Annotated in this window: 63 protein-coding genes and 1 pseudogene (1 of these 64 running past the window's edge); 13 read left to right on the top strand and 51 right to left on the bottom strand. The window is 62.8% G+C overall.

Translation table 11 applies throughout. The features are described from left to right. Both ACGHN1_RS07490 and ACGHN1_RS07485 read left to right on the top strand, forming a co-directional pair. Positions 1-5,277: the 3' portion of a beta strand repeat-containing protein gene (locus ACGHN1_RS07490; protein ID WP_390549935.1), read on the top strand. Its footprint begins 84 nt before the window's first position; the window shows 5,277 of its 5,361 coding nt (coding positions 85-5,361); its start codon lies off the left edge, out of view; it ends in the stop codon at positions 5,275-5,277. Then, positions 5,267-8,341 carry a CHAT domain-containing protein gene (locus tag ACGHN1_RS07485; protein WP_390549933.1) on the top strand — a complete coding sequence of 1,025 codons (3,075 nt, stop codon included), beginning with the start codon at positions 5,267-5,269 and terminating at the stop codon, positions 8,339-8,341. Before ACGHN1_RS07490 ends, ACGHN1_RS07485 begins: the two co-directional genes overlap by 11 nt. Positions 8,342-8,354: 13 nt before the next feature. On the opposite strand, the gene ACGHN1_RS07480 is transcribed toward ACGHN1_RS07485, so the two are convergent. The 3 genes from ACGHN1_RS07480 to ACGHN1_RS07470 form a co-directional block, all read right to left on the bottom strand. Next, the gene (locus ACGHN1_RS07480; protein ID WP_390549931.1) at positions 8,355-11,138 is read right to left on the bottom strand and encodes a M16 family metallopeptidase; all 2,784 of its coding nucleotides are present in this window, start codon (positions 11,136-11,138) and stop codon (positions 8,355-8,357) included. 114 nt (positions 11,139-11,252) lie between these two features. Then, positions 11,253-12,056: a phosphoribosylaminoimidazolesuccinocarboxamide synthase gene (purC, locus tag ACGHN1_RS07475; RefSeq protein WP_390549929.1), complete on the bottom strand. Its 804-nt coding sequence runs from the start codon at positions 12,054-12,056 to the stop codon at positions 11,253-11,255. A 114-nt stretch (positions 12,057-12,170) separates the two neighbouring features. Then, positions 12,171-13,475, bottom strand: a complete 1,305-nt coding sequence (locus tag ACGHN1_RS07470) for a cation:proton antiporter (RefSeq protein ID WP_390549927.1) — start codon at positions 13,473-13,475, stop codon at positions 12,171-12,173. Positions 13,476-13,547: 72 nt separating this feature from the next. Here ACGHN1_RS07470 and ACGHN1_RS07465 point away from each other — a divergent pair, with 72 nt between their 5' ends. Further along, the gene (locus tag ACGHN1_RS07465; protein WP_390549925.1) at positions 13,548-14,294 is read left to right on the top strand and encodes an SDR family oxidoreductase; all 747 of its coding nucleotides are present in this window, start codon (positions 13,548-13,550) and stop codon (positions 14,292-14,294) included. Positions 14,295-14,306: 12 nt separating this feature from the next. Here ACGHN1_RS07465 and wrbA read toward each other — a convergent pair whose 3' ends face one another. The 4 genes from wrbA to ACGHN1_RS07445 all read right to left on the bottom strand — a co-directional run bounded on the left by wrbA (position 14,307) and on the right by ACGHN1_RS07445 (position 18,085). Next, positions 14,307-14,906 (bottom strand): NAD(P)H:quinone oxidoreductase, encoded by a 600-nt coding sequence (gene wrbA / locus ACGHN1_RS07460; protein ID WP_390549923.1) that lies wholly within the window; start codon positions 14,904-14,906, stop codon positions 14,307-14,309. A gap of 242 nt (positions 14,907-15,148) precedes the next feature. Beyond that, positions 15,149-15,448 (bottom strand): hypothetical protein, encoded by a 300-nt coding sequence (locus ACGHN1_RS07455; protein WP_390549921.1) that lies wholly within the window; start codon positions 15,446-15,448, stop codon positions 15,149-15,151. Beyond that, the gene (locus ACGHN1_RS07450) at positions 15,429-16,064 is read right to left on the bottom strand and encodes a hypothetical protein (protein ID WP_390549919.1); all 636 of its coding nucleotides are present in this window, start codon (positions 16,062-16,064) and stop codon (positions 15,429-15,431) included. The genes ACGHN1_RS07455 and ACGHN1_RS07450 overlap by 20 nt, the downstream gene beginning before the upstream one ends. 116 nt (positions 16,065-16,180) lie before the next feature. Further along, positions 16,181-18,085, bottom strand: coding sequence for a serine hydrolase domain-containing protein (locus ACGHN1_RS07445; RefSeq protein ID WP_390549915.1), 1,905 nt, complete (start codon positions 18,083-18,085; stop codon positions 16,181-16,183). Between the two features lie 674 nt (positions 18,086-18,759). Here ACGHN1_RS07445 and ACGHN1_RS07440 point away from each other — a divergent pair. From ACGHN1_RS07440 to ACGHN1_RS07420, 5 genes are read left to right on the top strand one after another with little or no spacing between them, the layout of a single operon-like run. Then, positions 18,760-19,218: a GIY-YIG nuclease family protein gene (locus ACGHN1_RS07440; RefSeq protein ID WP_390549914.1), complete on the top strand. Its 459-nt coding sequence runs from the start codon at positions 18,760-18,762 to the stop codon at positions 19,216-19,218. Continuing rightward, positions 19,215-19,505, top strand: coding sequence for a hypothetical protein (locus ACGHN1_RS07435; protein ID WP_390549911.1), 291 nt, complete (start codon positions 19,215-19,217; stop codon positions 19,503-19,505). The genes ACGHN1_RS07440 and ACGHN1_RS07435 overlap by 4 nt, the downstream gene beginning before the upstream one ends. Further along, entirely contained in the window at positions 19,502-19,714 is a 213-nt protein-coding gene (locus ACGHN1_RS07430; RefSeq protein ID WP_390549910.1) for a hypothetical protein, read from the top strand. The genes ACGHN1_RS07435 and ACGHN1_RS07430 overlap by 4 nt, the downstream gene beginning before the upstream one ends. Continuing rightward, on the top strand, positions 19,711-19,932 hold the full coding sequence (locus ACGHN1_RS07425; protein ID WP_390549909.1) for a hypothetical protein: 222 nt from the start codon (positions 19,711-19,713) through the stop codon (positions 19,930-19,932). The genes ACGHN1_RS07430 and ACGHN1_RS07425 overlap by 4 nt, the downstream gene beginning before the upstream one ends. After that, positions 19,919-20,206: a hypothetical protein gene (locus tag ACGHN1_RS07420; protein WP_390549907.1), complete on the top strand. Its 288-nt coding sequence runs from the start codon at positions 19,919-19,921 to the stop codon at positions 20,204-20,206. Before ACGHN1_RS07425 ends, ACGHN1_RS07420 begins: the two co-directional genes overlap by 14 nt. A gap of 550 nt (positions 20,207-20,756) precedes the next feature. Here ACGHN1_RS07420 and ACGHN1_RS07415 read toward each other — a convergent pair. The 10 genes from ACGHN1_RS07415 to ACGHN1_RS07370 are packed head-to-tail and all read right to left on the bottom strand — an operon-like array spanning position 20,757 to position 27,439. Beyond that, positions 20,757-20,903, bottom strand: a complete 147-nt coding sequence (locus ACGHN1_RS07415; protein WP_390549905.1) for a hypothetical protein — start codon at positions 20,901-20,903, stop codon at positions 20,757-20,759. A gap of 31 nt (positions 20,904-20,934) precedes the next feature. Further along, the gene (locus ACGHN1_RS07410) at positions 20,935-21,306 is read right to left on the bottom strand and encodes a hypothetical protein (protein WP_390549903.1); all 372 of its coding nucleotides are present in this window, start codon (positions 21,304-21,306) and stop codon (positions 20,935-20,937) included. Next, positions 21,303-21,617: a hypothetical protein gene (locus ACGHN1_RS07405; RefSeq protein WP_390549901.1), complete on the bottom strand. Its 315-nt coding sequence runs from the start codon at positions 21,615-21,617 to the stop codon at positions 21,303-21,305. Before ACGHN1_RS07405 ends, ACGHN1_RS07410 begins: the two co-directional genes overlap by 4 nt. Next, positions 21,614-22,207 carry a lysozyme gene (locus tag ACGHN1_RS07400; protein WP_390549899.1) on the bottom strand — a complete coding sequence of 198 codons (594 nt, stop codon included), beginning with the start codon at positions 22,205-22,207 and terminating at the stop codon, positions 21,614-21,616. The genes ACGHN1_RS07405 and ACGHN1_RS07400 overlap by 4 nt, the downstream gene beginning before the upstream one ends. After that, positions 22,204-22,515, bottom strand: a complete 312-nt coding sequence (locus ACGHN1_RS07395) for a hypothetical protein (protein ID WP_390549898.1) — start codon at positions 22,513-22,515, stop codon at positions 22,204-22,206. Before ACGHN1_RS07395 ends, ACGHN1_RS07400 begins: the two co-directional genes overlap by 4 nt. 32 nt (positions 22,516-22,547) lie before the next feature. Continuing rightward, positions 22,548-23,144 (bottom strand): hypothetical protein, encoded by a 597-nt coding sequence (locus tag ACGHN1_RS07390; protein WP_390549896.1) that lies wholly within the window; start codon positions 23,142-23,144, stop codon positions 22,548-22,550. After that, positions 23,144-23,545, bottom strand: a complete 402-nt coding sequence (locus tag ACGHN1_RS07385) for a hypothetical protein (protein WP_390549895.1) — start codon at positions 23,543-23,545, stop codon at positions 23,144-23,146. Before ACGHN1_RS07385 ends, ACGHN1_RS07390 begins: the two co-directional genes overlap by 1 nt. Next, positions 23,542-24,435 (bottom strand): hypothetical protein, encoded by an 894-nt coding sequence (locus ACGHN1_RS07380; protein ID WP_390549893.1) that lies wholly within the window; start codon positions 24,433-24,435, stop codon positions 23,542-23,544. The genes ACGHN1_RS07385 and ACGHN1_RS07380 overlap by 4 nt, the downstream gene beginning before the upstream one ends. An 11-nt stretch (positions 24,436-24,446) precedes the next feature. After that, on the bottom strand, positions 24,447-26,711 hold the full coding sequence (locus ACGHN1_RS07375; protein ID WP_390549892.1) for a hypothetical protein: 2,265 nt from the start codon (positions 26,709-26,711) through the stop codon (positions 24,447-24,449). A 23-nt stretch (positions 26,712-26,734) separates the two neighbouring features. After that, the gene (locus ACGHN1_RS07370; RefSeq protein WP_390549890.1) at positions 26,735-27,439 is read right to left on the bottom strand and encodes a tail fiber protein; all 705 of its coding nucleotides are present in this window, start codon (positions 27,437-27,439) and stop codon (positions 26,735-26,737) included. A 198-nt stretch (positions 27,440-27,637) separates the two neighbouring features. On the opposite strand from ACGHN1_RS07370, the gene ACGHN1_RS07365 reads away from it, so the two are divergent. Beyond that, positions 27,638-27,922 (top strand): hypothetical protein, encoded by a 285-nt coding sequence (locus ACGHN1_RS07365; RefSeq protein WP_390549888.1) that lies wholly within the window; start codon positions 27,638-27,640, stop codon positions 27,920-27,922. Here ACGHN1_RS07365 and ACGHN1_RS07360 read toward each other — a convergent pair. The 33 genes and pseudogenes from ACGHN1_RS07360 to ACGHN1_RS07200 form a co-directional block, all read right to left on the bottom strand. After that, positions 27,919-30,714, bottom strand: a complete 2,796-nt coding sequence (locus tag ACGHN1_RS07360; protein WP_390549886.1) for a hypothetical protein — start codon at positions 30,712-30,714, stop codon at positions 27,919-27,921. The two genes, ACGHN1_RS07365 and ACGHN1_RS07360, sit on opposite strands and share 4 nt — an antisense overlap. Continuing rightward, complete coding sequence (locus ACGHN1_RS07355) at positions 30,714-30,962, bottom strand: D-Ala-D-Ala carboxypeptidase family metallohydrolase (RefSeq protein WP_390549884.1); 249 nt, start codon at positions 30,960-30,962, stop codon at positions 30,714-30,716. Before ACGHN1_RS07355 ends, ACGHN1_RS07360 begins: the two co-directional genes overlap by 1 nt. A 22-nt stretch (positions 30,963-30,984) precedes the next feature. Next, complete coding sequence (locus ACGHN1_RS07350; protein ID WP_390549882.1) at positions 30,985-31,803, bottom strand: hypothetical protein; 819 nt, start codon at positions 31,801-31,803, stop codon at positions 30,985-30,987. Further along, positions 31,800-32,591, bottom strand: coding sequence for a hypothetical protein (locus ACGHN1_RS07345; protein ID WP_390549880.1), 792 nt, complete (start codon positions 32,589-32,591; stop codon positions 31,800-31,802). Before ACGHN1_RS07345 ends, ACGHN1_RS07350 begins: the two co-directional genes overlap by 4 nt. Continuing rightward, positions 32,588-33,076 carry an HNH endonuclease gene (locus ACGHN1_RS07340; RefSeq protein WP_390549878.1) on the bottom strand — a complete coding sequence of 163 codons (489 nt, stop codon included), beginning with the start codon at positions 33,074-33,076 and terminating at the stop codon, positions 32,588-32,590. The genes ACGHN1_RS07345 and ACGHN1_RS07340 overlap by 4 nt, the downstream gene beginning before the upstream one ends. A 4-nt stretch (positions 33,077-33,080) precedes the next feature. Next, entirely contained in the window at positions 33,081-33,557 is a 477-nt protein-coding gene (locus ACGHN1_RS07335) for a GNAT family N-acetyltransferase (protein ID WP_390549876.1), read from the bottom strand. Further along, positions 33,554-35,413 (bottom strand): hypothetical protein, encoded by a 1,860-nt coding sequence (locus ACGHN1_RS07330; RefSeq protein ID WP_390549874.1) that lies wholly within the window; start codon positions 35,411-35,413, stop codon positions 33,554-33,556. The genes ACGHN1_RS07335 and ACGHN1_RS07330 overlap by 4 nt, the downstream gene beginning before the upstream one ends. 50 nt (positions 35,414-35,463) lie before the next feature. After that, the gene (locus ACGHN1_RS07325; RefSeq protein WP_390549872.1) at positions 35,464-36,183 is read right to left on the bottom strand and encodes a hypothetical protein; all 720 of its coding nucleotides are present in this window, start codon (positions 36,181-36,183) and stop codon (positions 35,464-35,466) included. Further along, entirely contained in the window at positions 36,184-36,915 is a 732-nt protein-coding gene (locus ACGHN1_RS07320; protein ID WP_390549870.1) for a hypothetical protein, read from the bottom strand. 58 nt (positions 36,916-36,973) lie between these two features. Beyond that, positions 36,974-37,291, bottom strand: a complete 318-nt coding sequence (locus tag ACGHN1_RS07315) for a hypothetical protein (RefSeq protein WP_390549869.1) — start codon at positions 37,289-37,291, stop codon at positions 36,974-36,976. 15 nt (positions 37,292-37,306) lie between these two features. Further along, positions 37,307-38,317 (bottom strand): phage major capsid protein, encoded by a 1,011-nt coding sequence (locus tag ACGHN1_RS07310; protein WP_390549867.1) that lies wholly within the window; start codon positions 38,315-38,317, stop codon positions 37,307-37,309. 11 nt (positions 38,318-38,328) lie between these two features. Further along, positions 38,329-39,531, bottom strand: coding sequence for a hypothetical protein (locus ACGHN1_RS07305; RefSeq protein ID WP_390549865.1), 1,203 nt, complete (start codon positions 39,529-39,531; stop codon positions 38,329-38,331). After that, the gene (locus ACGHN1_RS07300; protein ID WP_390550926.1) at positions 39,528-39,779 is read right to left on the bottom strand and encodes a hypothetical protein; all 252 of its coding nucleotides are present in this window, start codon (positions 39,777-39,779) and stop codon (positions 39,528-39,530) included. Before ACGHN1_RS07300 ends, ACGHN1_RS07305 begins: the two co-directional genes overlap by 4 nt. A 15-nt stretch (positions 39,780-39,794) precedes the next feature. After that, positions 39,795-39,911: pseudogene (locus ACGHN1_RS07295) on the bottom strand (FmdB family zinc ribbon protein); the annotation flags it as partial. Next, positions 39,911-40,069 (bottom strand): hypothetical protein, encoded by a 159-nt coding sequence (locus ACGHN1_RS07290; RefSeq protein ID WP_390549863.1) that lies wholly within the window; start codon positions 40,067-40,069, stop codon positions 39,911-39,913. The pseudogene ACGHN1_RS07295 and the gene ACGHN1_RS07290, both read right to left, overlap by 1 nt. Before the next feature lie 28 nt (positions 40,070-40,097). Beyond that, entirely contained in the window at positions 40,098-40,358 is a 261-nt protein-coding gene (locus tag ACGHN1_RS07285) for a hypothetical protein (protein WP_390549861.1), read from the bottom strand. A gap of 11 nt (positions 40,359-40,369) precedes the next feature. Continuing rightward, complete coding sequence (locus ACGHN1_RS07280) at positions 40,370-40,537, bottom strand: hypothetical protein (RefSeq protein WP_390549859.1); 168 nt, start codon at positions 40,535-40,537, stop codon at positions 40,370-40,372. Further along, a complete protein-coding gene (locus ACGHN1_RS07275) occupies positions 40,534-42,882 on the bottom strand; it encodes a hypothetical protein (protein ID WP_390549857.1) in 2,349 nt (782 codons plus the stop codon). Before ACGHN1_RS07275 ends, ACGHN1_RS07280 begins: the two co-directional genes overlap by 4 nt. Continuing rightward, positions 42,879-44,441: a phage terminase large subunit gene (terL, locus tag ACGHN1_RS07270; RefSeq protein ID WP_390549855.1), complete on the bottom strand. Its 1,563-nt coding sequence runs from the start codon at positions 44,439-44,441 to the stop codon at positions 42,879-42,881. Before terL ends, ACGHN1_RS07275 begins: the two co-directional genes overlap by 4 nt. Then, entirely contained in the window at positions 44,438-44,881 is a 444-nt protein-coding gene (locus ACGHN1_RS07265; protein WP_390549853.1) for a helix-turn-helix domain-containing protein, read from the bottom strand. The genes terL and ACGHN1_RS07265 overlap by 4 nt, the downstream gene beginning before the upstream one ends. Positions 44,882-45,090: 209 nt before the next feature. Further along, a complete protein-coding gene (locus tag ACGHN1_RS07260) occupies positions 45,091-45,714 on the bottom strand; it encodes a hypothetical protein (protein WP_390549851.1) in 624 nt (207 codons plus the stop codon). After that, complete coding sequence (locus ACGHN1_RS07255) at positions 45,711-46,184, bottom strand: HNH endonuclease (protein ID WP_390549849.1); 474 nt, start codon at positions 46,182-46,184, stop codon at positions 45,711-45,713. The genes ACGHN1_RS07260 and ACGHN1_RS07255 overlap by 4 nt, the downstream gene beginning before the upstream one ends. Positions 46,185-46,353: 169 nt before the next feature. After that, positions 46,354-48,516, bottom strand: coding sequence for an AAA family ATPase (locus ACGHN1_RS07250; RefSeq protein WP_390549847.1), 2,163 nt, complete (start codon positions 48,514-48,516; stop codon positions 46,354-46,356). A 58-nt stretch (positions 48,517-48,574) separates the two neighbouring features. After that, positions 48,575-49,225 carry a hypothetical protein gene (locus ACGHN1_RS07245; RefSeq protein WP_390549845.1) on the bottom strand — a complete coding sequence of 217 codons (651 nt, stop codon included), beginning with the start codon at positions 49,223-49,225 and terminating at the stop codon, positions 48,575-48,577. A 14-nt stretch (positions 49,226-49,239) separates the two neighbouring features. Beyond that, positions 49,240-50,046, bottom strand: coding sequence for a hypothetical protein (locus tag ACGHN1_RS07240; RefSeq protein ID WP_390549843.1), 807 nt, complete (start codon positions 50,044-50,046; stop codon positions 49,240-49,242). Then, positions 50,043-50,381 (bottom strand): hypothetical protein, encoded by a 339-nt coding sequence (locus ACGHN1_RS07235; RefSeq protein WP_390549841.1) that lies wholly within the window; start codon positions 50,379-50,381, stop codon positions 50,043-50,045. The genes ACGHN1_RS07240 and ACGHN1_RS07235 overlap by 4 nt, the downstream gene beginning before the upstream one ends. Further along, entirely contained in the window at positions 50,378-50,548 is a 171-nt protein-coding gene (locus tag ACGHN1_RS07230) for a hypothetical protein (RefSeq protein ID WP_390549839.1), read from the bottom strand. Before ACGHN1_RS07230 ends, ACGHN1_RS07235 begins: the two co-directional genes overlap by 4 nt. Then, positions 50,545-50,832: a hypothetical protein gene (locus tag ACGHN1_RS07225; protein WP_390549837.1), complete on the bottom strand. Its 288-nt coding sequence runs from the start codon at positions 50,830-50,832 to the stop codon at positions 50,545-50,547. The genes ACGHN1_RS07230 and ACGHN1_RS07225 overlap by 4 nt, the downstream gene beginning before the upstream one ends. A 70-nt stretch (positions 50,833-50,902) precedes the next feature. Further along, positions 50,903-51,574: a DNA-methyltransferase gene (locus ACGHN1_RS07220; RefSeq protein WP_390549835.1), complete on the bottom strand. Its 672-nt coding sequence runs from the start codon at positions 51,572-51,574 to the stop codon at positions 50,903-50,905. A gap of 70 nt (positions 51,575-51,644) precedes the next feature. Continuing rightward, positions 51,645-52,166 (bottom strand): hypothetical protein, encoded by a 522-nt coding sequence (locus ACGHN1_RS07215; protein ID WP_390549833.1) that lies wholly within the window; start codon positions 52,164-52,166, stop codon positions 51,645-51,647. Next, positions 52,163-52,459, bottom strand: a complete 297-nt coding sequence (locus ACGHN1_RS07210; protein ID WP_390549831.1) for a hypothetical protein — start codon at positions 52,457-52,459, stop codon at positions 52,163-52,165. The genes ACGHN1_RS07215 and ACGHN1_RS07210 overlap by 4 nt, the downstream gene beginning before the upstream one ends. 151 nt (positions 52,460-52,610) lie before the next feature. Further along, positions 52,611-53,006 carry a hypothetical protein gene (locus tag ACGHN1_RS07205; protein ID WP_390549829.1) on the bottom strand — a complete coding sequence of 132 codons (396 nt, stop codon included), beginning with the start codon at positions 53,004-53,006 and terminating at the stop codon, positions 52,611-52,613. A 62-nt stretch (positions 53,007-53,068) separates the two neighbouring features. Continuing rightward, a complete protein-coding gene (locus ACGHN1_RS07200) occupies positions 53,069-53,197 on the bottom strand; it encodes a hypothetical protein (RefSeq protein WP_390549827.1) in 129 nt (42 codons plus the stop codon). Positions 53,198-53,279: 82 nt separating this feature from the next. Here ACGHN1_RS07200 and ACGHN1_RS07195 point away from each other — a divergent pair, with 82 nt between their 5' ends. Beyond that, positions 53,280-53,558, top strand: a complete 279-nt coding sequence (locus ACGHN1_RS07195; protein WP_390549825.1) for a hypothetical protein — start codon at positions 53,280-53,282, stop codon at positions 53,556-53,558. 12 nt (positions 53,559-53,570) lie between these two features. Here ACGHN1_RS07195 and ACGHN1_RS07190 read toward each other — a convergent pair whose 3' ends face one another. Beyond that, positions 53,571-53,813, bottom strand: coding sequence for a helix-turn-helix domain-containing protein (locus ACGHN1_RS07190; RefSeq protein WP_390549823.1), 243 nt, complete (start codon positions 53,811-53,813; stop codon positions 53,571-53,573). On the opposite strand from ACGHN1_RS07190, the gene ACGHN1_RS07185 reads away from it, so the two are divergent. From ACGHN1_RS07185 to ACGHN1_RS07175, 3 genes are all read left to right on the top strand, one after another. Then, on the top strand, positions 53,812-54,243 hold the full coding sequence (locus ACGHN1_RS07185) for a helix-turn-helix domain-containing protein (protein WP_390549821.1): 432 nt from the start codon (positions 53,812-53,814) through the stop codon (positions 54,241-54,243). The genes ACGHN1_RS07190 and ACGHN1_RS07185 overlap by 2 nt on opposite strands. Beyond that, positions 54,236-54,733 (top strand): surface-adhesin E family protein, encoded by a 498-nt coding sequence (locus ACGHN1_RS07180; RefSeq protein ID WP_390549819.1) that lies wholly within the window; start codon positions 54,236-54,238, stop codon positions 54,731-54,733. Before ACGHN1_RS07185 ends, ACGHN1_RS07180 begins: the two co-directional genes overlap by 8 nt. Before the next feature lie 101 nt (positions 54,734-54,834). After that, on the top strand, positions 54,835-55,322 hold a 488-nt coding region (locus ACGHN1_RS07175; RefSeq protein ID WP_390549816.1), incomplete at its 3' end, for a hypothetical protein.

Genomic DNA, 55,322 nt, shown 5'->3' with positions numbered 1-55,322 from the left:
GCCGCGCGAGCGCAGGCGTTCGACGCGACGCCGCAGGTGGTTGCGGGCCAGGGAAGCGCGACGTTCGACCGTACGGTCCCCGGGCAGGAGACCATCACGGTCACCAGTCCCACGGTCGTGATCGACTGGAATCCGAACCAGGACCAGGCCGGCAATGCGTTCACCTTCCTGCCCGTCGGTCACACGGCGACATTCCAGAGCGCGCCGGGTCAGGGCGGATTCGCCGCGCTCAACCGGATTCTTCCATCCGCCAACAACAACGTCGTCGTTTTCGACGGAACGGTCGTGAGCCGACTGCAGGACAGCGCCGGCAATTTGTCGCCCGGTGGCTTCGTGGCCTTCTATTCCCCCACGGGTATTCTCGTCGGCAGTTCTGCGGTGTTCGATGTCGGCCGACTGATGCTGACCAGCCTGGCTCCGGACCTCGCCAGCTTCAATTCCTTCGCCACCAATGGCGGAGCGTTGAGCCTGACCGGCGCGAGCGGCCAGACATCCGGAGTGACGATCGCTTCCGGCGCGCAGATATCGGCGCTGGCAGAGGGCAGCTTCTTCGCCATCGCGGCGCCGCAGATCACCATGGGTGGGACGGCGCGTATCAATGGCTCGACCGCCTATGTCGCGGGCGAGCAAGTCAGCCTGACCTATTCGAACGGGCTGTTCGATATCCAGGTCCCGGTCGGCACCGTTGTCGGCGACGCCATCGTTCACACCGGTTCGACCGGGGGGCCGGCGAGTGGCGGGGCCGGCGACGAACATGTGATCTACGGGGTCGCCGCGGCGCAGACAGACCCGATCCGCTTGCTGTTCAGCGGCAATCTCGGGTTCGATCTGGTCAACGGCGCCAGCATCGACAACGGCGATATCATCCTGTCCGCCAATTACGCGGTCGCCGGCAAGACCGTGAACGGTACCAGTGCCGATGACGGGATAAACGACAACCGTCCGGCGAATCAGGAGATCGGCGGAGGCGGTACGGCGGAAATCTTCGCGACGTCACTCAGCGTCACGTCCGACCTGTTCATGTCATCGCCCGACCGGGCGGTTCTCGGTGCAGATCCTTTCGAAGCGGGGCCGACGGGCGCAGCCTCCATCACCGGCAACGTGATGGTTTACGGCGGCAGGAGATCGGTCATCGGGGCGAACGCCTCCACGCCGATAGACATCACCGGGGACGTTTGGGTCTCAGCGAGAGCAGCGGGCCTCGAAGGCCTCAACCTTGCTCCGGGCGCTATCGACGCCGTCGCGGGCCAGGCTTTCATCGCCGGATTTCAGGGTAGCACGATCAATATCGGTGGCGATGCTGCTGTGGTTGCGGATGCCTTTGCGGGCCGCGACAGCGCAACCAACGTCGCCGGTCGCGCGACGGCGGTCCGTTCCAGTCAGGTCGCGACCTTCGGTACCTTGAATATCGGAGGATCGTTGCTCGTGTCCGCAAATGCGAGCGGCGCGAATTTTGCAGATCCATTCCTGACCGCCGGCGATCTTACGGCGGGCGGGGCAGACGCCTTCGCGTCGGCAGGCGGAACGTTGAGCGTTGGAGGCTCCGTCACGCTTTCAGCAACGGCAAGCGGGCTCGGCGGTGCAAATTCGACCGGTGGCCGAGCGTTTCTGGGTGCGAGCGGCGGCACTACGAACGTGACCGGCGATGTCGTACTCGATACTTTTGCTGCCGGTGGTTTCTCGGTCGCCAACGCCGGTGGGCGGGCGACCGGCGGAACTGCGGAAATTGCAGTCGCCGCCAACGGCAACATGGCGATTGGAGGAAACGCGACTCTCTTCACCAGCGCCCGGGGCGGAGGAACCTCTTCCCAAGCCGCGGGGGCGGATGGAACTGCCGGTAACAGTCTGGTGATCGTCCGCGAAACCGGTGGGTCGCTCACGATCTCCGGTGATCTCGCGATTTCGAGCAACGGTATCGGCGGTGAAAGTGCCGGGGATGGCGGTAACGGCATAGGGGGCGGCGCGCGACTTATCGGAAATGGCGGTACGATCGGTGTCGGCGGAAATTATAGCACAAGTGCCTCGGGAATCGGCGGTACGGGAAGGAATGGTGGCGACGGGAGGGCGGGGGTCGCCGGCGCCTTGGCTGAAGACGCGGGTCAGACTGGCGCCACCGGTGCCATCGCAATCGACGGCTTCGTTTCCGCGAGCGCCAATGGTACCGGTGGGGCGGCGAGCGGGGCCGGCGGACGTGGCGGCGACGGGCGAGGTGGAAACGCATTTCTCCAGGCCGAGGGAAGTTTCGGCGACACACAGCCGGGATCAATCGTGGTCGGCGGCGATGCCACCATCAATTCTACTGGCACCGGGGGCGCCGGCGGAGCTGGCGACGCCGCCCAGTCTATTGCTCCCGGTCAAGGCGGCGACGGTTTCGGCGGGCGCCTCTCGGACCCGAACGCGTCGGACCCCGCATTGGGCAACGGCGCCTTCCTCCTTGCCGCTCGCGATCGGGGCAATATCTCCGTCGGCGGAATTGCCGGTGTCTTCGCCAATGCCTTCGGGGGGCGTGGAGGAGCGGGCGATACCGGCCAGGCCGGTGGGCAGGGCGGGCTGGCGCTCGCGGGTCTCGCGCAGGTCGGCCTCGCCATACTCGGTGGCAGCAGCGCGGTCGGCGAGGGCAGCCTTTCCCTGACGGACGGCGATTTTGGCGCCAATGCTTTCGGCGGTGCGGGTGGCACGGGGAACGGCGCGCAGGATGGAATAGGCGGTAGCGCGCAGGCCGGCCTGTCCTTCCTTGGCGGGGGTGCCGGAACGATAAGCGTCGGCACGATCAACAACCTCGCTTCCGCACGCGGCGGTGACGGCGGTACGGGCGGAGCCGCGACCGGCGGCGAAGCTTACGCCAGCACAGTTGCGGGCGGGTCGCTGACGGCGGTCCAGATTGCAAACGAGGCGAACGGGGTAGGCGGAGCAGGAACCGCCGCCGGTGGAGCGGGCACGGGCGGAACCGCGGCCTTCGAAGCGGCCGGCTCCATTCTGGTTCTGTCGGGCTCGGGCCAGAGCTTCGCGACGAGCCGCGGCATCGGAGGAACGGGAGCCGCATCGGGAGCGGCGCAGGGCGGGACCAGCGTGCTCTCGGTGACGGGTTCGTCCACCGTGCAGGTCCCCGGATCGCTCGCGCTGGTAACAAGCGCCTCCAACGCGGGAACTTCGCAGGATGACGGGACCGGACCCGGCGATGTTTCCGGCGGCGCGGCGACGATCGAGATTGCCGGAGGGACAGTCGAGATCGCAAATCTTTCCGTGCAGGCTTCGACGACCGGGATCGGCAATCTCACGGCGGGCGTTCTGGACATCGGTATCACCGGCGGCGTCCTGTCCGTTGAGGATCTCCAGGTCGTGGCTATCGGAACGCAGGCGGACACGGGCTCGCGCATCGCCGCCACCGGCGGCTCGCTGCTCGTCGGCGATACAATGACCGTCAACGTCGCCGGCGATCTCGACATCGAGACCGCGGCCGGAAACATCATCGGCGGTCCCGCAGCAGACGCGCCGACGGCGAATATCACCGTTCGTGCAGGCGGTACGATCACCATCGCCGGGGACAACGACGCCTTGATCGGCTTTGGTGGCAACTCACTGGCACTGACATCGCGAGAGCTCGACATCCTCGCCGGGGCGCGGATAGGGGCGAACGCGGTTCGCATTGCCACGCTTGCGACGGGGTCGCCGGCGATCATCGGCGGTTCGACGGAGGAAGCGGGCTATACCCTCACGCAGGACGAGCTTGCGCGGATCGAGGCTGGTTCCGCCATTCTCACCGTGGCCGAAGACCCCGGGCTGACAGGTCCCGATGCCATCGTCCGCGACCTCACCATTCTCGGCTCGCTCGACGATGGGCCGGGACAGGTGACCCTCACCTCGAGCGGTCATATCCGCATCGAAGGCGAGCTCAGCTACACCGCTGCGGGAGCGGACGACAGCCTGACGGTCAACGCCGACGAGCGGCTCGAGATCATCACTCCGACCGGAAGTATCTCCGTGACCGGGCTCGACGGTGAGCTCGCCGGCCAGTTGACCCTCGTCTCCAGCAATCTGGTGGCTGCCGCGCTCGATACCGCCCAGCGGCTGGCTGCCGATCCGAATTTCGCGGGCCGGGACGATGCGTTGCGCACCAATCCCAACGCTCCCAACCTCGAGGGCGCGATCCGGGCCGAGGGGGTCGCGTTGCTGGGTAGCGGGAACATCTTCATCCAGAACACCGGGACTCAGAACGATTTCGCCGGCGTGACCGTTGGCGGCGGAGGTCTCATCGTGGGTCGTCTGGTGCCTTCGGGCGGCGGGGGCGGCGGCGCGGTGAATCCCGACGGAATTTCCTTCGTCGGCATGCTGATGTCGCCGGATGGCGTGCTGATCTTCACCTTCACGCTCGACAGTCGCAAGCAGGTGACCCTGCGGAGCTATTCCTACGCCGGGGGCACCAATTCCGCGGGTCAGACGATCCCTGCGGGCGGCTTCGACCCGATCCTGGCGCTGTTCAGCTCGCTCGGCAACCTCATCGACCAGAACGACGACGGGGGCAGCAACGTGCCGACGGACCCGGTGACGGGGAACAATTACGACGTCTTCTTGCAGACCATTCTCGACCCGGGCGAATACCAGGTCGCGGTCTCGGTCTTCCCCAATTTCGCCACCGGTCCGACCCTTGCCGACGGTTTCGATGGCGCTGACAGTTTCGGGACGAATCGGACGCCGAATTTCGCTTTCGACGTGATCGGTGCCGATGCCGCCGAAGGGCCGGGCGGGGTCGGCGGGCCGCTTACGGTTGTCGCGTTCGGTCGGCGGGCGAATGCCGACGGCACCTCGGTGACCGGCGCCGATTTCTTCGGTCAAATCGACTTCGGCGTGCAGGGCGGGGTTGCTTATACGGAAGGTTCGACCTTCAACACCTGCGCCATCCCGGCCGGGTGCGCGCCGCCTCCTCCGCCTCCGCCTCCTCCGCCTCCGCCACCTCCGCCGCCGCCGCCCCCTCCGCCTCCACCCCCACCCCCTCCCGTCACGGTCATCGGCACGATAAACAGCCCCTCGACGGTAACGGCGCCGGTCCTCCTCGCCCCTGTCGAGGCGTCGGAAGACGAGGCGGATGTCACCTTCGGCGAGAGCTTCCCGAATTTCGTCGAGACGCCGCTCCTAAGCACCGATCCGCTGGTGGACGATCCCGTCGCCAGCGGGGGCGATGCTGCCTTGTTCGCCCTGACCGACAATGAGACCGACGCCGAGGAGGACGATGAAGACGACGAGGATGGAAACGACGGGGAGAACAGCGATGCGCAGTAATTCTGTCCGGCTACGGGCCTTCTCTCTCCTTCTCCCGACGACTTTCGCCGTGATCGCTCTTCCGGCAAAAGCGCAGCCGGTCGATTATCGCGACAGCTTTCCGGTCGGATCGAACGGCCTGTGCGAAGCACAGATCCAGGCACCCAGAGAGGGTGGCAACCTCTTCGACCGGCGATACTCGGTAATCTGCCGCGATGCCGCTGCTCCCATAGGGACGTTGAGCGTGGAGCGCGAAAGCGATCTCCAGGCCCGCCTGCAACCTCTGGGCGACTGCATAGAGCAGCAGGATGTCGAAATGCCCACTGGCCTTGCGGAAGGAAGGGCCTTTCTTTGCAGCGATGGCGAGACGGGCATCCGGCGGATCGTCCTCACCGGAATGCAGGGAGCACGGCGAATCATCGCCGAAACCATCGTCGCATACCGTGATGCCGCGCGGATCGGGCTGGCGTCGCTCGTGGCCAACGAAGTGGTCGAAGGCGAGATCGAGATCCCGCTGACTCAGGCAAGTGACGCGCGGGCCTTTGCCCGGGCGCAGGCCCAGTCGATCGACGCCAATGCCGCACTCGGCGAGGCATATCGCCGCTCGAACATGGGCAATTTCGCCGAAGCCGCGGAATTCTTCGCGCAATCGGCGGCCGCGCTGACCGGAGACGGCGCGATCGAGGCGCAGCTCAATGAAGCGCTGCAGCAGTCCAACCTCGGAAACTTCGGCACGGCAGAGGATATCTTCAACGCGCAGCGCGGTGCTGCTTCCGCCGACCCGGTTCTCGCCCGGCTGTTGCGCAATTACGAAGCGATCCATTTCCTCAATGTCGGCGACAGCACGGGTGCGCTCGTCATCATCGATCGCCCGCTCGTGCGGCAGGCGGTCCGCGACCAGTTGGCGGAACTGGTGATCGGCGACGATCTGGCGCGGCGGCTGTCCGCCGAGCAGGGCGGGCTGTTCTCTTCCGCGGAGGAGCTGACACCGCTCGAGCGCGCCGAACTGCTCGACGGGCAGGCACGCTACATTCGCGCGACGGCCTTGCGGATCGAGGGCCGCGACGCGGAAGCCGCGGCGGCGCTGCAGGACGCCGATGCGGCGCTGTCCGCGGTGCGGGGCGGTCGCATCGTCTCCATCCTGTGGCTGCGTGCTCAGGTCCTCGGCGAGCTTGCGGAGAACCGCGAGCGCATGGGGCAGATCGTCGAAGCCGAGGCTCTCCACCGCGAGGCGATCGCGCTGCTGGAACAGAATTACCCAGGATCGCCCGCCCTGCTGAGCGCGCGGGCACAGCTGGCCGGACTGTTTCTGAGGACCGGACGCACTGCCGAGGCACGGGCGACCTATCGCGAACTGGTCGACAAGGCGGAGGGGACGCCTTCGCCCTCTTTGCGGGCACTGATGCGGCCTTATTTCCGTCTGCTGAGCCAAGACGAAAGCGACCCGCAGGGTGCGGCGGCGGAGATGTTCCTCGCCAGCCAGTTGCTCCTGCGACCCGGCCTTGCGCAGACCCAGGCGGTTCTCGCGCGGGAGCTTTCCGCCGGCGACGACGAAGCGGCGCAGCTGTTCCGCCAGGCCACCAATCTCGCGCGCGCGGTCGAGCGGGTGCGCAACGGGCTGGCGCAGATCGAGGGCCGTGAAGCCGAAAGCCCGGAAATGGCCTCGCGGATCGCCGCGCGAAAGGCCGAGCTCGAAGCGCTGGGCACGAGGCAACTGGCCATGCAGCAGCAGCTTGCGGAATACCCGCGCTACCGCGTGATCTCGGATGGCCGCATGACCCTCGAGGCGATGCGGGAGACCCTTCGTGAAGGGGAGGGCTACTTCAAGCTGGTCGCACTCGACGACGCGCTCTTCGGCATCTACGTCGATGCGGAGGCCGCGACGGCCTATGCGATCGAGGGCAGCGCCGACGATCTGGAGGAGCGGGTCGAGACGATCCGATCGAGCATCGCGATCGTGGAGAATGGCGAGACAGTCACTTATCCCTTCGATATGGCGACCGCACGGGAACTCTATCTGACGCTGTTCAAGCCGATCGACGCCCAGCTACGCAATCTCGGTCACCTGGTCTTCGAGCCCGATGGTGCCATGCTCAAGCTGCCCGCGAACCTGCTGGTGATGAACGACGAGAGCGTCGCACGTTACCGGGCCCGGGTCGACGATGCGGCGGGGGATCCCTACGATTTCACCGGGACGGAGTGGCTCGGGCGCAAGATGCGGGTCAGCACCAGCGTCTCGCCGACATCGTTCCGCGACGTGCGCCGGGCGCCGCGGTCGTCCGCCGCGAATGCCTATCTGGGCTTCGGCGAAAACGAACCCGTCGGCCCGGTCGCGACGATCGGCAGCGGCACACGCTCGGCCCTGGCCGGGGGCGAGAACTGTCTTTGGGCGCCGGCCATCTGGAACGATCCGATCGACGCCACCGAACTGCGCGTCGCGGCCGACGTACTGGGTCGCGGCCGTCCGCGGGTCGTGACCGGCGGTGCCTTTACCGATCTCGCGGTCAAGCAGATGGAGGATCTGGGCGATTACCGGATCATCCATTTCGCCACCCACGGCCTTGTCACCGCGCCGCAGGAAGGCTGTCCCCCGCGGCCGGCGCTGCTGACTTCCTTCGCCGACGACGGTGCCGTGGCTGCGGCGGAATCGGATGGCCTGCTCTCCTTTGCCGAAATCTACGACCTCAAACTCGATGCCGATCTCGTGATCCTTTCGGCGTGCGATACCGCGGGAACCGCGACCGTCGGCGCGACCCGCGAGGCGGGGGTTGCCAGCGGCGGCGACTTCGCGCTCGACGGGCTGGTGCGCGCCTTCGTCGGGGCCGGTGGACGCTCGGTGGTGGCGAGCCACTGGCCCGTCCCCAATGATTTCGACGCGACGCAGATGCTGATCACCGGCATCTTCACGCTTGGAAACGGCAACTCGACCGGCGAAGCGCTGCGCCTCTCGCAGGAAATTCTGATGGATGCGCCGGAGACCTCGCATCCATTCTACTGGTCAGCCTTCGCCATCGTGGGCGACGGGGAGATCGCGGTGACCCGGGCATCGCAGGCCGAGCGCGCGGAGCAGATCGCCGCGCGCTGATCAGGTTGCGGCGTCAGTTCGCCTGTTCCGGAAGGACGGTCACCGTCACCGCCGCGGTCGGAACGAGATAGGTTCGCGCCAGAGCGGTCAGCTCGTCCGGGGTGATCGTCAGCTGGCGTTCCTTGGCCTGCAGAAAGCGCTCGACGTCTTCCGGACGGCTTTGCGCGCGATCGACGAGACCCAGCCACACGGTGTTGCTCTTCAACCGGTTGTCGAGCGCCTCGATCAGCGGGCGGCGGGCGCGTTCCAGCAGATCGTCGTCGATCCCACCGCTTGCGAGCGCCTCGACCGTCTCGATCATCGCCTGCCGCCCCGCCTCGACCTGCCCGACATCGACTTCGGCCTGGATCGAGAAGGTGCCGTAATCATCGTACACGCGCGATTGGTTGCTGTCGGCGGACGGAGAGTAGGTTTGCCCCAGTTCCTCGCGCAGCTTCTCTGTGAGCGCGAGCCGGGCGACCCGTTCGAGCAGGGTCAGACGACTGGTAAGAGCCCAGTCGTCGTCGTCGGTTGTCGGCCACACCAACCTGACGAGTGCCTGATCAAGCTCTCCGGAATGCGTTAGCGTGCGGGGAGAACGATCAGCGGTGAAGCTGCGCGTCCGTCTTTCGCCGGAATACCCGCGGAAAGTGGCTTCGCGCGGGGGGAGGGCGCCGAAGGTCTCGGCGACCGCGGCGATCACCGCGTCCTCGTCGATATCTCCGACAATTCCGATCTCGATCGCGCCGCTCGCCAACCGGTCGGCGATCGCGGCGCGCAGGCCAGCGTAGTCGAGAGCGCGATAGGCCTCGATCGGCTGCCGCGTAAAGCGCGGGTCGCTATCGGACAGAATCGGACCCAACCCTTCGGCGAGGGCCGAGGCCGGGGTTTGGCCGAGCCGAGCGAAGAAGTCGTCGAGACTGGCGCGCCAGGGGCCAAGACCTTCGGGCCGGTAACCCGGATCGACGAGGCTGGCGGCGAAATAGTGCAATTGAAGCTCCAGATCGCGCGGTGTGGTTACAGCGCTGGCCACGAAGGTTTCGTCCCCGGCACCGAAGCTAATGCCTACCGAACGGCCCGCCAGGATCGTTTGAAGTTCGTCGCGGCTGTGGCGTCCGAGGCCGCCGGCGGGGAGCAAAGGCGCGAGTTCCACCGCCAATGGGTCGGCGCGGGTCTCCAGCATCTTGCCGCCGTCGAGATTGAGGCGGACCCAGACCCTGTCGTCCTCGAGGTCGGTCTGCTTGAGGTTGAGCATAACGCCGTTGGCGAAGCGGACGGTGCGGATGCCGAACGCATCCTCGCGCGTGTCGGCCACGATCGTCCCGGCCTCGCCGAAATCGGAATAGGCGAATTCCTCCGTTTCGGCGGCTTGGCCAGGCTCGACAGCCATCGCGAAGGCCGTCTCGACCGAAGACCTCAGCGCCTGTTCGCCTCCTGCCGGCGCGTTTTTCCCGGTGTAGCGGATCAGCGGCTCGTCGAGCGCGATCGCATCTGCGCGCATCGCCGCGAGCACCCGGTCCGCGGTGATCGCCTCGACCTGTTCCTCGAACCGGGCGAGCGTGTCGGCCGGACTGTCGGGGACAGCCTCGCCCCGCGCAATGCGAAAGGCCTGGCCGACCAGGCTGGCATTCGAGCGGGTGGCGGCATTGGCGGCGGCGTTTTCGAGCGCGGCGCGGATGTTGGCGACCTGTTCGGCGACTTCGGCCTCGCTGAAACCGTACTCGAGGGCATGGCGATATTCGGCGACGGCTGCGGTCAGACCTTCGCGCCATTCGCCATCCTCGCTCACGACGACCAGTTGCGATGTGCGCGCCGCTTCGAAAAAATCGCTCGAGCCGAACTGAGCAGCGCGCAGCGGCGGGTCCTCCTGCCGGGTGAGCCGCTGGATGCGCCGCGCCATGATCCGGGCGCCGACGCTGCGCAGCAGTGCCTCGAAGCGCTCTGCGCGCGTGTCCGGCCTGTCGACGAAGGGCGCGTGCCGCATCAGTGTGATGGTTTCAGGGAGCGCCGGATCGAGGTAGATGTCCGTCTTGCCGGCGCTGTCGGGATCGACGGGCCCGGCAGCGGGCTGATCGGGCGAGGGGGAAGCCTGCCAACCGGCGAACGCGGCGCGAATCTTCGCCTCGACGACAGCCGGATCGAAATCGCCGACGACCACCAGAACCGTGTCCGACGGGACGTATTCGCGCTGCCAGAACGCGCGTAGGGACTCCGCGTCGGCAGCCTCGAGCGTCTCGATCGCGCCGATCGGAAGGCGCCGGGCCGCGCGGGCCTCGGGATAAGCGAATTCCAGGCCATCGAGCGTGTTCTGGAGTGCGTAGGTGTTGCGCACGCGCCGTTCGGACAGGATCACCCCTTTTTCCCGCTCCACGGCTGCCTCTGCGAAGGTCAACTCACCGACGGTCTCGCGCATAAGCATCAGCGCGGTGTCGAGCAGGTCCGGATCGGCGCGGGGGAGGTCGAGCTTGTACTGCGTGCGCTCGAAGCCGGTCGAGGCGTTGGTGTCGGCTCCGAAGGCCAGGCCTTCGCGTTCGAGCAGCCGGATCATCTCTCCCTCGGGCACATTGGTGCTGCCGTTGAAGGCCATGTGCTCGACGAAGTGAGCGAAGCCGCGTTCGTCCTCGCGCTCGTCGAGCGATCCGGCGGCGACTTCCATCCGCACCAGAGCCGTGCCCTCGGGACGGTCGTTGCGCCGGACGATATAGCGCATGCCGTTCTCTAGGACGCCGAAATGCCAGCCGTCTTCGGGCTCGAATTCGCTGTCCTCCAGTTCCCACTCGGCCGGGTCCCATCCCACGGGCTGGGCAGCGAGGGGCACTGCAGAGGCTGAGGTCAGGAGCAGGGCAAGCGCGAGCCGCCCCGCCAATCGTCTTCCGGGCATCGGCCCGCTATGACGCATTGCGCCTGAACCCCGGGCTACGACCGCGTGCCCTTATTTCTTAGGCTTGTTGCCGCGCAGGCGGCCGCGGTGGGCGCTGAGGTCGAAGACCTCGCCGGCATTGCCGTTATCGTTCCCGTCGAGAATGCCGAGCCGGCGCGCGACTTCGCGATAGGCCTCTTCCTCGCCGCCCAGGTCCTGGCGAAAGCGGTCCTTGTCCATCTTCTCGTTGGTGTTGATGTCCCACAACCGGCAGCCATCCGGACTGATTTCATCGGCGAGGATGATGCGGCTGTAGTCGCCGTCCCACAACCGGCCGAACTCGAGCTTGAAATCGACCAGGCGGATGTCGATCGCCGCAAACATGCCGCAGAGGAAATCGTTGATGCGGATCGCCATGCTGGAGATGTCCTGCATCTCCTCGTTGCTCGCCCAGTTGAAGCAGGCGATGTGCTCTTCCGCGATCAGCGGATCGCCCAGGGCATCGTCCTTGTAGTAATATTCGATCAGCGTGTGGGGCAGCGGCTCGCCTTCCTCGATCCCCAGACGCTTGCAGATCGAGCCGGCGGCGACGTTACGTACCACCACTTCGATCGGCACGATCTCGACCTGGCGGACGAGCTGCTCGCGCATGTTCAGCCGGCGAATGAAATGGGTCGGCACGCCGATGTGCGACAGGCGTGTGAAGACATATTCGCTGATGCGGTTGTTGATCACGCCCTTGCCGTTGATCATGCCCTTCTTCTGGGCGTTGAAGGCGGTCGCATCGTCCTTGAAATACTGGATGATGGTGCCGGGCTCGGGGCCTTCGTAGAGGATCTTGGCCTTGCCTTCGTAAATCTGGCGACGACGAGCCATGTGCTAGAATTCCTTCGGCCTGAAAATGCGTGCCCCTGGACGGTGCGGTGATCGCGCCATCCGGCGGCCGGGGCAGTCGCGAAGGCCCTTACATGAGGCGTTTCCGCAGAGCAATCAATGCAAGGTCGGTCCGCTCTCGACCGCGGGGGCGTGCTTGGCCTTGAGGCTGTCGATCAGCCGGCCGAGCGTCGCACGCTGGACGAGAACGCTGAACAGCACCGCACCGAAGGTCGCGGCGAGGATCAGACTGCGGGTGTCGCCGGCGGGCAGGGACAGGGCGAGCGCGATGGATATGCCGCCGCGCAGCCCGCCCCACCACAGCACCCGGCTGGCCCCCTGTTCCTGAAGCCGGGCGGCAGGAATGGCCTTGGTCGCCCCGGCCACCGCGATCGCGCGGGCGGCGAGGGTGATCGGGATCGCGGCCACGGCCAGGATCACCTCGTTCACGCCCGGAACAAGCGCGATCAGCTCGAGGCCGATGAGAAGGAACAGCACCGAATTGAGCAGTTCGTCGACGATCTCCCAGAACTTGACCACATAGTCACGGGTCACGTCGCTCATGGCGTAGGTTACGCCGTGATTGCCGATCAGCAGCCCGGCCACCGCCATGGCCAGCGGGCCGGAGATATGCAGCGCGCTGCACAGCGCGTATCCGCCCATGACGATGGCGAGGGTGATGAGGACCTCGAGACCGTATTCGTCCATTCCGGCGAGCGCCCGGTAGCCGAGGAAACCGGCCACCAGGCCGACGAGCACGCCGCCGCCCGCCTCGATCGCGAACAGCCGCGCGCCCTCGGCCAGCGAGAAATCCGCGCCGGTCACCGCCGCGCCGAGCAGGATGGTGAAGACGACGATGCCGACGCCGTCGTTGAACAGGCTCTCGCCCGCCACCGCGCTCTGCAGTGACAGGGGGACATCTTCTTCCTTGAGGACGCCGAGCACGGATACCGGATCGGTGGGAGCGATCAGCGCGCCGAAGACGAAGTACCAGATCGGCGCGATCGAAAGGCCAAGGACCAGGCCCAGCCCCCAGGTGGCAAAGCCGACCAGCAGGGTCGAGACGATCACGCCGATGGTCGAGAGCAGCAGCACCGGCAGCCAGCTCGCCTTCAGCCGGTCGAGATCGACATGCAGGGCCCCGGCGAAAAGCAGGAAGCTCAGCATGCCCTGCAGCAGCGTCTCGGTGAAATTCATCTGCTCGAGCAGCCGCGCCACGGTGTCGTCCAGCGTCACGCCGGGGATCAGGGCATTGGCCACCATCAACCCGAGCGCGGCGAGCGCGCCCATCACCGTCAGTCCGATGACATGGGGCAGCTTGAGATAGTGATGATTGAACCAGCCCAGCAGCGCGGAGGCGACCACCAGCATGGCGGCCATGTCGAAGGGCGACAGCGCGGAAGAGGTTGCGTGCATGGCCATTGCCTAGCTGCCGGAGCTTTCAAGACAAGTGCGGGCATCCTAGATAGTTCGCGAAGGAGATTGCCCATGCGAATGACCGACAACACCATCCTGATCACCGGCGGCGGATCGGGTATTGGCCAGGCGCTGGCTTGGCGGTTCGCCCAACTGGGGAACACGGTGATCGTTGCCGGGCGGACCGAGGCGAGCTTGGAAGAAACCGCCCAGGGGCACGAGAACATCCATAGCCAGGTCCTCGACGTCGCGGACGATGCCTCGGTGGCGGATTGCGCCGAGCGGATCGCGCGAGAATTCCCCGATTGCAACATGCTGATCAACGGGGCCGGGATCATGAGCCTCGACGACAGGGGGGACATGGAACTGGCGCGGCGCATTATCGACATCAATCTGCTCGGAACGATGCGGATGTGCGAGGCCTTCATTCCGCAGCTGTCCGGAAAGCCCGGCGCGACGATCTGCACCACCAGCAGCGGCCTTGCCTTCGTGCCGCTGCCGACCGGGCCGGCCTACAGCGCCAGCAAGGCCGGCGTGCACTCCTATTCGCTGCAACTTCGCCAGCAGCTGAAGGGCGACATCGCGGTGATCGAGATCGCCCCGCCGGCCGTCCAGACGGGTCTCACGCCGGGACAGGCGACGCGCGAGGGCTACATGCCGCTCGATGACTATATCGACGAGACGATGGCCAATTTCGAGAAGGACCCGACCCCGGTCGAGAACCTCGTCGCCAACGTCCTCCCGCTGCGCAATGCGGAGCGGGAGGGGAAGGTCGAGGAACGCCAGGAGATGCTGGCGAGGATGCTCGCCCAGCGGAGCGAGTGACGTGCCGGTGGCTCAGGCGGTGAGCTTGGCCGCCGTCTGCGCCACCCGCTTGCCGAGGTAGCGCGCTCCGGCGAGCTCGACTTCGCTCGGCTGGCGGCTGCCGTCGCCGCCGGCGATCGTGGTCGCTCCGTAGGGCGCGCCGCCCTTGACCTCCTCCACGCCCATCTGGCCGTCGAAGCCGTAGTCCAGCCCGACCACCGTCATGCCCATGTGCAGCAGATTGTTGAGGATCGACCACAGCGTCGTTTCCTGCCCGCCGTGCTGGCTGGCGGTTGAGGTGAAGGCGGCGCCGACCTTGCCGATCAGCGCGCCCTTCTGCCACAGCCCGCCGGTCTGGTCCCAGAATGCCGCCATCTGGCTCGACATGCGCCCGTAGCGGGTCGGCGAACCGACGACGATGCCGTCATACTGCGCCAGATGGTCAGGCCCTTCGATCTGATCGTGCGCCATCGGCTGGAAGCCCGCGTTCTTGGCGACTTCCTCGGGTGCGGTTTCGGGCACATGCCGGATCACCGCCTCTCCGCCGCCTTCACGGACGCCTTCGGCAATGGCTTCGGCCATTTTTCCGACGTGACCGTAGGACGAGTAATATAAAACGAGAATGCGGGTCATCGTGTGCTCCTGATTATGGTGGGGGGATTTCATCCCGACCAACCGCGGAGCCGCGACAATGTTTCCGACAGGAAACCGCGAGGAACCGGGCATCTGAAAGAAATCGCTTGTCGATGCGATCGCATCTGGTGCTTCGCGCAGAACCTCTCCATTTGCGCAGGCGCATCATTAATGCGGGGTAATGCGCCGGGTCCGGACCGATCGGTACCGAACCCGCTCCACTAGATCGGCGAGTTCAAACTCTAATCCCCGGAGGCTGGAAGGACTGGCGAAGGTGCTGGTCCGGCGTCATCGTTCGGGACTATCCATGCCTGGCCGGTCCTGAGGTCGACGGTGATGATCCACTCGTGCAAGAAGGGCATGCCGAGGTTCCCGTCCATGATCATGTCCGGCGTGAAGATATGATTTGAACCGACTGCCACATTGTCGGTTACCCGGACATTTCCCGATTGCGGGCCCTCTTCGTCGGGTTTCAATCCGAACAATTCGGCATTGTGCCGGGCAACCAGCACCGTACCGCCGTTACCAGAATCCAGCTCCATCCAGACCGGGCCCCGTTCCGTCGCGACTTCCGCCATGACCGCCAGCGCGAGACCTTCGACCTCGCGCTTGAGCCGGATCGGGAAAGGCCGCATCGACCTGGATCCTTTCCTCGAAGCTAGAAGGCGATTCCACGATGATCTCACCTTCGCCAAGGTTCAGCGTGATCACCCTGCCTTCGAACATGTTCAAAGAAGCGATTCCATCGAGCTCCGCATCTGCCGGATTGATCTTTCCGAGATTGATTGCACCGAGAATAGGCGGGCGAAGCTGGAGACCCGACACCGTCAAATCCATGCCGTTGCAGCGCGGTCCATCCCCCCGCTCCCCGAACATCCTGAACCCCGTGATTCGCCCCCAGAGCTTGCAATCTGCTGCGGCCAGGACATCGGGATGCAGCAGTGTCAGGCCACCTCCTGTATCGAACAACAGCTTGCGATCGCCGCCTGCGAACTTCGCATGCATGACCCAACGGGTCCGCCAACGCTCCAGGTCGATCAGCGCATCGGGGGCAGCGCTCGTAGCGGGGGTGACTTGAACATTTTCTTGAGCGTCCGCAGACGCTCCGACACTGCACAGGACCAGGCAAACTGCTGCCAACGAACCGGCTGTCTTCATCGCATTTCCTCCGACACGGTGCTTTCTGCGGTCCCGTGTCCGAGGTAAGACTTCGCTCCTGAACGCCAGCTAGACAGGAAGGGAAGGGCTCCGCAGAGCGAAACCTGCCACACCTCTCAGTCCTCGACGTAGACGAACTGGCTCTGCTGACCGTCGCTGATGGTGAGAGTGCGCTTGCCGTCCCGCGATCCGACCAGCGCCTCGATCCCGATGCTGCCCGGACCCACGGAGACGATCGAGACGCTGCCATCGGCGTTGGCGCGCGTTGCGATGGGCCCTTCCACGAAGCCTGCGTCGAGCCATTTCTGACCGCCGCGTTCGCTGATGGTGATCTGACCGACCGATGGGTCGACGTAATGTTTGGCCAGACCGGCTAGGACGGCGGGATCACCGGGATATGTCAGGCGCTCCCTACGGGCAGTGGCTTGCGCCTCGATACGGCCGGCGGCGGCGGCCACTTCGGTCGCAGCCTCTGGCTTTCCGTCGTAAAGCACCTCGAGCAAGCGCCGGAGCACCGGCCCCAGCATCTGCGCCCCGGGATCGGAATTGGTCAGTATGACAAGGCCGATGTCTTCTTCGGGCAGGACATACCAGTTGCTGTGATAGCCGAGCAGCGTGCCGCCGTGGGTGACGACGGGCACGCCCCATGCGTCACGCTGGAACAGTCCCATGCCGTACCAACTGCCGGGCCCGACCTGAACGCCCTTCTCGCGCCGCGCGAGAAGGTTTTCCTCGCTGACCACACGCTCGCCTTCCGGCGTGACGCCTTTCGACAATTCCAGCTGCACGTACCGGATCATGTCCTTGGTGCTGGCAAAGGCGGCGCCGGCCGGCCGATAGGGATAGGGAGCGTAGTTGAAATCATTCGACATGCGCACGACTTCGCCGTCGATGTCGATCCCATGGGGCGCAGCCCAGTTTCCGGCCATTCCCTCGTCGTAATCGAATGTGGCGGTGTCCATCCCCAGGGGATCGAAGATTTTTTCCTGCATCGCGCGATCATAGGCGATGCCGAGTTCCAGTTCGGGATGCAGCAGATGGCCGGCGACGTATCCCGCGGCAGATGCCAACTGGTTGCTGTATTGAAACAGATCTCCGAATTCGCTTGTCGGCATGGTGTCGGCAAGCTGCGTAAACGTATCTATCGCCGGTGCGCCGGGATCCGCCAGGATGAAGTTGAAGTCTTTGCGGGGCAGGCCGGTGCAGGCGCAGACCAGATGGCGGACCAGTACCGACTGGGTGACGGCGGCGTTGCCGAGCCGGAAGTCCGGGTAGAGGTCGACGACCTTCTGATCCCAGTCGAGCTTGCCTTCGTCGGCTAGCACCGAAAGCAGAAGCGTGGTCATGCCCTTGGTATTCGACGCGATCATGAATTTGGTATCGGCGTCGACAGGCTCGGGCGAACCCAGCGCGCGTACCCCGAAACCGCCCTCCCAGGCGACCTTGCCGTCGTCGATGAGCGCGAAGCCCACTCCGGGGACGCGGAGCGCCTCGCGACTTTCCTCCACGAAATCGGTCATCGCCTTGATCCGTTCGGGGGTCAGGGCATTGGCTGTCTTTCCTGCGAAACTCTCTTCTGCAAAGCCTGCGGGACGCAAACCTTGCTGCACGACCTGCAGGGCTGCCGAACGCTTTGCCGCGGTCGCGGAGGACCCATCCACAATAAGGACGGTCCACTCGCCACCGAACCGCAGCGCCAGGGCGGAACGGGTTGCATGCTCGCTCGGAAGGGTTTCGTAACTGACCGAGGCACGCTCCTCCCAGCCGTTGGTCGCGGGAAGCGGGGTGACATTGCGGGGGGTGGGGGCAGATCTGCCGGGGATCGCGGCCCAGGCCTTCGCGGCTGCCTCTGCGGCGTCTTGCGCCGGCCCCACGTCGACAACCACCATGCGCAGATCGTTCTCTGGCGAGGCGAAGGCCAACGAATTCTCCGAAGTGCTGGCCGTCCAATCCTTCGGCTGGACGTATTCGATGCCGGCTTCCGTTTGACCCGGAGTATCGGCCGCGACCGGTTGGGCCAAGGCAGGGAAAGGAAGCGCAAGCAGTGCCAGGGCAAACAACTTGGTCATCGAAAATCTCCGAACATCAGGGTAACACAAGGCGAGCGTTGCGTGGCAGCGATCGGCTCTTTTTCCGATCAGGATGCTAGTGTCCCATTCAGAAAGGTCAATCCCCTGGGTCAGCGTGATACCCGTACCGGTGAAAGGTGATGATAGACGTAGGAGAAGTCGAGGGTCGGCCAAGTTCTTGCTTCATCTCGCGTTGATCGATCGGTTGCTTCGACGAACAATCGAAGCCCGGCGATGACGGTACAACCATCGGCTGATTGTATCGACCAACAGCGGAGTCCGGCCTCAGTGGCCGTGCGATCTGTGGCGGGGTCTGGAAATTTACGGAGTCGGGAAGGTGCCGCGACGAAAGGGTCCCCACGCCGCAGCGGCACTGGGGACCGTCTTCCCGGACAGGCGGGCACCGCACAACAGACACCCGGGACACAGTGCTTTCGTTATCGGGCAGAAATGGTGCCCGGGGGCGGTCTGCAATATACTCGCAGAGTCAGCCGCTTAGCGCTGTCCAACCAGTCCTGGCGCCCAACAGAGTCTTGCGGCGTCCAATGGTCCGGTTGTCCAACCTAAACGGCCCGAGAGAGCGGTGGTGCGCTCGTCCCGGGCCTACATCGGCGAAAGGACCGCCAATGCTCGACAAAGATAGGACAGCAGAAGAATGTCTCAAGGAACTTATCTCGCTCACTGAGCGGGATGGCTGGGACCTGTCCGATTACGTGAACCGGATTCCAGATGAGCCGCAAGCGGCTTATGAGAAAGGTTTGCGTGTGGGTTTTCGGCAGGCCATTGAGCGGATGCTGGGCGATCGAACGGCCACTGGCGAGGAGAAGTTCGTCTATTTCATCCAAGCTCATGAAGGGCCGATTAAGATTGGTATCGCTGTCGATGTAGAACGGCGACGGAAAGCCCTTCAAACAGGGTTTCCGTCTGAACTTTTCATTCGCGCCACCACTACCGGCGGGGCCGAACAAGAAGCAAGCTACCACAGAATGTTTGCCGCTCATCGGCGCGTCGGCGAATGGTTCTCCCCGCACCCTGACATTCTGGCCGAGATTGAACGGCTCAACACCACCCAGGACCCATCATGACCGAAGAGGAACTCGATAAGCTGGCTGCTGGGCTGACAGAGGCGCAGCGGGTCTATCTGGACCACTGCGGAGTTGCCAAGACACCCTACGAGCCGCGGCATGGACGAGCCGCGAATTGGGCCATTCGTCATGGATACGCCAAAATGCGGTGGGCCGTGGCGGGTATAGAAATGGGATGGAATGACGTCCAGCGTTCGGGTGCGATTGAAGCCGCCCGGCCTCTCGGCTGCCGCCTCACCCCTCTCGGCCAGCAACTCCGCCATCACCTTGAAAGGAAGCAGGGATGAGTAGGGAATTGGAAGAGCGGTTGCGGGATAGCACCGCGCGAGCAGAGGCGGACGACATAGCGTGGCCCTGTGAGGAATTGATCGAAGCCGCCGGCACCCTTCGCCGGTATCGGGAGGCGCTCAAGACCATCATGGACAAGACAGGCGATTGCGATGCGTGCTGGGATATTTTGGACACCGCCCGCCAAGCCCTGGAGCAAAATCAATGACAGCACAGGAAGAACGGGAGGCGGTGGGTGCGGCCTACGATGCCTACCGCGAGAAGCGAATAGCCGACCTCGATGCGGCTCACGGCAAAGGCAATTGGAGTGTGGGACTGTGGCTGGAATATACGCCGAGACCATGGGCCGAAACTAGCCCTGCCGATCAGGACATAATCATTGCCTCAGGCCGCTTTCACAAGGACCACCCCAATGGAACCGATTGATCTGCGGCAAGAGGTGGCGCGGGGGATGTGGGAGGCTCGCGAACAAACGATGCCGCAGCGAACGCGCATGACCTTCGACGATGGCTCTGGCGCGGCGCTTATGGTGACTTATGGCATGGCAGACGCCGCTATCGCCATCGTTCTGGAGCGGGCGGCGAAGGTGGCGGAGAAGGCAGCTTACGAGTGGGGCGGCGACTCTGACGATAATCCTGCTGCTATAGCATCAAGATACCTCGCCCAAGACATCCGCGCTCTTGCTGGGGAGAAGGGGTGATGCGGTATGTCTGCGCCCTGCTCGGATACTATGTGTTCGATTTCGGCATTACTGGCGTTCTTTGGACCCTGCTGATTTGCGCGATGATCTCGGACATTCTATCTGCGACGTATAGATGATGACAGGCCCCACCCGCCAGCTTGTCGGCGCGATCGGTATGCTGCTGTTTCTGGCGCTGGCGGTAGTGTTGCTTAGCGAGGTTCTACGGTGCCCCTGAAAGCCGAATACGCCGTTCTGATGATCCTGGTGGTGGGTGGCGCGATTCTCGCTATCTTCGGGTGATGGTCCGCCGCCGTTCCCCGCCACCGCCCAAAATCCCCCCAGGCTGGACCCACCACAACGGCAAGGGCTGTCCGGTCGATGAGCAATCCCGTCCTGCCGTCATGTTCCGCATGGGGACCGAGACCCGCAGAGACGTTCAGACTGCCGAGCATTGGATGATGTTCGCAGGCGGCGATTGCTGGACATGGGGCGACCGTCCCGAGCCTATGGACATCATAGCCTATCTGCCAGAGGATGATGTCGTGGAGATCGAGAGGTTGAGGCTGGGTTAGTCGGCCGGGCACCAGCCTTCGGGGTAGGGCGCACCCTTCCTTACCGCATCGCGGCAGATACGGGCAACAGCCGCCCAGCCACGTTCCCCCCAGCCTTCCAGCTTGGAATCGTAGAGGTTCGCCGCCTCTTCGCTTTCCAGCACGTCTAGGCCGGGAACGGGCTTGGGCTCGACCCTAACGTCCTCGACAGGCGGGTAGCTGCTGAATATCGGTTCCGGCTGCCCGCAGGCGCTCACACTGCAAAGCAATGCGAGATTCAGAGGGGCGACCAGTTTCTTGTGTGCTGCGAATGGCATCGTCTCGGTCCTTCTGTGCATCGGTGATTGTCTGGCGATCGGTCTCACGCTCCTGCGCGGATTGACCCTCGCTCTTGTCTTCGACCTTTTCGGCTGCGGCGCGCTGCTTGGCGTAGCGGGCCTCGGTGGCTTCGCGTCCAGCGTCCCGGCCTTCGCAATAGGAGAGGGTGTGCGTGGCGATCAGGAGGGCGAGAACACCGGCGGCTATCTGCCAATTGCCCATGATGGTGGTGATGATGCGAGCGATCATTGATCTTCTCCTTCCGGGCTATCGACATCTTCGACTTGAGCGGGTCGATCTGGCGGGTTGACGATCTCGGTCTCAATCGGCTTCTCGTCGCCGCGCGCGGTGCTGCCGAAGTAGTATCCGAACGCGAGGGTGGCCAAAGCGAAGAGCTGGCCAACGGCGAAGGTAGCCGCCTGTCCAGCATCATCGCCTTCGCGCCCGATCAGGATGTTCGCGCCGTAGGCGGAGAACCCGAGGGCCATCAGCGCCAGCACAAAGCGCGCGGTGGCCGGAGACATCAGCCGCGCAAAGAATGCCGACCAGAACGGTTTCACGTCCCGCTCCTGTAGAGCGCGGCCTCGGCGGCACGGCGGCGGGTCAGACCCTTCATCACCCTGCCAGCGGCGCGGTTCCAGCGACCGAACTGGGCAGCGGCCCCTTCGTAGTCGCCTGCGTTGTGCTTCTTGAGCAGCGTGGACTTCTCGAAATTGCCGGTGCCTACATTGAATGCCAGGGAGACCATGGCCGCGAACTGGTTATCGGTCGCCACCGGAGCCAGCCTCTCGACCGCCGCCTCGAAGCGATCCGTATCCTTGTCGAACAGCGCGTCGGCGCGTTCCTGTGTGATTGTCGTTCCGGGCGCGAAGGGCTTGCCGTTCTCATCCTCGGTCGCGCCGTAGCCGATGGTCCATGGCTTGCCGCCCGTTCCGGGATCTGGATAAGCCGTCAGTTCCAGACCCTCGAACGACTTGATGAGCCGTTCCCCGGCGGCATTGATCTGCCTGCCCTTGGGCTTGGGAGCGCGCACCACGATGATGCCGAGCGCAGCGTCTATCGCATCGTCCATCGCGGCAATCGCGCCGGGGCGGTTCCAGATGCCGGGGACCAGCTTGTCCACCGCTTCGAATACGATTTTGCGGTTCATCGCGCACCCCCCGTTCTATGATAGGTTTCTAGCTGGTTGACCCTGCGCTCAATCTCGGTGAACCGGTCGTCGCGCGAAGTGTCTTGCAGCGCCGTCCGTTCTTCCATTCGAGCGACAGTGACTTGCACGTCGCTCAGTGTGGTCACGATCCAGAAGCCGAGACCCGTTATTCCGGCGGTGAAAAGAGCCGCGATGATGCCTCCCGCCCATTTGAGGGGGGCCGGGATTTCCGCTTGCTTCGTTTTCAATTCCGGGTGGTCCTGCACGACCTTAAGGATAGTGGCCTCCGCGACCGCCTCTGCGATCATGCGAGTTTGCGCGCCGTCGAGTGTTCCAGGCATCACACCACCTCGAACGCGAGCAGTTCGAAGGTGACAGGTTCGTCGGCGCGGACACCGTGCATCCGTCCGTTCCAATGCCCGAAGGCGAGCCAGATGCGCTGCGCCCCGGCGAGGGTCTGTTCCAGGCCGCCATGCTGGCCCAGCACGTTGTGACAGCAGGGATGCGCCAGCGTCACGGTCGCTTCATGCTCGCCCGGCGCAAGGGTAAGCGGGGTCGTCGTGTATTGCCGGAAGCCGCTGTATTGGCCGCGTCCGCTCCAGTCGTCGCCCGCGCGCTGGATCATGATCGTCAGGATGGCAGGCGAGCCGGGCTCGAGATCGGCATCGGGGGCAGGATAAAGCCCTTCGCCCGACACGCGGTAACGAATGCGAACAGTGCTGCCCGGTGCGATGGGGCCGATGCTCTTGGACACCCCGTCGAGCTCCGCACCCGGCAGGATCGTGGCCGACCACAGCGCGCCCACAGGGGCCAGCTTCACGCCTTGCGCGACATCCTTGCCGCTGACAGTCTCGACCACTTCCCAGCCATTGACCGGCTGCTGGTATTCGTCCCCGCAGGAGGCCAGCAGGAGGGCGAGGGGGACGAGAAACCGCATCACGCGATCTTCTCGACGGTGATGTTGTCGATCTGACCGTCGAAGGCACTGATGGCACTTACACCGATAAGCTGATTGGAAACGGTCGAGACCACGATGTCCTCGACGAAGGTTCCGTTGCTGCTTCGAGCCGAGCCGTTCTGCCCGGCTATGATTGGTCGTACTGTTCCACTCACATAATTCAGCACCGTAAAGGTGAACCGATACGTCCCCGGCACCAGCGTGATGTTAGAGGTTCGGGTGATGGCAGTTATCGCAGTCGAGGCAACCGCCACGCCCCCGCTGATCGACCAGCCAGAACCAAGCGTCCAGCCAGAGGCATTGTCGAAGCCGCCGTTGACGACGTAGACGGGTGCGGCAGGCGCGTTCATGCTCATCCGAGGAAAGCCGGGGAGGATCATAGCGCCTGCACCGCCGTGACGACGAAATGCGTTGTCGAAAGACAATGGATGGTAAGCAGGTAGCCCTTCGTGCTGGTCACATCGGAAAGCGTAGGAAGCGCGCCCTTGTAATTCGTGCCGAAGGTAATGGTCCGCGCGGTCGCGTTGTTGCCAAGAAGGTAGATCGTGCGCTGCGTTCCCGGCAGCGCGTTGCTTGGGTTTCCAAGCGTCCGGTTGCCCGATGCAGTCCAGGTGAAATTGATGCCTGCCGTCCAGTCCAGCGCAGTCGTCGTTGCATCGCTCAATGCTACGGCCACCAGCGCATTCGCCGTGCCTGTGGCGGTGATGCCTCCCGAGCCGTTGTGCGCGCGAATTTCCGCCGTGCTGGCCGCTTGGAGCGCCCCCAAGGCCGTTCTCAAGTCCGCCGCCGAGATCACCCCCTGCAATCCCGCCACGCTCGTCACCAGGTCGGTGTTGTCGATCTTGTCGTAGGTCGAGCCGTTGGAAATAACCCAGTCGCCCACCTTCCAGTCGGTGATACCGTCGAGGTTGGTGGAGCCCGCCGTCGAGACGACGTAGTAGTGCCCCTTGTTCGACCCGTTGGCAGACGGCATGGCTGTGCCTTCGACCGAACGCACGTTGGTGGTCGCGTTCCATGTGCCGCGATAGCGCAAGGAGTTCAGGATTTCAGAGGGGAGCAGAGCAGATGGAACCTTCGCCGAGCCATCTAGCGCCAGCAGATCGCCCGCAGCCGTTCCCGAAAGAGTTGCGTTCAGGTCTGTCTTGCTGACCTCTCCGGTGAGACCGGCAACGCTTGCCACCATGGTCTCGATATCGGGCAACCCGCCGTTCTCGACGAACTCAAGAATTTCCTGAAGAGCGGCAGCATATTTGAATGATATGGATGTCATGACAACGGTCCTTATGCTCGCTCGATCGCGGTGATGACCGTGCCGGAAGGAATGGTGATCGAGGCGCTGCCGGGATTGAACAGCACGATCCGCAGTGCGTTAGTGTCGTAGCCCACGCCCTGCGCGATCACGAACTCGCCAGCGGCCGGTGCCCAGTCGACGGTAACGTCGAAGGCCATGTTGACCTTGGCCCCAGCCACCGGCTTGTCGATCGTCGTCGAAGCCTTGCTCGCCAGCGTGAGCGGGCCGGTCAGCGTTTCGGTGGCGTTCGCCCCCGCAGGCGAGATCGGCGGATTGTAGCTGTCGGCCCCGGTGAAGGCCGCGCCGGCGACGAGTTCATTACCTTTCTTGGCCGCACCCTCCGCATAAACGCTATCGCCTTGCGAATTGCCCGCGAAGACCTTCATCAGCCCGGCGTCGTTGTAGACTAGGTTGTTCCGCAGCGACATGCCCGCTGTGGTCGCCGAGGTGTTGAGGTAGGCGAAGCCAGCCTCGCCATCAGTGCGCCCGCAGTCGATCAGCCGGTTGTCGTGCATCTCGCAGCGCTTGTGGCGCTGGGGTGCGAGAATGACCGCCCCGTTATCCTGGCCAACCCGAATGCACTTGTTGCGATTGAAGGCGACCTCGTAGTTCACCGCATCGATCGCGCCGTTCACGCCGAGTAGCGCGCTCCCGCAATCCATGAACACGTTGTCGGAGATGTCTACGCCGTTGGCACCAATTGCGCGGAACGGCTGTCCGACACTTTTCACTTCATTGTGAGACACACGAATGTTGGAAGGTTGATTGCTGTCTTCGCCAGATCCGGAGATATCGAGGCAGCGGTTGTTGTTCGTCTCGCCTACGGGCGCTGACCCATCGACAAAATTGTTGGTGAACGTGAATCCGGACGCCGGGAGATCATAAACCCCCGCCGCCGAGTAAACACACAGAGCCCCGCCATTGAAATCGAGAAAGCGGTTCAATGCGATGAGCATCTGCCGGTTGCGATATACGGGGTCTTGCGCGAAAGGCTCGAAGTCGATCGGACCCGGCCACCCGATTTTGGTAAGCCGCACAAATTCGTTCATCAGGATGCGGACGCCGTCGCCGCTTTCAACGGAAATGGCGTTCCGGTTGTTCTTCCAGAGCCCGTCGATCACACAGCGCATGATGGTGGCGTTCGTGTTGTAACGGACTTTGGAAGGGTCTGGCGAGTTTGCCAGCCAGAGGAAGTCCCCTGCCGGTGCAAAGGCGTGGACGTTATCGATAACGAGGTTGGAGACCCCGAAGGCGGCAATCATATGCTGCACATCGCGGACGCCATCCGAGATCGCTTCGTTGTTCATGCACGGTCCAAGGATCGTGAAATCCCGGAACACGATGTCGTCGAAATTGTCCTCGGGGTCCTCGCTCATGCAGTTCATGCTGAAGAGGTAGTTGTCGAGCGTGTCCTGACGCACCTGCGTCCGACCAGGGCCGTCGCCGAAGATTGTCAGACCCTTGATTGCCGCACCTGTATTGGTGCCATCGGCGGTCAGGTTGCCCTTGCTCTCCACCGCGTCGTCGAAGTCACCATCGACCGGCTCGATCCTCCATGGCGAACTGCCGAACCGCCAGACGCCATCCTCTGAGCCGCCGTTCGCGGGAAGACGGATGTTCCGACGGCCATCGTCGAGCGCGGTTGCAAGGCGGTTGGCGTCGGTGCTGTCGTTACCAAGGGGGATGTCGTCGAGAGCAAACGCCTCGGACATCTTATCTCGGGCGCTCTTGCCGATACTGAACACGGCGCGCTTGAGAATCGAGTCGTTCTCCATCGCCGAAAGCTGCTGGGAATGGATGCTGATCCAGTCGCCCGCCTCGATAGGCGGGTCTTGCGCCACGGTGATGTAGGTGCCGCCGTCCTCGACGACACGAACGTAATCCGGCTCGTCCGGCTCGGCGGGATTGAGCGGCTGACCGTTCAACTGCACCTCCGCCGCTTCGTCCATGTAGAACGGCGGTTCGAGGTCTTCGAGATAGCCGGTCGCGGGGAAGCGCTCCTGCCCCTCGGTCGCGATGAAATCGACCCGCGCGGGCAGGGGGGATGTTCCGCCGCCTCCACCGAGAGCATCAATGGCCTGCTTGACCCGGAGCGCGGTCATGCGCTTTTGATTGTCGGTGCCTGCCTCGGCCTCCGCCTGCGTGGCAAGAGGGATTGCCGCATTGATCACCTGCAGCGGCTTCGCTTTCTGAACAGCGGAACCCCGATCGATGACCAAATCATCGTCTGCGTCGACCGTTGCGGCCGCAGGCAACTCGGAGGGTCTGATTATTGCCATTACAAAGCCCTGATGATCTTGTTTGCGATGATGGTCGGCTGCACGTTGTTATGCGCTTCCCCGCTGCCCGCGCTTGCGACCGTGATGCCGGTCGCGGCCGACCCAGTGGTCGCCGTCCCGCTCGTCGTTTGTGCGATGTCATCGAAGCCGTTGACCACGCCGGCCGTCCCGCTGCTGGAAGGGCTGGAATGGGTATGGCCGGGGTCCGTCACGGTGTGAGAGTGAGCGGGCATCTGTGCGGTTGTCAGGGTATGGGTCTGTGCACCGCCGGTCGCGCCCAGTGTCGAACTGGAAAGAGAGGTCAGACGAGTGGAAGCCGGGAGGGCCATGTTCTCGCGACCAGATGAAACCCGCCCGCGATAATCGGGCAGGTTGAACGTCGTGGAACCGTCACCCGCTCCAGCGGTAGTGCCAATAATTGCGAACAGCGCTGAATAGGTAGATCGGGAAACAGCCTGCCCGGCGGCGAACAGAAAGCCTGCAGGCGGTGTGCTGCCCCAATAGTCGATCACCGCGCCGACCGGCACCGCGACTATCGAGGTACCGCCACCACCGGACACCTGCGACATCGTGACCGCATCGGTCGAGTCTATTCCGGGTGCGAGGTTGGTTATCCGGTTGCCGCCCATCGGCAGGTTCGCCCGCATTCCTCCCTTGCCGTCACGGTCGACGGAAGAGGAAAGCGCCTGCTCGATGTCGAGCATGGGTGGATTGTGCTGGGAGACGAGAACTGTGTCCCCGGTCGATACCAGGGTGCCCGCAGGCAGGGAGTAGTCGCCTTGGGAATTGCGAGGAATGGCACGAACTCCGCTTGCGTGGTTTCACGACAAGCAGGTGAAGGAGTTCAGCCCTGCAAAACTGACCCCTTTCTAGCGGAAAAGCACTGTGCTAGCAAGTGTGGGATGAGCGACCCCGATCCGTCGATCGAAGAGATAGAGCGAGCCGTTCGCAAGGCGCGTTTCGAGGAATCGGCGACAGACAAGCTATTGCGTAAGAGATCAGACGCAGTGGCAATCAAGACTTCGGTCCAGAAATACACCGACCAGAAGCTCAGGCTGGCTTATCAGGCGGGGTATCGCGATGCTTGGGTGAAAGCTCGACCCCGAACCGTGGCCCTCTATTCCGTATATTTGACGCTGTTCGTCGTGACCATAGCGGCGCTGATAATCGGGCGTCTGTTCTTCTAGTAAGCCGTTCTGTCGGCGGTGGCCGTAGCAAAGCCGGTTCCAGCTCGACGCCCCCAGGTTTCGCCCTGTGCCAACAGCCGCGCCAGCTCGTCGGTGAAACGCTTGTCCTCAGCCATCATCGCCGTGAACTCGTCAATTGCGATAGGCGGCGACTGTTCAAGCAATAGAGGACCAATCTCATCAGCGAGACGACGGTTTGCCTCCAGTGCGGAGCGCTCGCGTCGTTCGCGGAAGATGCGATCACCGATTGACTTGCCAACGGTGAGGAAAGGCCCGCCGAGCGCTCCGGTCTCGATAATGCCTGCTGCGAGGTCGCCCCCGATCCCGGGCTGCTGCTTGAAGAACTCGTCAGCAATTTCACGCTCGGCTGTGGCGCTGTTCCCGATCAGACGGTTTGCACTGCCCGCTAGCTGCAGTTCGAGATCGCGCTGACCGAGTAGCCGCGCGATGTCAGCATCCTCCGCTCCATCGTAGAGGACTTCAAGTCGACCCTCGGTGTTCGGGGTATTCAGCTGCGCCCACGGGTTGCTGTTGTTTCGCAGATTGCCTGCCTGTCCCATGACTTCGGACTGATAGCCCAAGCGCATCTGCGCAGTCTGCTCTGGGGATAGGTCCGCCATGTCGACGGAAAGCTGATCCGGGCGCACGCGGTAGGCGTTCACGCCCTCATCGAGCATGGCGCGCTCGGCAGCAGGCCCGGCGTAGGCGCGGCGAGCCTCGCGATAGGCGGGGTTGGCCTCATCCATGCGCGACAGGAGCATGTTCTTCATTGAAGTGGCGCGACGAACAGCAGGACCGTCGCCCTGCTTGATGCCGCGTTCGATGATGTTGTCGAGTCCGCGCTTCGTATAGTCGAGTGCCTGCCAGGAGGGCGCGGCGATCATGATGTTCTCGCCTGCTTGCTGCAATCCGACCGCCGAAGGGTCGAGGCCCTCGTCGAGCATCTCGGTGTAACCCTCCCGCAGCGCCGCAGCGAAAGTCGGACGTTCGGCGAGATCGGCAATATCGACTAGCTCGGCCCCGGGTGCAGCATATGCAGCATCGTAAAGCGGGGCCGCCTGCGCACGCGCTTGCTGCAGCAAATCCTCGCTGCGCTGGGGAATGTTAGTCACCGGGCCAAGGTCGCGCTCGACAGCCTCAGCAAGTCGGTCAAGCTGTCCCTGATTTCGCTGGGCCATGACGGAACGCGCCGTCCCTGCCGTAGTGGGCGAAAAACGCACCGCTGAGCCAGCCAGTGAGCCGAGTTCCGGAGATGCATCGGCGAGCGTCATCGGAACGCCCAGATCGCGTGCCTGGGTCAAGGCATCGACGATGTCCTGTTCGGCAGTATCGCGAGCCCCTCGCACTGTCTGAGCAACGGCCTGCTGTCCATCGGTGAGCGGGTTGCCCCCTGCTCGAAACTGCCCGATGCCGCGCCCGATATACTTACCCGCTTGGTCGCCGACCGCCGCGCTGGTCACGCCGGTCAGAAAACCCGCAATGGCATTGTCGTCGCTCATCGCCCCATCGACACCGCCATAAAGAGCGTCCCCGAGGAACATGGCTTTAGGGGCGAGTTTAGAGCTCGCGGAGAGCGCCATTCCGGTCATGCCCGCGCCTGTGGTGCCGCTCACCATATCGCCGAAGAATGCCGCTGTCGGGTTGAGTTCGCTCGATGCCTGGACCCGACCATCGGCAAGCCAGTTCGCCGCCCCGCCGATGTCGAGGGCATTTGCCGCGAAGGTTCCAAGTGGGTCGGTTGCGATATTGTTTCGCAGCTGATCGAAGCCCGACAGATCCCGGGCGTTTGCCGGAACAGCACCTGCAGCTTCGGGGGGCTGGCCCTCTGCAGCCATAGCGTTCAGGTCGCCGACGACATTGCGATAGGCTTCGAGGTTCGGGGAGCCTACCTCGGGATACTCGTTGTCCAATCCGGCGCGGAACTGCGCATACCCCTCAGGCGTCAAATTGCCCCAGTTCTGGCGCAGGTAAGCCAGGTGGCGATCCTGATATTCCTGCGGGATGGGAATGCTGGTCTGTGTCGCTCCGGAGCCTGCGGCAACCGGATCGGCGGGGGTCGATTGGTCGATGGCAAACCCGGCAAGTTCTTCTTCGCTGGGGGGCACATAGCCAGCCATCGTGCCGTTCTGGCGATAATAGCTGTCTGCGCTCTGCAGCTTGCCCGCGATCCGCGTGTAAGCCTCGATGATCTTGTCCATGTTCGAGCGGAACTGCGCATCGGATTGGGTTTGCGATAGAGAGGCGATGCTGTCGCGCAGAAGGCGCAACTCGACCTCCGACACTGCGCCCAGAGCGCCGCCAGTGGGGCTTTCCTCGCGCATCTTCTGCAGACGGTCGAACGCCGTGTTCGAGCCGATTGTGTTCAGCAGGGCCTGCATATCGTTCGAAGCGGAATTAGCCCCGAGAATGCTCCACACCGAACTGTCGCGGAATCCCTGCGTGCCCTCATAGGAGCCGATGCCGGCCCCAGACGCGGCCATCGTCTTCGCATCGCGTGCCGCCCCGATGACCCGGCGCATGGTCGCCAGAGCATCGCTGACACCGGACGCCTGCGCGGCCTGCAGACGAGCGCGTTCCTCCTGCTCAGCGGTTAGCTTGTCGGCTTTCTCCCGCTGTGTGATGGCATCATTTGCCGCATCGCGTGCGGCATTTTCTTGCGCAAGGCGAAGTCGCTCCTGCTCATTGCGCAACCGCTCGTCCTCACGCGACTGATCGCGCGCCTCGTTCGGGTTGGTAGCGAACGTGGTGCCCTGTGGAGGTTGAATGTATTTCTGGAAACGGTTTTCCGCCATTATCGTGTCCTCGTTCCCCGCTTACCGAACAGGGGAATGCTATCCTGAGGAAGTCCTTCGACATGGACATGGTCGCCATGCTTGAAGACCTCGGCTCCGGGATAATCACGCTTTCCGCGCGCTATCGCCTGCGACCAACTTTCGCCTTGGTTGGGCAGATAGTCGAATGCCCGCCCGGTCAGATGATGGCTCCCGGCAACCCCGCCAACAAGCCTGTTCCCGAAAGGCGTGCGCCTGCCGGACGTCACTTTGTAGCCAAGTTCGAATGGGCTAACGAAACCCGCCCGACGCGGGCAGCGTCGGACCTCCCATCACACGGGCGGCAGCGCCTTGGCCGAAAGCTTCGTCAAACTCACGGCGTGCCGCTTCGGATGGATCGCGCTGCAACTCGGCAATCGCCTCGGCGGGAGGTGCCGTTGTCTGCGGCACCCCAGATGGTTGACCACCTCCTCCCATAGCTGCGGCAAGGCCGGACTGCCTGCCTGTGTAGCCTATTGACGGCCCTTGGAACGTAACGAACGGGTCGGTTTCGTTGAGCAGCGCCGCGTCGAGCATCTGGTTCCACTGATCGGAACCGGGTGTAATGCCGCGCGCCAGCATCATTTTCTCAATCGGGGTCGGTGCGACCTCCTTTGCAGGAGCATTACGCCGCTCATACTCCATCTCGGCAAACCGGCGCACTCCCTGACCGGCAGAGGGATCCATCAGCACCCGCGCGATCGTCGCATCATCGACTGCGCCCGTTGTCATCGCCTCGGCAAGCTGAGCATCGCGAGCGGAGTTCTCTTCCGCCATCCTGTCCGCGCGCTTGACCATCATGCCGCCCTCGACGCCATCGAGAACGCGACCCAGCCCTTGGGTCCAGTGGCCCACGGGGGAATAATCTGATCGGGACATGGCTTGCCCCTGTTCGCGCATCATCGCGACCTGCTCAGGCGACATTTTCGTGCCGCCTTCGCCCCAGATGAAGGGCTCTGGTGCCGCAAGGGGCTCACCCAACCCGGGGGCTAGGGCGCGAGCGATTTCGAGATCATCGCCGATACCGGGCGTTTCCCATGATCGGCGGGGCTGGCCGCGAACATTAATCATCCGAAGCCTCCCGTCGCTGCGCGAATGCCGGTCCCGGCGAGACCGAACAGACCACCCATGAGTGCATTCTGACGCTGCAGCTTCGCCTGATAATTATCCTGCACCATTCCGGCGTAGTCGACGCCGCCGACGCCCACCTGGGGGGCAGCAGAAGACATCTGTGCCGGATTGCTCACTTGCGACCCGGAGAGCAGCGCGGACAACTCGTTAAGCGGCTGATTGCGCGTGGCGAGGTTTTCCGAGAACGCTTGCGAGCGCCCTTGCAGCGCCAGCATATTGTTCTGGTCGGTGTTGGCTTGCGTCAGGCGCTCCATTTCGGAGTTCCAAGCCGCCGTTCCGGGGCGGATGCCGGAATTGACCAGGCGCGACCGCAGCGCGGCCTCGTTGCGCTGCTGTTGCGGTGCGATGCGGGTCTGCGCCAGATCATAGGACCAGTCAGCCGCGTCCTGATTGGTGAACTGGAACGGGTCGGACAGTGCATCCGCCACCCTGCCTGACTGCGCCTCGGCAATGCCTGCAAGATTGGTTTGCGCGGCCTGCGACTTGTCGAAAATCGCCTGCTGTTCGGGGGAGAGCGTAGTGGTCTGGGTGAACTGAGGAACTGTTACAGTTTTGCCGGTCAGGCTATCGACGTAGCTAGTCGTGCCCGACTGATTATAGGCGACGGAGCCCCAAGGATTTTGCTGCGAAACCATGTTCAGCAGCTGTTGGGACACTGCCGTGTCGCGATTGACGCCACCCTGCGCGACGGCGGTTTGAACTGGATCGGGCGGACTCGGGGCTTTCATGCTGCGGCCTTTCCGTGCTCGGGCATAAACCCATGTTTTCTTTCAGCCGCTTTCCTCGCCGCCGCCGCCTCGTTGATCGTTTTGAAGTTTCCGAGATGGACAGATTTGCCGCGAACCTCAATGAACGCGCGCCAACGTCGGTCGCGCTTATGGTAGTTCACGCCCATAACACCGCTGGTGTTGGAGCGGTTAATAATCATGTTGCGCTGGTTCTGAATGTGGGGAATATCGCGGAGGTTGATGAGTCGGTTGTCCGATCTGTCGCCGTTGATATGGTCGATCTCATGGGTTGGCCAAGCCCCGTGAGTAATCGCCCATGCAACGCGGTGGCCTGCGAGCATCTGGCCATCTACAGAGCCCTGCAAATAACCCCGCGCAGTCGGTGTCGAGAAAGCAGGCTTTCCTGCGTAGCGTGTATTCCACTGACGCGGAAACTCGTCACAAGATTTCCAAGTCATCACGCCCGTTTCAGGGTCGTAATCCAACCTGTCACGAAGTCTGTCGGGGGAGGGTATCTTCAAAACACGCTTCCTTGTTCGGGAAGCGCGTGAAGTGACGGTCAGCCGCGCTGCAATCGGGAGGGAAACTACCGAATTTCCATTCGGAACGCAAGATGCCGATGATTATCCCATCACGGCCCGGGCCGAAGTGATCGCGCAGCCTTCCCTCGACCTCGCCGCCGAGCCTCTGCGCATAGGAAATCACTTCGGGTTGCTCGGTAGTGGCGGTCAACCGCAGGCAACCGAGCTGACGAAAGACATATTCGCCCACAGCCTCTACAAATCCCTTCGTCCATCCCCGCCCGGCAAGCGTCACATGAACATCGAAGCCCTCGAACTGGTTGAACACCACGCCAGCAACCAGCCTGTCGCCCCTCATCAGCCCCATCGTGGAGTAAGGCGGGCATATAGCGGCACCCACCTGCTCGGAGACGAACCGCGCAACGCCTTCTCCAGCGACGATCACGTTACCGCCTCGGCTGTCGTGTGCAGGGTCTGGAAATCGATCAGTTCCACATCGAGCGGAGACGGTGCGCCGCTCGTGACCTGGTAGCAGGGGGCTAAGGCATACCCTACGGCCCCTGCCGAGTTCCACGGCTGATTGATGATATTCGCGAACGTAGCATCCCAGGTAGATTGCCCCCAGACGCCCGAGCCCCACTCGTTAGAGGCCGGAGCAGGTGTGGCGTCTGGCGCTGCGGCAAGCGAGGTGTCGAAATCCGCCAGAATATCGCACCGGTCCACGATGCGCACATTCGCCTTTACGCGCGCACGAACCATCTTGCCGATCTTCATGGCAAACGATGTCCCCATGTCCTCGAACAGGGGGACGACCACGCCGGTGTAGGGCGCGTTGTCATCGAACCCGCCTGCCATGGCCTGATAGACACAGCCTGCGGGCGAGCCGAAAAACAGCCGCCCTCCATAGACGGCGAAACACAGCGCTTCCCAATTGGTAAATCTCGCCCATGCCCCGGTCTCCGTATTCGAGACGAACACCACGGGATTGTCGCTTCCCACCATATCCGGTGGAGCAACAAGAGCCATCTTCTGCTCCGGCCATACGATTGCCTGCCAATCCTGACGACCGCGCAGGCTTACCGCCTCGGTCCAGGCATCCGCGATCCGGTAGCTGACCGTCGCTACATTCAATGCCGTCACATCGAGCGAAATGGCTTTCGACAAAGGCACAAGCCCGACGGTTGTCGCTATCGCCAGATCCCCGCCGCCGCGAATATACGCACGCTTCCCCAGAGGAGAGCCGATCCGATAGACGCCAACCTTTGACCACGTTGCAACTTCCCCCGGGTTATCCCCCTGAAAGATCGCCACCTCGCCCTCACTGGTCACAAAGACGTTCTGTTCCGACAAGCCCCCGCTTCCGCCGCTCTCCAAGGACCATGGCTGTCCAAACATGAGCGAACCGCCGTTCGGAAAGATGCCTCCCATCGGGAACGCAGTGGCCTCTCCGCCGATGGAATCGACATCGAGATACCAGGCCGTCAGACTTTCCTTTTCGACGAAATAGAGGCGAGACTTGTAGGCCCAGACGAAAGACATATCGGCGCTGGTGAGATCGCCGAAATCCATTCCCGGAACCGCATTGACCGGCGCTCCGATCACATCGGCCGCACCTGTCGTTTCCCCGGTAATTTCCTCGTCGTCCTCGAACGTCCCGGTGACGTTCGTCAGGAACAGGTTCCCGGTGGTCTCGGTTGCCGGGTCCTGCCTCCAAATCGTGCCTGTCGCCCCGCTGGTGCCTCCAGTGACGGTCTCTCCCTCGGAGAAATCTTCCGACAAGCCATCGTAATTGACCTGTGTCACGCCGCCCGCGATGTTGGGGTAGAAACGATCACCATCGTAGATGAATCCCGTGTCGGCACCGTTCACGCCGATCAGATATATCCCGCCCGTGGTCGCAAACTGGATGACCGACCAGTCGTCGCTAGTGTAATCCTCTGAAACGACCGAGCCGCCCGATTCCCATCCCAGAATGTTTTCTAGATCGTCGCCAATCAGGTTTTCTTCGCCATCGGACAGTTCTACCGACTGGGAAAATAGCACATTCGAAACATCGTAGATGCGTTCTGCGTCCGCAGCGAACATCTGTTCGATCGCGCCACTATGATAGGTGAACAGGGACCGGATCGGCAGGGCCTCGTTCAGCGTGGCGTAGCGGGCCTTTCCGCGCCGCAAGGCAACTCCGGTCGACTTGGGGAAGAAATTGTCGAGGGTAGCGGCTCCCGGGCCCTCAATCTGGGTCTTGGGGTCGGACAGGGCGCGGTTCGATACCCAGCCCGCTACAGGTGCGGGCCATTCCACCGGGGCCGCAGTTCGTGGCTTCGGACGGGTCTGGCGACGAGCATAAACCATCAGCCGGCGGGCCAGTAATTGGCAGGACCAAGCTCCCACGGATACGCGAGATGCGTGTTGCCGAAGCCCGACCGTGCGTTACGTCGGATGACGGTCGGCCCGCCATCCTTGGCCGCGTATTCGTCCAGAGCCTTGATGAAGGCTTCCTGATCGCCGGTCGCGTCCAGCTTCTTGTTCTCCCTCCACCTCCAGACCAGCCCTAGAGTCAGCAATCGCTCGGGAAGCACGAAACTGTCCTGATCGGCGGTGAAAGCCGCCTTCGGAGCAGTCGACTCATCGAGCGCGATGTTCTTCGTGATATAGGGAAACCGCGCCTGCGCCGTAGCGCTGGGCACGGGTGAGAACCTCAGCTTTCCTCCATAGATGATCCAACCGCCAGGTGTCGCATTGAACCCGCGTATTTCGTCGAACAGGAACTGGTCGAGGCTCTGGTAGTGGCGGTAGCCCCACGCCCACGTCGCACCGTCCTGCATCGCACCGGCAATGGTGAAGCGGTCGTAATCGTCGGGAAGGTCGAACTCGGTTGTCGTGCCATCACCAGAGATCGTGGCGATCCGCGTGAGGGCTTGCCAATCATCGTATTTGGCGATGTCCGTTGCGACCTCGTTGACAAGATCGCACATCTCCAGCTCGAACGTCTGGGTCGCCCCGAAGAAGGTCGACGGCTTGCGGCCGATGAGCCGGATAGCCGCCGACTGCATGGCCGCAAGAACCGTCATTTACGCCGCCTTTGCTTCGCGCAACTCGCGCAGGCTGTTTTCGAGGGTTTCGCGAGACGGCGTGCCGCGCGGGCGCGAACCGGCCAGCTCGGCAATCTCGCTCTTGATGTCGTCATCGGACATTTCCGCGAAAGCCTTGTCCGCGACTGCCAGAGCTTCTTTCTGCTCGTCCGGCGTCGGCTCGCTGGCCGGGACCTGCACCGAAGAAGCCTCAAGCTCGGCGATCCGGGCGCGCAGCTGCTCGACCTCGGAGAGCGCGGCGGAAGAGGATAGCCGCTCGGACATGAACGCCCTGGCCGCGTCCTTTAGCCGATTGGCATTCATGCCGAGCGACTTGAGCCCCTGACCCTCAAGAGCGTGCAGGGACTCGATCGAGTAAATCTTCATCGCCCGGCAGAGCGAGACGAGTTCGGGAGTGACACCATAGGGCCGCAGCATTTCCAGCGGCGTGCCCATGGCCTCCTGCGGGTTACCCTGTTTGAAATCGCGATACTGGTCCGACCAGCGCTCGGCGTAGGTGATCGAACGATTGCCTTCCTTGCGATACTGCGCGTCGGACGGAAAGACCGGGGAGTAGTTGCGGGAACCGGCGAAGCGGACCTCGACCACTTCCTTTGTCTCCATCACCGCGTGACCGGCTTTCTCGGAGGCGTGGACGTTCTCCACTTCGATGATCTTGAAAACCGGCGTGATCGTGATGTCGCGCGGGTCGATAACGGCAACCTGTGTCATGGATTGGACGCTCCAGAACTAGAGGGAAGAGGCGGGACCGAAGCCCCGCCCCCAGGGATCAAAGGGCAGAACCCTTTTTCGCCCAGAAATAATCTCCGGACGTTACGCCAGCGACCGGGGCATAGAAGCCCCCGGAACCGGCAGCCGCCGTGTAGGCGGGGACGGTGATCGACACCTGAGTGCCCGGAGCCGAGGCAGCGGAGATATTCGCCGATGCCCGGACCCAGACGTAGTCGAACCCGTCGTCACCCGTCTCGCGCGTGCCCACGACGGGGCTCACCTTGCTCGGGTTGTCGAACCAGACCTGTCCCGGAGTGACCTTCTGATGAAGATCGGGACCGAGCTGGCCGGTGGTGCGGAAGGGGGAAGTCGTCATTGCTCAGTCCTCCGGTTAGGCCGTGATGGCGCGATAGGTGAAGAGCGGGTTTTCGAGCACGAACTGGCCCGTCCACACGACGCCCTGCGCCACCGCATCCTGGTTGATCGGACGCATCCCGTCGCCCGGGTGGAAAGGAACGAACTCCTGACCCGGGAAGGTGTAGATCGCCGCGCCCTTCGTATCGATGCCGAAGAAGGTGTTCTCGGGCATCACATTGCCGATACCGCCCGCAGCGATGACATCGACCGGACCCGCCGGGGTGATGATCGTCATCCCCGTGAACCCGAGCCGCGCCAGACGCTCCGATGCGAGCCGCTGATGCGCCACGAATGCCGCCGAGATCGCAGCATAGGAGTTGGCATCGGCAATGATCAGATCGGGGTAGCGCCCACCACGCGAGCGGGCCAAGGTGATCTTCTCGATGATCGGGCGCGCCGTGGTGCTGTCCCAGGCGGTGTAACCGTCGACATCGCCTTCGGGAATGTCGAAGGTCGAGGTGCGCCAGTCGGCCACGCTCGCACGGTCGATCCCGCCATAGGTGCCGGTGTTGGCCACGATGGGGATAGCCCCGCCGAAACCGATCATCTGGCGTCCGCCATCGGCAGTGCCGTCACCGATCATGCCTTCCTCGAAGGCTTCCTTCACGGACTGCTCGGCGGCATCCATGTAGGTTTCCATGAGGTCGATGGCCTCTTCCTCGCCGCTGTTGTAAAGCAGCTCGGTGCCGGTCAGCGAGAACATGCCGACGCAACGCGACCAGTTGTAGACGGCGCTGTTCAGCAGTTCCTTCGGCGTGATCTGCAGCTTGTCATAGCCGGTGAACCACTGCGCCTGGAGCTTGTCGAACATGATCGGAACGCGAAGTTCCGGCCCGCCGGCACGCTTGGTCTTGATGCGCCCCTGATCCTTCAGGATGGCAGTCAGAGGGGTGGAATTGTAAACGATATTCTGCACGTCGGTCGAACGACGCGCGACGGAGGCAGTAAGAATCTGCCCGTAGTTACGATCCGGATTAACAGCCATCGGACTGATCCCTAGCTTGCTCGACGCCTGCGCATTTCGTCACGCAGAATGTCGGCGGTTGAACCACCGCGCTGAGGTGCAAGATCGGGAGACGATGACCCTGGCGCGGACTTGATGGATTTTGTGCCGCTGAGGTTTTCATCAGCGCGGCCATCTGCGTCAGGGCTCGTTGCCGGGGCGGGCTTGTCGACATTTGAAGGCGGGTTGAGCCGCTCAGCCATGTCGTAAGCCGCTGCCAGTCGGTCGGACGGGCTCAAGCTGGCTGGTATTCTACCAGATTTGAGGAACATTACAATATCGTCCTTCAATTCATCCCACCGGGGATGAGAGGCCTTGAAGGGCTCGATGACGGAAGCGGTCGTCTGCTGGGTCTGGAGCTGCTCGATCTGCTGCTTGAGCTGCTCCACCTCGGGGTTTGCCTTCGGCTGATCGTTCGACGCCTGCGGGCGGGCACCGACGATCTGCTGCCATTTTTCCGGCCCGGCCTGCGTGATGAACTGCGCCACCTCGAACAGGCTGGGCGATGAACCGTCCGGGCGCTTCGGGCCGATCTCCTGCAGAATCGCGTTCAACCCGGCATAGGGATTGGCCTGCATCAGGTCCTCGATCTGCGACATCTTTTCGAGGCTTTCGCGAAGGTCCCTGCCGTTGGACTTGGCTAGCTCGTCGAACGGCTTGATCGCCTCGTAGCGTTCGGTTGCCTCGCGAAGCTGCGTCACCTGCGCCTGGTGCTCGCGCTCCATGTTCTCGATGTCGCGCTGCACCGGACGGGGCACATTGGTCCACTTCTCGCGACTATCCGGCAGGAAGTTCTTCGGAGGCTGATAGTCGTTCGAGCGCTCGGGTTCCTTGGTGTCCTTCGCCTTGAACTTGCCGTCCTCGTTGCGGTCGGGCTTGCCCTTCACCTCATCGTCGGCCTCGCCCTTTTCCTCCGGTTTGGCGTCTGCCTTGGCTTTCTCGTCCTTTTCGCCCTTGGCCTCGCCATCTTCTTCGTCTGCGGCGGGCTTGGCGTCATCGTCGGGCTTCTCCCTTGCTTCGCTGTCCTTCTTCGCCTCGTCGGCGATTACATCGCGCAGCGAGGCAGGCTCCTTCTTCGGCTCATCCTCGGTTTCGAGTGTCTTCGGTGCGCCACCACCCGAGACACCTGGGGCGGCGTTCGGGTCGAGCGTGGTCGAACGGGTATCGGGCGCTTCGGACGCGGCCAGATCGGTCATGGTAGGTCTCCGGTAACAACGGGCGGCACGCGCCCTTCCTTGACATCCTGAATCCCGGCGCGGATGTCCTCGCGCCTCTTGCGCCGGTCGAACTCCGGTGCCTTGAATGCGGGCATCTCGTCTCGCCCGAGTTCCTGGTATCTCTCGCCCTGCGGATTGCCCTCGGGGCTGCAGGAATGGCGATACGAGGCGAGGCTGGTATGCAGCTTTCCGTCAGGCCCGAGCGTCGGTTCGATGCTATCCGACACTACTCGCGGCGCGCAGATAAGCCGGGACGCTCCAGCCCCGCACTCGCACTCCTGTCGATCCCCGAAGCGCGCAAGCGGAACGAACCGCTCGAAACGGTGTCCCTGCGCACAACGGAAATCGTAAAGCGGCATCAGCTTTTCGATTTGCTGGCCGTCTTGGTCTGTCCGACCGACTTGTCGTCCTCGACAGGCTCGCCCTTCTCGTCGAAGCGCGGGTCCATCGTCTTCATGCGATCGGCAAGGCCGTTGTCGTCCTGGTCGATCTTCTTCTGCTCTGCTTTGCTGGTCATCTCAGTTCTCCTTGCTTTCCCGTCCAAATCATTCAGGCTCGGGCCTGTCCGCGACGATCTGCGCAACCACCTCAACCGCCTGATCGGGCACCATCGAGAGCTCGACGAGCTTGGGTGCATTGGTCGGATCGGCGTCGATCTGCGCCGCCAGCTCGGTTGCCAGTTCGGGGATGATCGCCAGTTCGATCAGACGATCACGATTGCCCTCCTGCGCTTCGATCTGGGCGGCGAGTTCCTCCGCGGTGGGCTCAGGGAAGCCCATCTCCATCAGTCTGCGTGCGTCGGCCATGTCGGTTTCTCCTATTCGGGCGGGGTGTAGCCATTGATGACGAGGGGAATGCCGCCGCTCTCGACGACGGTGATCGGGTAGCCACCACTTTCGACGGCTTCCGCCGAGGGTGCTCCTTCATCGACATGGGTGACAGGGAAGCCGCCACTCTCGATTATTGTGACAGGGAAGCCGCTCATTGGGCCTCGTCCTGCTGTTGAAGTTGGTCCTGTCTGGTCTGTTCGCGGAACCCGTCCTCGACATGATCGCGCTCTGCGGTGCGGGCCTGGTCGACCATTGCGTTGCGCTCGCTCGACGCCTGCTGGCGTTCGCGCAGTTCGATGTCCTTGAGCGACACGAACTCGTCGAGGGCGGCGTTATCGACCGCGATCCCTGCTTCAGCCAGAAGCTTCATGGTGGATGCGCGCAGGTTATCGACCTTGGCGATGGCCTCTTGCGCCTTGATCGTGTTGGCGTCCGCGTCCTGCTGAAGTTTCGCCATCTTGGCTGCGAAGTCGCGCTCGTTCTGCGCGGCCTTTTCCTGCATCTCTTGGATCTTGCGCGATGCCTCGGCCTGATCCTTCTCGCGCTGCGCCTGGACCCGCTCCATCGCCGCCTGCGCCTTCATCTTCTCGGCTTCGGCGAGTGCCGCCATACCCTCCTCGGAGCCATCGCCCTGTTGCGCGGCGATCATTCCCGGTGCCTGCTTCACGAAATCGTCGATGGCCGCGCTCATCTGCCGCCCGACCCGATACGGCGCGAGGCTGAACTTGAGCATCTCGCCCGCCAGCTTACCCCCGGCCTCACCCATGCCCGCAATCGCCATCAGGCCCTGCGTTGCCCCATTGAAGGCAGTCATGAACTCGTTGCGGGCCTGCTTCTCTGCGATCTCATCGGTGAGAACCGTGGAATCCGTCTCGATCTCGAAAGCGAACGAGCGAGCCTTGTCGTCCCGCAGGAGGTCCATCACATCGTCGATGGGGACAAGGTTCTCGGCCTCTTCCAGCATCGGCGCATACTTGGCGAGGATTGCCTGCTGCTCCTGCTGGAGCATGGCCTTCGCCTGCTGCGGATCGACTGGCTCCTGCGCCTGCTGCGCCATTTCCTCGGCGCGTTTGGTCAGCGCCTCCAGTTCTTGCTCGGCAGCGGTCTCGATTTCGTTGATCCGCTTTTCGATGTCCTGCCGCGTCGGCAGGTCCATCTGCGCCATCTCAAGCAGGGTTTCGCCGTCGAACTCTTCGGCGATGATCTCGCTCGCGATCTTCACCGCATCTGCCGCGATCCGTTGCAATTCGTCGATCTTGCAGCGAACCCGAACCGAACCGTATTGCGCCTTCATCTGCTGCGCACCGAGCGTCTCTTCCGCCTCGGTTGCGCCCCGCATGATGTCGGAGATCCCAGAGAGTTGGTAGAAGTCCTCGATCAGCTGGCGGCGCGCCTCGATCAGTCCGGTGATGGCAGTGGCTATCTGGTCAAGCGGCAGATAATCAACGAGCCGGCCGCCGCTATCGATCATCGCGGCACCGGGCACCTGAATATAAACCGTGTCGTCGTCCGACCTAAGTGCGGTTTCAATGGTCGTTGCGATGTCACCGCCGCCTGGAATCAGACCTTTCAGCTTTACCTGGTTGAGCAGCAGGTAAATACGCGCAGTCAGCGTATTGATCTTCGAGAACATCCCGGCATAGCGCTCGAAATCCGGCACGGGGATGAGTGAACGGCGGCGCAATGTGCCGTAGGCGGGGCGGGGGCAGGGGAAGAAGCCCTCAAGCGTCAGATGGGGCTCATCGTCCTCCAGATAGACATCGAGGCCGTCCGTGACCCAGTAAACGCGATTGTTCGCACGGTGCCAGACTTCCCAAACCTTAGCCTTGGCAGTCATGGCCTTCTGCTCGCGGTTGGTCTCGTCGCGGCGTTCGAGGAACTTGATCTCGCCCAGTTGCTCGTCGGTCAGCTTGGTGAAGCGTGCCCTCAATTCATCGCGCGACATCCAGAAGCCGCCCGCGACCCAGCCCACTTCCGACCACTTGCGCGCGACATCGTGCAGGAAGTCCTCGCGGTCGAGATGTTCGACACAGACCTTCTTGCCGTCATCGCTTTCATAGCGCAGCCACATGACCCCGCGACCCGAGAACAGCAGGTCGTCGCGCACATGGTGCATGACATCGTCGATGCCGGTGCGTTTGAAGGTCGATACCGCAGCGCGCTCCAGAACCTCGGCAGTAGTGTCCTTGACCCTGCCGCCATCCTTGAACATCGGGGCAATGGCCGGAACGGGCGGACGAGCATAGACGGCGGGCTTGAGAACCTCGCTCGACGACCAGAACAGGTCCATCTCGGCGTCCTTCCACTCGCGGCCACCGGCCATCTCGATCAGGCGCTCGTAGGATGAGCCGTGGCGTGAATAGAGATCGTCGATGCCGTGGCAGACAGCATCCCACTCCTGAAACGCCTTTTCGGAGCGCTTGAGGGCCTGCAGGATCGGCGAGGATGCCTTTTCCTGACGCTCTTCGGTGGTCCCGGCGAAGTCGCGGGTCTCGTTCATCGACGCCTCCCCATCAGCGGCGAGGCAATCACCCCATCAGCCACCACGGCAGGCGGCGCACCCGGACGCGGCTTCTCGGCCTCGGGTGTCTTGCCGAAGTCCATCTTGGCGATCAGTTGACCAGCCAGACCCAGCGCATCGACCTGGTCGTCATGGCTTCCGACCGGGAAACTCATCATCTCGCTGACCAGATTGGCCAGCCAAGGCGCACCACGCGGCACATGCAGCCCCTGCATCGCCATACGCCCACGGATCGACTGCGCCCGCACCGCCTTGTCGCCGCGCGTCGGAAACTGTTCGCGGGCCACATAGGACTCGGTTTCGAGCATCCGCTTGACCAGAAACGGCCCAACGCCGGACTTGATCTGTCCGGTTTCCTCGGCCCAGCCAATCGGCTTCCATTGCCGCACAAGCGCGCACAGGCTGTCGACCCAGACATCGGAGGAAGCCTGTTGCCGCCAGACATCGAGCAGCCAGAGCCGCCCTATGTGGTCGATCCCCATGACGACATGCACGGTGTAGTCGCCGCCATCGGCAGTGACGGCGTAATCGGACGCACCGAACACCTGCATCGTCTCGCGCGGAGGGATCGCGTCCATCTCCTTGATCCACTCGCGCTTGAAATAGTCGCCCGTGTCGGGAGCGGGGCGCTGCTGGTAGAGGGCGGACCATGTGCGCGGCAGGCGCTGGAACGGTGCCCAGTGCGCTTCATCGAACCACTCGGGCCAGATGAACTCGCCCGGGAGACGGCCGAGGGGATCGTCGGCGCGCTCTGCCTGGGCGGGGATGCAGATAACTTCCCATGTCTCGCCGTCGCGGCATTCGATCATGCCGGACTCGCCAGCCCAGCCTTCGGGGAGGATCGAACCGGCAAGATCGTCCTCGTGCCAGCGTGTCTGGGTGATCATCACCGAACCGCCCGGCTTGAGGCGGGTCAGGACATCGTCCTGGTATGCCTCCAACGTCCGCCTGCGGGTTATTTCGCTGTCCGCTTCCTGCCTGCCCTTGATCGGGTCATCGATGGGGATGAAGTCGGCGCGGTTGCCGGTGATGCCCGACAGGATGCCGCCGCCCATGAACTCGCTGCCGTTGTCGAGCGCCCATTCGTCGGCAGCACTGCTTTCCGTGCTGAGCATCGTATCGAACAGCAGCTCGAACCGCTTCTGGCGAGCGATGGAGCGCATACGCCGACCGAACTTCTTGGCGAGGTCGCTGCCGTAGGAAACACCGATGACCTTGAAGCCGGGTGTGCGGCCCATGGCCCATGTCGGGCTGACCACGGTCGCATACGTCGACTTCGCACTGCCGGGTGGCAGGAACAGCATGGTCCGGCCGCGATGGCGTTCGATGCAGCGCTGCGTAGCGTTCAGGATAATTTCGTGATGCTCGGCCAGCACGGTCTCGACAGGCTGGAATGTCTCGCAGTCCGGATCGTCCTCGGTCACAGGTGCGCCGGGAACATCGATGTAGCGCGCGTAATCCACCAGCTTGCGACGAGCGCCACGGCGGCGCAGCAATTCGCTTGCAGCTTCCTGAGGCGTGATGACCGCTGTCGTCATTTCCCCGCAGCGATCTTTTCGAGGGCGGCGTCTGTTAGACTCAGGCCCACGCTGCCGTGATGCTCATACTCCTGCTTGTCGCGCCACTGTTCGCCGCGGCGGTTCTTGAGCCAGTTCATGGCTGCGCCCGGTTCAGGCGGAACATGCTCCCGCGTCGGCGCGCGGACTATCTGCCCTTGGAATTGAAAAACCTTCTCGCTTTCGAAGGTGTAGCCAACCGCGCGTTGATAGAGGCTGCGCTCTACGCGATCATCGCAAGCATCCTTGCCCACCTTGACCGCCTGACAAAATTCTTCGTTGGTGTTCTTCCATCGGTAGATGGTCCGGACATCCACTTGAAAGAAATCGGCCAACTCGATGTCGGTCGCGCCGAGCTCACACAGCTTGCGCGCTTGTTCCGGGTAATCCTCGGAATAGTCGGTTGGACGGCCCGGGCTCATGGGCCAAGCCAGTTACAGCATCAATTCGCGCTTGAGGCGGGGGCAAAAATAGCTGTGTCGTAATTTTCCTGTCGAAGAACCCGTTTGACGTAGGATCGCTCCGCACCGGTTGCGCGGCAAATCTGGCGAATGGGGCAGGGCCAATGCTTTTCGACATAGCCGAGGAGACGCTGACGAGTGATGGCGGGCCTTCCGCGTCTCATTGTCCCCTACCCATGTCGGTGATGTCCTGTGGTTGGTGTGGTTATGCTGCGGGGCTCGAAGCCGGGCAGGTCCTCAAGGCTGTCGTTCAGCGCATCGTGAACATCGGCACCGGTCGAGAGCTGGATGACTTCGGCGTGCGGAAAGGCGCTCTTCGTCGCCAGCACCAGTTCGGGGAACTTGGCGATGATCTGCCCGATCTCCTCGAGGCACCAGACCTGGACCTTCGGTTCGCGTTCGACCTGTCCGATTTCCGCGCGTGTCCGGACCAGCGCAATCGGGGTGCCGTCCGGAAGCTCGAACTCCCAGGTTCCTGGCGCGGCGGGCGACTTGCCCGCGACCAGCGCGAGCTCGTCGAGTTTGTCGTAGGCCCGTATCATCGCATCGCCGTGCTTGCGCATCTGCTCGTAGGGCTCGGGCCGGGGGTCGCCGACGCATTCGAAGACCGCCATCTCCCACTTGCGCTTCTGCGACACGAACCGCTCGGTCCATTCCAGCGGCACCAGGTGAGGGAGCCGGTTGAAACCCCAACGTCGGTTCATCTCTCGGGCGTGTTCGTCGACTGTTCGAACGATGTCCTGCATCGTGTCGAGGATCATCCTCGGGGTGGGTGGGGGGGCGATGGCGGTCACCACGACACCTCCTTGCGTCGAATAGTAATATACCCACCGTGGCGGACGTAATCCAAGTCTATGCTATGCCACTCGTACTTCTGATGAGTGTTGCACCAGATATAAGACAGTTGGCTGTATTCATCGATCTCATCCAATGAATCGATGTTGTAGCAATCGACCTCGTGATAATCGTCCGGCGCCTTCGCGACCTCTTGGCTGCGCCTCAACTTTTCGAGCCGAGCCGGTCGCTTGTCGGGTGTCAGCGCGAAGCCATCTGGAATACCGATAATCTTACGATCTGCTTTGCCGTAGTTGCATGGCTGACATGCGGCTACCAGATTTCCAAGATCATCCCTGCCCCCGGCCGCACGCGGGAGAACGTGATCGACCTGAAGCTTTTGCTCTTTCGCCGATACGCCGCAGTATCGGCACCGATACCCGTCTCGCGTCAAAACCTCGAAACGCAGCGATTTGCTTATCCTTCCCATTGGCTGCTCCTTTGCGCCAGTTCGAAACGGAAGGCTGCGGTGCGCCAGTTGGTTATATACCCTTTAGGGTATAACCACTGGCGCAGCATCCTGGCCCGCCAGTTGCGCCAGTTGTGCGCCAGTTGAATGAACCGACTGCCGCAACCGTATTTTCTGTCCTCGTTTCTCATTACTCAGCCCACTTCCCGACGATGACCTGCTTCCTGATTTTCCGGTGCTTGTCCTCTGTTTCCACCACTTCCAATGACCCGTTCTTGATCCATTCCTTGAGTATTTGCGTTGCTCGTTTCCGGTCTGATTTCTCGTCGATATTAAGGTTCAGAACCTCCGCTATGGCGTTCCCCGCCCAAGCCTTGGCGCGCACGTCCTCGCGATAATCGCCTTGCCCGATAAGGGTCTGGACCGCGCGCAGGTGGGTGATGGAGACACCATCGAAAGGATCGGGCCAAGCCCACGGACAGGCCACGCCGACCTGATCGCCGTTGGCGAGATCGGTGTTGTTCATACGATACCATTCCGCCTTTTCTGGCGGGGACAGGTTCGCCTTGTCGTTCTGGACGCGGAAAATGAAAGCGGCCTCTTCCGGTGTAATACCGGCGGACTCGGCCTCTTCCTTGCTCATCTTGTTGTAGACCCGAACGGAACGGGCCGCGTCGGTAAGCGACTTTGCCCCTCGAGCGCTATCCACGTTGGCCTCTGTGCCATTCTGCTTGCGCACATGGTGAACCAGGTTGATCGAGCAGTTGCAGATGTCGGCGATCTTCGCCCACTGCTTGGAGACCTTGTCGATCGCGCCGTTGTCGTTTTCCGATACGTTGTGCGACGAGACGAATGGGTCGATCACAAGCACATCGATATTGCGTTCTTTGATTTGAGCGATGATCGCATCGACGATGGGCACGATGATCTTCGCGCCATCCTTGGTGTCCTCGGCAAGAACACAAGGCTGGTCCCGGCCGCTGTCAACGAACAGGCGGTCGGCGATGTCATCGGGAGCGATCGCGAACCGCTTCGCAGTTGCGTGTATGCGCCGTTCGGTTTCCTCGGCAGGATCCTCGAGGTTGTATAACCAGACCCGGAGCGGGCCTTCGTAAACATCCTGCCCGTAGAGACTGCGATTGGAGGTCATGGCCAGGGCTTCGCCGATCTTGACCGAAGACTTGCCGACGCCGCCGCCCGCAATATCTACGCTCAGGAACTTGCGGAGCAGGTGCCGTCCGTAGAGCCATTTACGCGGCGGGATCGCATTTTCGGCACGCCAGACGAATTGGGTGGCGGAGAATGTCGATGCCGCTTCCTCTATCCGCTTCGTTTCTTCAACCGAGCGGTCCTGTGGCTCCGGCACCCCGAATTTCTCACGGGCGGATTTGATGTATTGGCGAACCGCGCGCTCGGTGTCCGCCACGGTATAGCCTGAAAGAGTCAGTCCGGGGGCAGTGAGCAGTATCTCGGCATCAGTCCAACCGACGCCAATCCAGTGAGCGACGAGATCACGATAATGGTTGTGCCAGGAATCGCCCGAAAGGATCGCACCGATGTAATCCGAGGGCCGCACACCATTGCCTCGGGCCATCGCGGAAAGTGTTGTCTGACCGGCAGGCAAAACTTCGCCGGTCTGCGGATCAAATGCCTCATTTCTTGCCGAGACCGGATATGCCGTGGCCACCTCTTCCGGCGTAACCGGCTCGCGTTCGTCGTCGAATTCGGTCTTGAGCTTGACCACCTCGACCCGGTAGCCGCGCTGCACCTTGTGCTGCGGCGGAAAATTGACGGTCCCGGCGAGACGCATGATCCGCGAGGGATTGATTACACTATCGCCGCCGAGAACCTGCGCTAAGCCGCGCTGGCGCTCGGTCCATGCCGCGAGATTGCGAACCGGCTCGTCGAGCAGCCAATAGAGGTGCGGCCGGCGATGGGGCACGGTGCCGGTGTCGGCGGTGAAATAGGGCGGGAGGGCGCGCAGCTTCTTGCCGAGGCCCAGAAGGCTCTCTTCCTTATCGATGTCGGCAAACTGCCAGATGGCAATCCCGACATCCTCGTCATTGGCACGCTGGGTGCTGTCGGCGCGCGGCTTGCGGGGATTGACCCCGACATAGACATTCTCGCCTGCGCGGGCACGCGCGGCGGCAAAGGCGGTCGCATCCGCGACACCGTCCTTGTGAATGGTGAAATAGGCTGCCCGGTCGGGCTTGGATGGCCCGTGGCATATCTCGATCAGGCCACCGGCATAGACATCGCGCAGCGGCGCGAAGAGCAATTCGAGGTGGGCCTTGATGGCGTCCTCGTCCGGTTGCATGATCGATGTCGCCACGGTTGCCACGATTCTCTTCACTCGTGTTGCTGTGAGGGGCGGGCCGGTATCAGCGACCCGCCCCGGTCACGGTTTAAGCCTAGAACTCGACATCATCGTCACCGCCCGCCGAGGCCGGAGCAGGGGCGGGTGCCGGTGCAGGTGCGGCCGGAGGCGGGGTGTGCCCCGAACCGGTTGCGGCGGGTGCCGGTGCCGGAGGCACGGGCTTGGGTGCCGCGTCGTTCAGTTCCGCCGGACGATCCGCCCAGGACACGATCTCGAGCTGCGGCCGGTAGTTCGTCCCGTGCTTGTTCGTGACGGGGTGAACGCCGACGCACTTGACCACGGGCAACTTGCCGGGATTGGCGTCCTTGCCGGAGAGCCAGTGATCGTGAAGCTCGTTCATCGCCTCGATCACCGAACCGGCGGTCGAGGAGAACTCGCGGACGCCGAGCAGGTTCTTGTCGCTGAACAGGTTGATCTGGAAACCGCGCTTGTGCTGCTCGCCCGGCTTGGGAGCCGGTTCGGACAGCGATGGGTCCATCGTCTTGCTCGGCGCGACACCCGCGGCGAACAGGAACCACCCGGTCTGGAGGTTGTTCATGTCGAAGATCGCGGTCATGTTCTGGACCTCGAACTCGGCAGCCTCGGGCTCGTCCTTCTTAGTATACCAGCGACCCGCCTTCGCGTTGTATTTCACGTAGGGGATGAAGCCGCCGTCACCGGACGCGGGGTTGGACATGAAAGCCATAATCTATTTCCTCTTCACTCGTTGACTGCCGCCGTGACAGCGGGCGGCGCGCTATCGGGGGATGGTCCCCAGATTTCGTGGGCAAGGGCGCGTGCAGAGGCATCGCCCCAGTAAAAACTGGTGAGGTCGGGCGCGAGGCAGCGGGTCAGCTTCTCGCCATCGTCGGAAAGCTCGAGCAGGCGCTCGATAGCCTGTGCGGCAGAAACGAAATCGCGCAGGTGCTGCTCCACGTTCTCGAGCGCGTAGACACTGATCTTTTTGGGCGAGGCGTAGGCGAACCGGACCTGCCAGTTGCCACCCGGTCCTGCGTAGATCGCACCCTGGCGCGCGTGCGCGGCGCTGATTTCGGAAGGGATGCGAAGCGTCGACTTGAGATCGACGATGATGCCGTGCTGTTCGAACTCGAAATCGAGATAGCCCCAGACCGGAACCGGAACGCCTTCGACCATGTAGCTGATCTTGTGCTGGCGCTCGCCATCGGGCTTGTGAGGCACACCGTATTGACGCAATTCATTGAGCGCGATGGCAACGGTCGGCTCGATAGCCTCGCGCTCTTTCTCAATGCGTGGATCGGCGGACAGGCGGGTGAGTGAATGGAACTTGGCCAGCGCCTTGGCCTGGCAATCCTCGAGCGGCATATCCGGATCGAACAGTCCGGCCTCCACTCCGCATTCGATCGCGGTGCCGCGATGCGCGGCGGGTCCTACGGCGGTGCGCTTGCCCAGGAGGTATGACGCACACCAGAGCGCGGGTTGCGCGACGAACAAGTTGACCGACGAAGCGGACAGATGGGTTATGCCGTGGCGCTGAAAGGCGTTCATTGTCCGATCCTGATTTCGAGGCGTCCGGGCTTTTCGGGAGCGCGGAAATAGAAGTGGGGCACGAACCGGCTGTCGTTCACGCCGAGGGCATCGGCGATACCGTCGAAAATCGGCTTGCAGCGGTTCGGAAAATTCACGCGGTCGCCGCGCCGATCCGGCGGAACGAACGTGATGTGGACGTGGATGTCGCCATCGGTCGGCATCGGCGGATAGCCAGCGGCCTTGGTCACGAGGCAGGCATCGCTGCGCCACTTCTTCGTGACGCCGGACTTGCCGTGCCAGTTGCCCTTGGCGTGGCCGGAGAGGCTGGACGGGGGAAAAGGAAGCTCGATCATTTTGCGGGCTCCGCCTCGGGGACGATGCTCGCGTCGATCTCCATCATCTCGGCCTGGGCATCGATCCGGCGCAGGGCGAGGTTGACGGCGGAGCGGTCGATGACCGGCTCCTCGGCGGCATCGCGCAAGTCCTTGGCGATCTTGCGGAGGGCGTTGGCGTAATTCATTTCAACTGTCCCCTGCGGCGCGCTTCACGCTCGAGCATGGCGAGCTTGGTGCGGGTGTTTTCGATCATGTCGGGGAGGCGAGCGGCGCGGTCGCGCTCAGCCTTGCACAGGCGGCAAACCTCTTGGCGCTTGTAAATGTAGCGGTGCTTCCGGTCGTGGCCGCACGCGAGGCGCGGTTCTTCGACGTTCTCGATCCTCGTCGGTTTGCCGCGCAAGGCCCGAAGGAAGATGGCGCTGGCCTCTTCCATCGAACGGCGATCTTCGAAGCGCCCGATCACGACCACACCCCGCAGACCTGCATGGTTGCAGCGATGGCGAGGGGTGCGAGAAGGAACAGGGCGATGCGGAGGCGGGTCATGCTGCGGCTCCCTCAATGAAAAGGTCGCCTTGGCGCTGGGCCTGCTCGATGCGGTTGCAGGCTATGTCGAAATACTTCGGCTCGCGTTCGATGCCGATGAAGTCGCGGCCCATCTGCACGGCTGCTACGCCAGTGGTGCCGCTGCCCATGAAAGGGTCGAGGATGGTCTGCTCTTCGTGTGAGAAAAGTTCGACCAATTGCCGCATAAGTCGCTGCGGCTTTTGTGTCTCGTGAAGCGGCTTAACACCTTCGCCTTTCGGCACCACAAAAACACCATGACGACCGCCGCCATTCCATGACGATTTGCCTTCACCAGCCCATGCACTGACGATGCTTTCGTATCCCATCCCGGGGCGGTCTCCGCTGTATTGCGGAAGGCCATCCGGCTTCACCCAGACCATTGCGCGGCGATACGAAGCCCCGTGTTCTGCAAGACAATCACGCCAAGTGGCGACTGCTTCAGCTTGGCAAAAAGCTAGCACCCAACCCTGAGACAGGCGGCTGCAGTTAGCACTAACGTCCCTTCGGGTTTCCTCTGTTATTGCGGGAAAGGATAACGCGGCATCGTCTATCTCTCGCTCACCGCCGCCAATCGCCCTGCCCAATTTGCGGCGCTGCAGCGTGTGAGCCTCGGCTTCGTAGGGCGGATCCATAATGGTGTGGTCCACCTTAGGCAGCGTCGGCAGAATGTCCCGGCAATCGCCAAGGAACAGTCGGGCTCGTCCAATTACAACCGGTTCAACCACGATGGCCTCCGCGGTTGTAGGTGTTGGAACAGGGGCGCGAGCAAAACTTGGCATGCCCGCGGTTGATCGCGCTGCGCTTGCGCCAAAAGCTCGCACCACAATGCAGGCAGTCAAAAGACGCGCCCGTGCGCAGGGCCGCTGCGATTTTATCGCGGTGCTCGGCGCTGAACTTGTGGCCTGACAGGCCTTCCCCGCCGTTCGTCAGATTGAGCAGTCGCCCGCCTCCGCGATACATCGCGATCCAGTGCCGCTCGCGCGCCTGCCAATTTTCGCCGGGCTCAACCCATTCGAGCAGCTTGATAGCTAAGCGTTCTCCGCGCTCCAGTTTCTTGCGCAGCCAATAGCCAACAGGCCGAGTGACGCCGCGCTTGGCGTCCCTGATGTGCGCCTTATGGCGCGCACTGAGGTGCTGGATGGTCTTGCCAACATAGCGCGGCTCCCACGAGGGGTATTCGCAAAGCGCGTAAATGCGAACGAGCGGCGTGGCGCGCCCGATGTGCTCCACCCGGCTCATTCCGCCGCCCCCGCGCTCGACAGGGGCATCACGGTCGCGATGATTTGGTCCGCCGCAGTGGTGCAGCCCGGCTTTTCGATGTGGTCGATCCGCCCGTCCGCAGCAGCGAGGGCAATCGTCGAGACATGCGGCAGAAGGCTCGCGATAATCAGGTTCGGGTTGACCTCATCGGCCTCGTCGAGCGGCTTGGCACCGCCGTAACCGATGATCGAAAGCACCCCGTTGATGGCACGCGCGCCCAGCACACAGGCAATCGACAGGGCATTCGAAAGCGAGGGCTCCTTGCCTTCCACCCGGTAGGACTTAATCGTGCGCGCAGGGACACCGCTGGCAGCGCTCAGGGTATCGTCGGTCCACCCGCTTGCCTGTGCAGCGCGGAGAAGGCCCTGGACGACGCCGCAGACCCTATCATGCCCGCAGATAGCGGAAGTGGACGCTGACGGATTAGCGGACATTGCGTAGCTCCGAGGAATGGAAAGGAAGCTCACAACCCACCCCGGCGACTGCCGCGCTGTTGCGACAGGCCGGGGTGGAAGCGCCCGGAGGAGTGGGGGCGGGCGCTTGTTCGGTGAGATTGCTGCGGGGATCGTGGAGCGATGCCGTGACGGGCTGCTTGACAGGAGCGCCGTTCAGGAGCGCGATAGTCTCGCGATCTTCCTCGTCGGGGGTGTGGGGGCGGATTTTGCGGAAGCGGGAGGCACCGGAGCTGGTGCCGTCATCTTTCATACCTTCGAAAAGAAGGCTGAGGCCCGTCTTGTATCGAAACACCCGCCTGCCATCGTCTGTCTGGCGATAGCCGGGCAACAAGACTGCGCGAACGGTGTAGATACGGCCTGCCACGGTCCTAATTCCGCTCTTTATGCACAACGCCAAGTCCCCGACCTGCCAGTCATCGTTGCCCATCACCGGCCCCCTTCATGCTGAGGGTTGGCGACCTTGGCGGAGTGCTTGGTGTCGTTGGCCTCGCGGGGCAGGCGGGTTGCCAGCATCACGACGCGCTCGTTGCGGATGAAGACTTGGGGAAGGGTCATGCTTGGCCTCCACCGGGAGCGCTTGTCACGCTCCCGGCTTTGGCTACGGTCGGGATTCGGGAACCGACCGGAAGGCTATCTGATGAACGACATAGAGCCGACGAACCTTGCGCTTGTTCACGTCGCGAAGATGCAGGCGCAGATGATAATGATTTCTGCGCACTGCGCCCTTGCAATCGAAGAAGCGGGGTTGCTCGACGACGGACGAGCGCAGTCAATCGTGCGATCCATGAGAGCCCTCGCGGAGTTGCTCGATGACACCGATCGCATTGAACCCGGCGGGCTTGCGAAAGCTCTCCACCGGACCGCTCAAGCGATTGAAGCAGGTCATCCCAGCCCGGATGAGCCATCGCGCGGTTGAAGTCCGCCGGGGTCATGCCGCCTCCGATGCATCGGGGCGCTTGTCTTGAGGCGTCCACGGGTCCAGTGCCGCAAGCATGTCAATCTGCTCGTCGGTCAGCGCCGCGATGCTATCGTGCTTCCAGTTGGTCTTGTTGTAGATGTGGATCGCCAGCGGGCGGGGAGGTGTCCGCGCGCCGTTGATGATTTGGTTGGCGTAAGACGGGCTGATACCCGCTTTTGTCGCCAGATCGGTGTATGAGATGATCTCTGCCATGAGCAAACATTCGCAGATTGCGAATATCAATGCAAGGGCCAATTTTCGCAGAGTCGGTAATTACCTTGGTCAGCCGATATCGCAGAATGCGGACATGGCCGACTCAACTGAGAAAAACGGTGGACCCAATCATCTACGCGCGTGGATGGACTACCGGGGCGTAAAGGGTGTGGAGCTTGCTGAACGCTTGGGGGGTAACGTGACCCCCGGCATGGTGAGCGATCTCGCTAACAGCAATCGGGCTCTATCTGCGAAATGGTTGCGGCGACTAGCCGATGCACTGAGCACTACACCAGGACTACTACTGGATCATGATCCGCGCGAACTGGATGCCGATCTCCTGGAAACCTGGCTGAGCGCCAATGATCGAGAAAAAAAGCAGATCACCGACATAGCCAAGACCTTGGTTCGTAGCGGAACAGATGGCTGATAACGACGATGTCGGGTGCTGGATCGCTGTCATCAGCCTCGGTGTGCTCGGTTGGTATGCCTATGACAAATATGAAATACGCGAGCGCGATGATAGCGCGGCGGTGGTTGCTGTTCCCCAGCCACTCCCACAGCCAGAACCTTCACGGCCTACCGGGCTCGTGTCTCTGACCGAAACCAAGAATGGCTCTGGTTACTATCTCGATGCCGAGAGTGTGAAAGGCCCTAAAGAAGCCCGCATCGGTTGGGTATCTATTGGAGCGGCGCTCGATAAGACGGTAGCCTACCGCAGTGCCAAGGAGTTGGTCTGGACTAATTGCGATACCGGGGAGACCAAGACGCTTAGCCGCCTGACCTATAACGCAGAAGGCGATGTTCTCTCATCGTATGACTTCACCCCCGAGGAAGCGTCAACCTACTACTATCCACCCGGGACCGTTGGGGCCGCTGCCCCGCGTGAGATGTGCAAGCCGGAGTATGGCGAGCCGTAGTATTCGCATCTTGCGAAATTAATCCTTGACCTGACATTCGCAATCTGCGAACACGGCCCTCGAAGCCTCCCACACCGGGATGGCAACGAGGAGATGGCAGCGTGGCTACCAAGACCCCTGCGAAGAAAAAGCCCGCTTCTAAGAAGGCGGAACTGCCGACCTTCGCGGCCATAAAGGGCATGGACCGTGACATGACCTGTCGCGGGTTTCAGTTCGAGGTCGGCAAGACCTACGAGCAGCCCGGCAAGATCGTCGCTTGCAGCAATGGTTTCCACAGCTACCCGACCGATGAAGACACTCCGCCCCATGCGGTGTTCGAGTATTATGCGCCGAACGTGTCCCGCTATTTCGATGTGACGGCGGGCGGGGCTACCGATCGCCAAGGCAACAAGATCGCTAGCGCCAGTCTCACGATTGGCGTCGAGATCAGCATGGGCGAGATCATGCGCCGCGTTGCTGACTGGTGCGTCAAGAAGGCCAAGGGCGCGGCATCGAACAGCGGCGACTACGGCGCGGCATCGAACAGCGGCACTCGCGGCGCGGCATCGAACAGCGGCGACTACGGCGCGGCATCGAACAGCGGCTACTA

The organism is Qipengyuania sp. MTN3-11 (genome assembly GCF_042851825.1).
In the GTDB taxonomy this organism is placed as follows: domain Bacteria; phylum Pseudomonadota; class Alphaproteobacteria; order Sphingomonadales; family Sphingomonadaceae; genus Qipengyuania.
Note: the sequence above shows the minus strand (reverse complement) of the source record. Positions and strands in the feature narration are given on the sequence as shown.

Coding starts and splice junctions, on each gene's coding strand:
- ACGHN1_RS07485 (WP_390549933.1), top strand. CDS start 5,267: ATGCGCAGTAATTCTGTCCGGCTACGGGCCTTCTCTCTCCTTCTCCCG.
- purC (WP_390549929.1), bottom strand. CDS start 12,056: ATGGCTCGTCGTCGCCAGATTTACGAAGGCAAGGCCAAGATCCTCTAC.
- ACGHN1_RS07470 (WP_390549927.1), bottom strand. CDS start 13,475: ATGGCCATGCACGCAACCTCTTCCGCGCTGTCGCCCTTCGACATGGCC.
- ACGHN1_RS07465 (WP_390549925.1), top strand. CDS start 13,548: ATGACCGACAACACCATCCTGATCACCGGCGGCGGATCGGGTATTGGC.
- wrbA (WP_390549923.1), bottom strand. CDS start 14,906: ATGACCCGCATTCTCGTTTTATATTACTCGTCCTACGGTCACGTCGGA.
- ACGHN1_RS07455 (WP_390549921.1), bottom strand. CDS start 15,448: ATGGAGCTGGATTCTGGTAACGGCGGTACGGTGCTGGTTGCCCGGCAC.
- ACGHN1_RS07450 (WP_390549919.1), bottom strand. CDS start 16,064: ATGAAGACAGCCGGTTCGTTGGCAGCAGTTTGCCTGGTCCTGTGCAGT.
- ACGHN1_RS07440 (WP_390549914.1), top strand. CDS start 18,760: ATGCTCGACAAAGATAGGACAGCAGAAGAATGTCTCAAGGAACTTATC.
- ACGHN1_RS07435 (WP_390549911.1), top strand. CDS start 19,215: ATGACCGAAGAGGAACTCGATAAGCTGGCTGCTGGGCTGACAGAGGCG.
- ACGHN1_RS07430 (WP_390549910.1), top strand. CDS start 19,502: ATGAGTAGGGAATTGGAAGAGCGGTTGCGGGATAGCACCGCGCGAGCA.
- ACGHN1_RS07425 (WP_390549909.1), top strand. CDS start 19,711: ATGACAGCACAGGAAGAACGGGAGGCGGTGGGTGCGGCCTACGATGCC.
- ACGHN1_RS07420 (WP_390549907.1), top strand. CDS start 19,919: ATGGAACCGATTGATCTGCGGCAAGAGGTGGCGCGGGGGATGTGGGAG.
- ACGHN1_RS07410 (WP_390549903.1), bottom strand. CDS start 21,306: ATGATCGCTCGCATCATCACCACCATCATGGGCAATTGGCAGATAGCC.
- ACGHN1_RS07400 (WP_390549899.1), bottom strand. CDS start 22,207: ATGAACCGCAAAATCGTATTCGAAGCGGTGGACAAGCTGGTCCCCGGC.
- ACGHN1_RS07395 (WP_390549898.1), bottom strand. CDS start 22,515: ATGATCGCAGAGGCGGTCGCGGAGGCCACTATCCTTAAGGTCGTGCAG.
- ACGHN1_RS07390 (WP_390549896.1), bottom strand. CDS start 23,144: ATGCGGTTTCTCGTCCCCCTCGCCCTCCTGCTGGCCTCCTGCGGGGAC.
- ACGHN1_RS07385 (WP_390549895.1), bottom strand. CDS start 23,545: ATGATCCTCCCCGGCTTTCCTCGGATGAGCATGAACGCGCCTGCCGCA.
- ACGHN1_RS07380 (WP_390549893.1), bottom strand. CDS start 24,435: ATGACATCCATATCATTCAAATATGCTGCCGCTCTTCAGGAAATTCTT.
- ACGHN1_RS07370 (WP_390549890.1), bottom strand. CDS start 27,439: ATGCTCGACATCGAGCAGGCGCTTTCCTCTTCCGTCGACCGTGACGGC.
- ACGHN1_RS07365 (WP_390549888.1), top strand. CDS start 27,638: ATGAGCGACCCCGATCCGTCGATCGAAGAGATAGAGCGAGCCGTTCGC.
- ACGHN1_RS07360 (WP_390549886.1), bottom strand. CDS start 30,714: ATGGCGGAAAACCGTTTCCAGAAATACATTCAACCTCCACAGGGCACC.
- ACGHN1_RS07350 (WP_390549882.1), bottom strand. CDS start 31,803: ATGATTAATGTTCGCGGCCAGCCCCGCCGATCATGGGAAACGCCCGGT.
- ACGHN1_RS07345 (WP_390549880.1), bottom strand. CDS start 32,591: ATGAAAGCCCCGAGTCCGCCCGATCCAGTTCAAACCGCCGTCGCGCAG.
- ACGHN1_RS07325 (WP_390549872.1), bottom strand. CDS start 36,183: ATGACGGTTCTTGCGGCCATGCAGTCGGCGGCTATCCGGCTCATCGGC.
- ACGHN1_RS07320 (WP_390549870.1), bottom strand. CDS start 36,915: ATGACACAGGTTGCCGTTATCGACCCGCGCGACATCACGATCACGCCG.
- ACGHN1_RS07315 (WP_390549869.1), bottom strand. CDS start 37,291: ATGACGACTTCCCCCTTCCGCACCACCGGCCAGCTCGGTCCCGATCTT.
- ACGHN1_RS07310 (WP_390549867.1), bottom strand. CDS start 38,317: ATGGCTGTTAATCCGGATCGTAACTACGGGCAGATTCTTACTGCCTCC.
- ACGHN1_RS07305 (WP_390549865.1), bottom strand. CDS start 39,531: ATGACCGATCTGGCCGCGTCCGAAGCGCCCGATACCCGTTCGACCACG.
- ACGHN1_RS07290 (WP_390549863.1), bottom strand. CDS start 40,069: ATGACCAGCAAAGCAGAGCAGAAGAAGATCGACCAGGACGACAACGGC.
- ACGHN1_RS07285 (WP_390549861.1), bottom strand. CDS start 40,358: ATGGCCGACGCACGCAGACTGATGGAGATGGGCTTCCCTGAGCCCACC.
- ACGHN1_RS07280 (WP_390549859.1), bottom strand. CDS start 40,537: ATGAGCGGCTTCCCTGTCACAATAATCGAGAGTGGCGGCTTCCCTGTC.
- ACGHN1_RS07275 (WP_390549857.1), bottom strand. CDS start 42,882: ATGAACGAGACCCGCGACTTCGCCGGGACCACCGAAGAGCGTCAGGAA.
- terL (WP_390549855.1), bottom strand. CDS start 44,441: ATGACGACAGCGGTCATCACGCCTCAGGAAGCTGCAAGCGAATTGCTG.
- ACGHN1_RS07265 (WP_390549853.1), bottom strand. CDS start 44,881: ATGAGCCCGGGCCGTCCAACCGACTATTCCGAGGATTACCCGGAACAA.
- ACGHN1_RS07255 (WP_390549849.1), bottom strand. CDS start 46,184: ATGGGAAGGATAAGCAAATCGCTGCGTTTCGAGGTTTTGACGCGAGAC.
- ACGHN1_RS07245 (WP_390549845.1), bottom strand. CDS start 49,225: ATGGCTTTCATGTCCAACCCCGCGTCCGGTGACGGCGGCTTCATCCCC.
- ACGHN1_RS07240 (WP_390549843.1), bottom strand. CDS start 50,046: ATGAACGCCTTTCAGCGCCACGGCATAACCCATCTGTCCGCTTCGTCG.
- ACGHN1_RS07235 (WP_390549841.1), bottom strand. CDS start 50,381: ATGATCGAGCTTCCTTTTCCCCCGTCCAGCCTCTCCGGCCACGCCAAG.
- ACGHN1_RS07230 (WP_390549839.1), bottom strand. CDS start 50,548: ATGAATTACGCCAACGCCCTCCGCAAGATCGCCAAGGACTTGCGCGAT.
- ACGHN1_RS07215 (WP_390549833.1), bottom strand. CDS start 52,166: ATGAGCCGGGTGGAGCACATCGGGCGCGCCACGCCGCTCGTTCGCATT.
- ACGHN1_RS07200 (WP_390549827.1), bottom strand. CDS start 53,197: ATGACCCTTCCCCAAGTCTTCATCCGCAACGAGCGCGTCGTGATGCTG.
- ACGHN1_RS07195 (WP_390549825.1), top strand. CDS start 53,280: ATGAACGACATAGAGCCGACGAACCTTGCGCTTGTTCACGTCGCGAAG.
- ACGHN1_RS07185 (WP_390549821.1), top strand. CDS start 53,812: ATGAGCAAACATTCGCAGATTGCGAATATCAATGCAAGGGCCAATTTT.
- ACGHN1_RS07190 (WP_390549823.1), bottom strand. CDS start 53,813: ATGGCAGAGATCATCTCATACACCGATCTGGCGACAAAAGCGGGTATC.
- ACGHN1_RS07180 (WP_390549819.1), top strand. CDS start 54,236: ATGGCTGATAACGACGATGTCGGGTGCTGGATCGCTGTCATCAGCCTC.